This window comes from Pseudomonas sp. BF-R-01 (genome assembly GCF_019946615.1).
Taxonomy (GTDB): Bacteria; Pseudomonadota; Gammaproteobacteria; order Pseudomonadales; family Pseudomonadaceae; genus Aquipseudomonas; species Aquipseudomonas migulae.
Map to the genome: position 1 here is coordinate 57,388 of NZ_JAGYFX010000007.1, position 49,943 is coordinate 107,330.

Consider the following 49,943-nt stretch of genomic DNA (forward strand, 5'->3'; position numbering starts at 1 on the left):
ACTGGAAAGCGACTTCACCAGTACCGGCGGTTACAGCGCGGCCGCGATCCTCCTGGAAAACAATCCGCCCAGCGCTATCTTCGCCGGTAACGACATGATCGGCATCGGCGTGTTGCGCGCCGCCGCCGAGCGCAATATTCGTGTGCCGAGCGAACTGTCGGTGATTGGCTTCGACGATATCCAGATGAGCCGTTATGTCTACCCGGCGCTGACCACTGTGGGGCAGTCGATCCTGCAGCTCGGCGAGATGGCGGCCGAAGTGCTGTTGCGCAGGATCGCCACACCGGCCATGGCCACCGATCAACGGATCGTGACGCCCAGCATTGTGCTGCGCGAATCGACTGCGCCGCTGGCCGGTGTGTTTGACCACTTCCGTTAAACAGAAAGCACCGTTGAAATTGCATTTATGAGTAGTGATGTATGCCAGCAAAAGTAGTGGTGATAGGCAGCCTGAACATGGACCTGGTGACCCGGGCCTCCCGACTGCCCCGTGGCGGTGAAACGCTGATTGGTGAGTCGTTTGCCACGGTCTCCGGTGGCAAGGGTGCCAATCAGGCGGTTGCTGCGGCGCGACTGGGTGCGCAGGTGTCGATGGTCGGTTGCGTGGGCAGCGATGCCTATGGCGAGGAACTGCGCGGAGCGCTGTTGGCCGACCGTATCGATTGTCAGGCGGTCAGCACCGTCGATGGTGCCAGCGGTGTGGCGTTGATTGTGGTCGATGACAACAGCCAGAACGCGATCGTGATTGTCGCCGGTGCCAACGGTGCATTGACGCCGGCAGTGATTGATCGCTTCGATGCGGTGTTGCAGGCAGCGGATGTGATCATCTGTCAGCTCGAAGTGCCGGATGCCACGGTCGGTCATGCGCTCAAGCGCGGTCGTGAACTGGGGAAAACCGTGATTCTCAACCCGGCGCCCGCCAGCCGACCGTTGCCGGCAGACTGGTATGCGGCCATCGACTATCTGATCCCTAACGAGAGCGAGGCCTCGGCCCTTAGCGGTTTGCCGGTGGATTCACTGGAAACCGCCGAAGTCGCGGCGACCCGATTGATCGCCATGGGGGCCGGCAAGGTGATCATCACCCTCGGTGCCCAAGGCTCGCTGTTTGCCAATGGAAGCAGCTTCGAACACTTTCCGGCGCCGAAGGTAAAGGCGGTCGATACCACGGCGGCGGGCGATACCTTTGTCGGCGGTTTTGCTGCTGCACTGGCCGCCGGCAAAAACGAGGCGCAAGCGATCCGTTTTGGTCAGGTCGCTGCGGCGCTGTCTGTGACCCGTGCCGGCGCGCAACCCTCGATCCCTACTTTGTCCGACGTACAGGCCTTTAAAGCACCATGAAAAAAACACCGTTGCTCAACATCGCGCTGTCGCGACTGATCGCTTCCCTGGGGCATGGCGACATGGTCGTGATTGGCGATGCCGGCCTGCCGGTTCCGCCGGGTGTCGAGCTGATCGACCTGGCCTTGACCCACGGCGTTCCGGATTTCATCAGCACGTTGAAGGTTGTGCTCAGCGAAATGCAGGTCGAAAGCCACGTCTTGGCCCTGGAAATTATGGACAAACAGCCGTCGGCGCTGGTGACGCTGGATGAGCTGAATGCCGAAGGTTCGCTGGGCCGGCGTGAGCTGCTCAGTCATGACCAATTCAAAGTCCTGAGCCGAAAGGCGCGGGCGATTGTTCGTACAGGCGAATGTCAGCCGTACTGCAACGTCGTGCTGGTGGCCGGGGTCACGTTCTGATTCGTTTTCGTCTGTCTGCTTTTCCACGCACAAGGAGTGCGCTATGTACCGCTATGCTCAGAAACTGCACCATCTGCTCCGGAGTCTGCTGCTTTTGTCCCTGATTACCGCAACAAGCGCCCAGGCGGCGGAAAAGATCGACTTGATCATCGACACCGACCCGGGTGCCGACGACGTGGTCGCTTTGCTGTTTGCGCTGGCGTCACCAGAAGAACTGAACATCCGCGCGTTGACCACCGTCGCCGGCAACGTACGTCTGGACAAGACCTCGCGTAATGCCCGGCTGGCCCGCGAGTGGGCGGGGCGCGAGGATGTGCCGGTTTATGCCGGTGCGCCGAAACCGCTGATGCGTACGCCGATTTATGCCGAGAACATTCATGGTAAGGAAGGCCTGTCTGGCGTCACCGTGCATGAGCCGAAGCAAGGTTTGGCAAAGGGTAATGCAGTCAATTACCTGATCGACACCTTGAAAACCGCCAAACCCCACAGCATCACCATCGCTATGCTCGGTCCACAGACCAACCTGGCGCTGGCGCTGATCCAGGAGCCCGAAATCGTTCAGGGCATCAAGGAAGTGGTGATCATGGGTGGTGCTCACTTCAACGGGGGCAACATCACCCCGGTGGCCGAGTTCAACCTGTTCGCCGACCCGCAGGCTGCTGAAGTAGTGCTGAAAAGTGGCGTCAAACTGACCTATCTGCCATTGGACGTGACCCACAAGATCCTCACCAGCGAAGCGCGCCTGAAGCAGATCGCCGCACTGAACAACAATGCCAGCAAGCTGGTGGGCGATATTCTCAACGAGTACGTTAAGGGTGACATGGAGCACTACGGCCTTCCGGGTGGCCCGGTGCATGACGCGACGGTCATTGCCTACCTGCTCAAGCCGGAGCTGTTCACTGGCCGTTCGGTCAATGTGGTGGTTGATAGCCGCGAAGGCCCGACCTTCGGTCAAACCATCGTCGACTGGTATGACGGCCTGAAAGCACCGAAAAACGCTTTCTGGGTCGAAAGCGGTGATGCCCAGGGTTTCTTCGACCTGCTGACCCAGCGTCTGGCTCGTCTGAAGTAAGTTGCACACCCGCAGGTGCCAGCCTGCGGGGTTACTCCCTTTCGTTGTATTCAGCGCCCTTGTAGTCGGCCGGGTACTTCTCGAATACCTGCGCGATGAAGGTTTGCGCCGCTTCAGTCCCCAGCTCCTTGACCAATAGATCGATACCAATGATTGCCAGCTCTTCCGGACTGCCCGGGCTGTAAGAGCTGTGGCCTTGTGGCCACTTGGCTTTGATGTCGGCGTCGATGCTTACGGTGGTCATGTTGGCGCTCGTGAATTCGGGAAAGTCTGGGTGTGAGTTAAGCATTTTGCAGAGTGTTTGGCACTCCGACTTAGGCATGAGGGAAAGGCTATGCGACACTTGGGTTTTGATGATTTTTCAAGGACCGTGCTGTGCAGATTGATTTGAACTCTCCTGACGGCTTGACCCTTGAGGCAGTGCGCCAGCTGCTGGCCTCTGCCAGTGATGATGAGCACACCCAATTGCGGGTGACCAAGGGCGGCATCGCTTACATTTCATCGGGTGTCGTGGGCGGCACGGACATCGGCGGGCTGCTGTTTCGTCTGGAGACGTGGGCCAAGGGCTCGGGGTATGTGGGATTGGTCGCGGCCAGTGACGAGGTGTGGGTCATGCAGATCTTCAATGCGCTGAAAGAGAACTGGCCATCACCACCATTCGATTACATCGATATTTATTGAGCGCAGGTCATATTCAGTCACGATTGCGGGGTGAATGACCGGGAGTGCTCAGGCAAACTCGCCGCTTGTCCGGGGCGAGGGCAGGGCGCTGGCGCTGCCTGTGAAACCAAACGCCAGATTGGCGGTCGCACGATCTCAGCTTAACTATTGAAAAAAGGAGGCTTCATGCCTTGGAAGCTCGCGTCATTGGGTACTTTGTTGGCCGCTAGTCTGCTGGCAGGTTGCAGCAGCACATCTACCGAATCGGCAACAGACCCTGTCACGACGACGGATACCGGCCACAGTCGATGCGAAGCAAAGGCTGCCGAATTCACCATTGGCAAAAAGGCTTCGCCCGCGCTGCTGGAACAGGCACGTGTTCGAGCAGGCGCGCAGAATGCCCGTATCCTCAAGCCTGACGATATGGTGACGCTGGAGTACCGCTCCGACCGCTTGAACCTGAACACCGATGCCAACCTGGTGATCACGCGCATCAACTGCGGCTGATAGCGTCCGGCTTTTGCTTCACCCATAAAAAACCCCGTCACATGGACGGGGTTTTTTTAGTGCGCCGAGAAATTACTCTGGGCGAACTTGAGCAGCTTGCATACCCTTTTGGCCTTTCTCAGCCACGAAGGAAACAGTCTGGCCTTCTTTCAGGCTTTTGAAACCGTCGCTTTCGATAGCTTTGAAGTGTACGAACAGGTCGTCACCGCCACCTTGAGGAGTGATGAAGCCGAAGCCTTTTTCATCGTTGAACCATTTAACGGTGCCGGTTTGGCGATTAGACATGGTGTATCTCCAAGAAACATATATTTTCAGTAGTACTGTGCTGCTCAGGCCAACTGGGCACACCGGGGTATCATAGTCGAAATGTTCGCTTTGGGAGCCCCCCGGACGTGCTGTTTGCCCTACAGTCGCGCTTTCTTTGTTGCCTGATGTGGCTGAAAGCCCCGATTTAAAAGGCTTTCAGCCGAAAGTAAAGACGATAAAAAAACCTGTAAAACCTGCATAAATTGTCGAAAAAGGCGGTTTTCAGATGCCTTTTGCCGGCACCAAACCCTTTTTTGACGCCTTGTCGGGCTTATTTTTTCTGCGGATTATTGGCCTTGCACTTGGAAATCTGGGTCAGGGCCTGTTGTTTCAGGGCGTCACTGGCCTGGTTGTCCATCAACGACTGAATGTCGCTGGCCGGGTATGACTTGATTGCATCGGCACCACAAGCGCAGTGGGCTTTTGCAGCCGCAGCGCCGATCTGAGGGGTGGCCGCTTCGGTGCACTGAGCCATGTATTTCTCGCGCTCGCCCTTCGGCCAATCGGCATGGGCGGCCAACGGCAGCAACAGGACGATGGGGGCGACTACTGCGAACAAACGATTCAGACGCATGCTGGGATGCTCCTTGTGGGTCAATGTCTTGTTATCTGAGGGGTAAAGCGGGGTTCAAGTTCAGCACTCTGGCATAAAAAGGACTGATTTGCCCCAGCAGAAAACCTCGGCACCGCGACGACCGTTCATCTGTGCTAGCATGCCTGGCTCGAGTATTTGCAAGCTCCGCAGACCTTCAGTCGCGGTGGCGGCAGATGTTCGAATAACCCTGATTTGAATCCCAGTCACTCTGGTTCGGTTTTCCGGTTTTCCGGTTGGCCGCAAGGCTCCTGCCGCTGTAAGGCAGGCGTTCGTCATTGAATGGCCTGGACCGGATCTTGTACTGGCTCATCCCAACCCACGTGACCTTTGGTAGGGGTCACCACTAGGAGAGGAGGCGCCATGCCAACTATTACTCTTCCCGACGGCAGTCAACGTTCATTCGATCACCCGGTTTCCGTAGCCGAGGTCGCCGCATCCATTGGTGCAGGTCTGGCCAAGGCCACCGTGGCCGGCAAGGTCGATGGCAAGCTGGTCGACGCCAGCGACATCATCAGCGCCGACGCTACGCTGCAAATCATTACGCCAAAGGATGAAGAGGGGCTGGAGATCATTCGCCACTCTTGCGCCCACCTGGTTGGCCATGCGGTCAAGCAGCTGTATCCGACCGCCAAAATGGTCATCGGCCCGGTCATCGACGAAGGCTTCTATTACGACATCGCCTTCGAGCGTCCTTTTACACCGGACGACCTGGCCGCCATCGAACAGCGCATGCAACAGCTGATCGAAAAAGATTACGACGTGATCAAGAAAGTCACTCCGCGCGCCGAAGTGATCGAAGTGTTCAAGGCCCGTGGCGAAGACTACAAGCTGCGCCTGGTCGAGGACATGCCGAACGAACAGGCCATGGGCCTGTACTATCACGAAGAATACGTCGACATGTGCCGCGGTCCGCACGTGCCGAACACCCGCTTCCTGAAATCCTTCAAGCTGACCAAGTTGTCCGGCGCCTACTGGCGTGGCGATGCCAAAAACGAGCAATTGCAGCGCGTCTACGGCACCGCATGGGCGGACAAGAAGCAGCTGGCGGCTTACATCCAGCGCATCGAAGAAGCTGAAAAGCGCGATCACCGCAAGATCGGCAAGCGCCTGGGCCTGTTCCACACCCAGGAAGAGTCGCCGGGCATGGTGTTCTGGCACCCGAACGGCTGGACGCTGTATCAGGTACTCGAGCAGTACATGCGCAAGGTTCAGCGCGACAACGGCTACCTGGAGATCAAGACTCCACAAGTCGTTGACCGCAGCCTGTGGGAGAAATCCGGGCACTGGGCCAACTACGCCGACAACATGTTCACCACTCAGTCGGAAAACCGCGACTACGCCATCAAGCCAATGAACTGCCCTTGCCACGTGCAAGTGTTCAACCAGGGCCTGAAAAGCTACCGCGAGTTGCCGATGCGCCTGGCCGAGTTCGGTGCCTGCCACCGTAACGAGCCATCGGGTGCGCTGCACGGCATCATGCGTGTGCGTGCGTTCACTCAGGACGACGCCCATATCTTCTGCACCGAAGAGCAGATGCAGGCCGAATCCGCTGCGTTCATCAAGCTGACCATGGACGTCTACGCCGACTTCGGCTTCAAAGATGTCGAGATGAAGCTGTCCACTCGTCCGGAAAAACGCGTCGGTTCCGACGAACTGTGGGACCGCGCCGAAGCCGCATTGGCTGCAGCCCTTGATAGCGCTGGCCTGCCGTACGATCTGCAGCCGGGCGAGGGTGCGTTCTACGGTCCGAAGATCGAGTTCTCGCTGAAAGATTGCCTTGGTCGCGTCTGGCAGTGTGGTACCCTGCAGCTCGATTTTAACCTGCCTGTCCGTCTGGGAGCCGAATACGTCTCCGAAGACAACAGTCGCAAGCATCCGGTGATGTTGCACCGGGCGATCCTCGGATCCTTCGAACGTTTCGTCGGAATCCTGATCGAGCACTACGAGGGTGCATTCCCTGCGTGGCTGGCTCCGACCCAGGCAGTGATCATGAACATCACTGACAAACAGGCCGATTTTGCCGCCGAGGTTGAAAAAACTCTCAACGAAAGCGGATTTCGTGCCAAGTCTGACTTGAGAAATGAAAAGATCGGCTTTAAAATCCGCGAGCATACTTTGCTCAAGGTTCCCTATCTCTTGGTTATCGGAGATCGGGAAGTCGAGATGCAGACTGTCGCTGTGCGTACTCGTGAAGGTGCTGACCTGGGCTCGATGCCCGTCGCCCAGTTCGCTGAGTTTCTCGCGCAAGCGGTTTCCCGGCGTGGTCGCCCAGATTCGGAGTAATTATTATTAAGCGTGAAATGAGACAAGATAAACGAGCTGCACCGAAAGCCCCGATCAACGAGAATATCTCGGCACGCGAGGTTCGGTTAATTGGGGCTGAAGGTGAACAGCTTGGGATTGTGTCAATTGAAGACGCGCTTCTTAAGGCTGAAGAGGCCAAGCTGGATTTGGTGGAGATTTCCGCCGATGCAGTACCCCCTGTTTGCAAACTGATGGACTACGGCAAATCGATCTTCGAGAAGAAGAAGCAGATTGCCGCGGCCAAGAAAAACCAGAAGCAGATTCAGGTTAAAGAAATCAAGTTTCGTCCAGGGACGGAGGAAGGGGATTACCAGGTAAAACTGCGCAACCTGGTACGTTTCCTGAGTGATGGGGACAGGGCCAAGGTATCCTTGCGATTCCGCGGCCGTGAGATGGCCCACCAGGAGCTGGGGATGGAACTCCTCAAGCGAGTTGAAGGTGACTTGCTCGAGTACGGTTCGGTCGAACAGCATCCTAAGATGGAAGGACGCCAGCTGATCATGGTCATCGCCCCGAAAAAGAAGAAGTAATCAACAGGGCACGGCAGGCCTTCTGATTATGTTTATCAACTGAATGCGGAGTATCCGAACATGCCAAAAATGAAAACGAAAAGTGGTGCTGCTAAGCGGTTTCTGAAAACTGCTAACGGTATCAAGCACAAGCACGCTTTCAAGAGCCACATCCTGACTAAAATGTCGACCAAGCGTAAGCGTCAACTGCGCGGTAGCAGCTTGCTGCATCCGTCTGACGTGGCAAAAGTCGAGCGCATGCTGCGCCTTCGTTAATTTTAGTCAAGAATAGAGGAAGTAACTCATGGCTCGTGTAAAGCGTGGCGTCATTGCCCGTAAACGTCACAAAAAAATTCTGAAACTTGCTAAAGGCTACTACGGCGCTCGCTCGCGCGTATTCCGTGTTGCCAAGCAAGCGGTAATCAAGGCAGGCCAATACGCCTACCGTGACCGTCGTCAGAAAAAACGTCAGTTCCGCGCTCTGTGGATCGCTCGTATCAACGCTGGTGCACGTATCAACGGTCTGTCCTACAGCCGTTTCATCGCCGGCCTGAAAAAAGCGTCCATCGAGATCGACCGTAAGGTTCTGGCTGATCTGGCAGTGAACGAAAAAGCGGCGTTTGCTGCGATTGTCGAGAAAGCTAAAGCCACCTTGGCTTAAGTACCCCCGACAGTCACCCGGCCTCACCTCTGTGGGGCCAGGTGTTAAACGTCATAAATAGGGGAAGAGCCTTCAAGCTCTTCCCCTATTTTGTATCTGGAGTCTGTACATGGAAAACCTGGATGCGCTCGTCTCTCAAGCACTAGAGGCTGTGCAAAGCGCTGAAGATATCAATGCCCTGGAGCAAATCCGGGTTCACTACCTTGGCAAAAAGGGTGAATTGACTCAGGTGATGAAGACCCTGGGGAATTTGCCGGCAGAAGAGCGTCCGCAAGTCGGCGCCCTGATCAACGTTGCCAAGGAGCGTGTCACAGAGGTTCTCAATGCCCGCAAGGCACTGTTTGAAGAGGCCGACCTGGCCGCCAAACTGTCTGCCGAGTCCATTGACGTGACCCTGCCTGGCCGTGGCCAGACCTCGGGTGGTCTGCATCCGGTTACTCGCACTCTGGAACGTATCGAACAGTTCTTCACCCACATTGGCTACGGCATCGCCGAAGGTCCTGAGGTCGAAGACGATTACCACAACTTCGAAGCGCTCAACATCCCAGGCCATCACCCGGCCCGGTCGATGCATGACACCTTCTATTTCAATGCCAACATGTTGTTGCGCACCCATACCTCGCCGGTACAGGTCCGCACCATGGAATCGAAACAGCCACCGATCCGCATCGTCTGCCCAGGCCGTGTGTATCGTAGCGACTCCGATATCACCCACTCGCCGATGTTCCACCAGGTCGAAGGCCTGCTGGTCGATCGCGATATCAACTTCGCCGACCTGAAAGGGACCATCGAAGAATTCCTGCGCGTGTTCTTCGAAAAAGAACTGGCCGTGCGTTTCCGTCCTTCGTACTTCCCGTTCACCGAGCCATCCGCTGAAGTCGACATGGAATGCGTGATGTGCAGCGGCAAAGGCTGCCGTGTCTGCAAACAGACTGGCTGGCTGGAAGTGATGGGCTGCGGCATGGTTCACCCGAACGTGCTGCGCATGTCCGGGATCGACCCGGAAGAGTTTTCGGGCTTTGCCTTCGGCATGGGCGTTGAGCGTCTGGCCATGCTGCGTTACGGCGTGAACGACTTGCGTCTGTTCTTCGACAACGACTTGCGGTTCCTCGCGCAATTTCGCTAGTCGTAACGAATTCTTAGGAGAGCAGGATGAAATTCAGTGAACAATGGCTGCGTGGCTGGGTTAGCCCGCAGGTAAGTCGCGACGAGCTGGTTGCCCGTCTGTCGATGGCCGGTCTTGAGGTCGATAGCGTTACGCCGGCCGCCGGTGAATTCAGCGGTGTGGTGGTGGGCGAGGTGCTGAGCACCGAGCAGCACCCGGACGCTGACAAGTTGCGTGTTTGCCAGGTCAGCAATGGCTCGGAGACTTTTCAGGTCGTGTGCGGTGCGCCAAACGTGCGTCCGGGCCTGAAGATTCCGTTCGCCATGATCGGTGCCGAACTGCCGGGCGACTTCAAAATCAAGAAAGCCAAGCTGCGTGGCGTTGAGTCCAACGGCATGCTGTGCTCGCAAGCCGAGCTGCAAGTGGGCGAAGGCAACGATGGCCTGATGGAATTGCCGGTCGATGCACCGGTCGGTCAGGACATTCGTGAATACCTGAACCTGGACGACGCCAGCATCGAGGTCGACCTGACCCCGAACCGCGGCGACTGCCTGTCCCTGGCCGGTCTGGCCCGTGAAGTCGGCGCGCTGTACGCCGCTGAAGTCACCCGCCCGGTCGTGGCGACCGTTCCAGCCGTGCACGATGAAGTGCGTTCGGTTGAAGTGCTGGCACCAGCCGCTTGCCCGCGTTACCTGGGGCGAGTGATCCGCAACGTCGACCTGTCCAAGCCTACGCCGCTGTGGATGGTCGAGCGCCTGCGTCGCGCCGATGTGCGCAGCATTGATGCGGCCGTCGACATCACTAACTACGTGATGCTGGAACTGGGTCAGCCGCTGCACGCGTTCGATCTCGCCGAAATCAATGGCGGCATCCGCGTACGTATGGCCGAAGAGGGCGAGAAGCTGGTGCTGCTCGACGGTCAGGAAGTCAGCCTGCGTAGCGATACGCTGGTGATCGCCGACCACACTCGCGCCCTGGCAATCGCCGGCGTAATGGGCGGCGAGCACAGCGGCGTCAACACCGCGACCACTCGTGACATTTTCCTTGAAAGTGCGTTCTTCGATCAGATCGCCGTGGCTGGCAAGGCTCGTTCCTACGGCCTGCACACCGACGCCTCGCACCGCTACGAGCGTGGCGTGGACTGGCAACTGGCCCGTGAAGCCATGGAGCGCGCCACTGGCCTGCTGCTGGACATCACTGGCGGCGAAGCCGGCCCGATCATCGAGACCGTCAGCGAACAGCACCTGCCTTCGATTGCGCCGGTTACTCTGCGTGCGCAACGCATCACTCAGATGCTGGGTATGGAAATGGATTCGGCCGAAGTCGAGCGTCTGCTCAGCGGCCTGGGTCTGAAGATTTCTGCCGATGGGGCAGGGCAGTGGCGCGTTGAAGTGCCAAGCCACCGCTTCGACATCAGCCTCGAAGTCGACCTGATCGAAGAGCTGGCCCGTCTGTACGGTTACAACCGTCTGCCGGTTCGCTATCCGCAAGCCCGTCTGGCGCCGCAAGCCAAGGCTGAAGCGCGTAGCGATCTGCCTGAACTGCGTCGCCTGCTGGTGGCTCGCGGTTATCAGGAAGCGATCACCTACAGCTTCATCGATCCGAAACAATTCGAGTTGTTTAATCCGGGTGTCGAGCCGCTGTTGCTGGCTAACCCGATTTCCAACGACATGGCGGCCATGCGCTCGTCCTTGTGGCCTGGTCTGGTCAAGGCGCTTCAGCACAACCTGAACCGTCAACAGGATCGCGTGCGTCTGTTCGAAAGCGGTCTGCGTTTTGTCGGTCAGCTGGAAGGCTTGAAGCAAGAGCCGATGCTGGCAGGTGTCGTTTGCGGTACTCGTCTTCCGGAAGGCTGGGCGCAAGGCCGCGACGTCGTGGATTTCTTCGACGTGAAAGCTGACGTGGAAGCGGTTCTGGGCTTCGCCGGTGCACTGGATTCGTTCACGTTCGTGCCGGGCAAACACCCAGCGTTGCACCCGGGTCAAACCGCACGCATCGAGCGCGAAGGCCGTTTGGTAGGTTTCGTTGGCGCAATCCACCCTGAATTGTCGAAAACCCTCGGTCTCGACCGTCCGGTCTTCGTTTTCGAGCTGGTTCTGGCCGAAGTGGCGTTGGGTAAAATGCCTAAATTCCAGGAGTTGTCGCGCTTTCCTGAAGTGCGTCGTGACCTTGCGCTGATCGCCGAAAAAGACGTCGCAGCCAGCGCTGTACTGGACGTAATCCGTGAAAATGCAGGGGAATGGCTGACGGACCTCAGGCTATTTGACGTGTATCAGGGTAAAGGCATTGATCCTGATAGAAAAAGCCTTGCAGTCGGCTTGACCTGGCAGCATCCATCGCGCACTCTTAATGACGATGAGGTGAATACCACGACGCAAAACATCCTCACCTCGCTCGAACAAAGGTTGAACGCCACGTTAAGGAAGTGACGTATGGGGGCTCTGACGAAAGCTGAAATGGCGGAACGTCTGTATGAAGAGCTGGGCCTGAATAAACGGGAGGCCAAGGAATTGGTCGAACTGTTTTTTGAAGAAATCAGGCACGCTCTTGAAGACAACGAACAAGTCAAATTGTCCGGTTTCGGCAATTTCGACCTTCGGGACAAACGCCAGCGGCCTGGCCGCAATCCGAAAACGGGTGAAGAAATCCCGATCACGGCTCGCCGTGTGGTCACCTTTCGTCCAGGGCAGAAGTTGAAGGCCCGAGTTGAGGCTTATGCTGGAACCAAGTCATAACGACGAGCTACCCGTCATCCCAGGCAAACGCTACTTCACCATTGGTGAAGTCAGCGAGCTGTGTGCGGTAAAACCGCACGTGCTGCGCTATTGGGAGCAGGAGTTTCCTCAACTCAACCCCGTCAAACGGCGCGGAAACCGCCGGTATTATCAGCGACAAGACGTGCTGATGATCCGGCAGATCCGCGCGCTTCTTTACGATCAAGGGTTCACCATCGGCGGCGCACGCTTGCGTTTGTCCGGCGATGAAGCCAAAGACGACACCACTCAATACAAACAGATGATTCGGCAGATGATTGCCGAATTGGAAGATGTGCTGGTGGTCCTCAAGAAATAAATTCATGCGTTTGAATACTTCCAGTTTTCAAAAGCTTGCGATATATTCTTGAGCGTTCTTCGAGATGAAGGACGAGTTTCACGCCTAGTCGGGGCGTAGCGCAGTCCGGTAGCGCACTAGCATGGGGTGCTAGGGGTCGAGTGTTCGAATCACTCCGTCCCGACCATATTTCCTGAGTAAAATCAGACACTTAAGCCGATCAGATAGATCGGCTTTTTTGTGCCTGCGCAAAACCCGCGCAAAACTGGCGCAAAACTACCCGGTGATTTCGCTGATATTCAGGTCCGGAATTGCCTCAGCCCAGACGATTTCCTCGTGGTCTCGCTGGTAGTTTCTGGTCATGCCCTCGCTCGCATGACCTGCGATTTTCTGCCCATCCTTTCCGGCTTTCTTGTACAGGTGGAGCGACAACGCTCGAACCTCGTGGAAGCCCGGCATCTCTTCTTCCTTCCATCCCTTGTAGCATTCCGCCGCGTCTCGGGCGTCCTTGAATGCTCGAGTCAAATACCTCTCTTCAACCTTCGTCCAGTGGTCCTTTGTCTGCGCCTGCTTCTGTTTGAGGCGATCCGGTTTGCGGTGGACAAGGTACGGCGAGACAACATCGTCACGGCACCGACTGATGACTGCCTGGAGTTCCGGTGTCACTCGAAATCGAATCCATGCCGCGTCACTGGCCTTGGCCGTTTTCTTCTGCACCACGTACAAATGGCCCTCTCGGACGCCGTCGAACCGCATGTCGAGGATGTCTGTCCGGCGCTGCGCGGTGATCAGGGCCAAGTCGATCGCGTTCTGCAGCCAGACTGGCGACTTCTCCCTGATGGCCTTCAGCCCCTCGACGGTGTGACGCTTGCGCAGTTTCTTCTCGATCCGATTGATCGTGCTCGCCGCCGGGTTGTCCGGGCACAGCCCTTTGGAAGCGGCGTGGTTGAATATGTCTGTCAGCAGCGCACGGCACTGGTTCGCCGTCCGCGGCGTAAGCGCATCCAGCATTTCGGCGACCATGCGAATCGTGATCTGGTCGACGGTCTTGCCTTCGAACTGCTTGCGGAAACGCCTGAAGTGCACCGCGTATAAGCCGAGGGTGCCCTTTGCCAATTCCCGCGGCGGCAGAACGTCGCGTTCGTAGGTGTCGAGGAAGCCGGAAAACGAATCGATGGGTTGGTTCATAACCGCGCCGACAAGGTCAGCTCCGCGCATAAACTCCAGATTTAACTGCTTCGCGGCGTCGATTGCCTTGATGCGATCGGCGCCGAACTGAAACCATTTCCCATCTGTTGGCCGACGGTAGCGGTAGGTCGAGCGCCGCGCATCGAAGTACAGGTTCTGCGGGAGGTTCTTATTCGCCTTGTTCCGCGGCCGAGGGACCATCATGCAGCTCCTTTCAATACCATCGCCACCAGGTCGTTACCGTCCGAGCGGGTGAATGCGGTCCAGTCAACGTACCAGAGTTTCCCGATCTGCTCCCCAGGCACCGCGCCGTTTCGGATGTGGTTTCGGATCGCTTGCGGGCACTGCGGAGTGCCGTTCTCGCCCCAGCGCCGGCGCTGGAACTCACTGATTTTGATCAGTTCTCGTTTCATTGGGTGCTCCATGCCGCGCGCGGCGGCAGAAGGTGGTTATTTGGGGGCTACGTGTGTTTCGATGCTGAATACAGGGGCTGGCGTGCCGTCACCAGAGTCGGCCACGACGTGGAAGGCAAGCTCGCCCTTGCCGTCGTCTACCCAGGTGAAGAACTCAGGTAGTTTTGGCTCGGCGGACTCGCGAGGCAGGCCGAGTTCTTCGGCGCAAGCCGCGAAAAGGTCACGGGATGCGGCAGCCTGGCTGAGTAAAACGCCAAGCTCCTCCATGCAGTCGCGGATTCGATCTGTCGGCACCTTGTCGAAAATGTCTTTGATGGTCGCGAGCTGGTAACTGATTGGTTCAGGCATGCGGATTCCTCGCCCGCCGTTCACCGGCAGGCTGGTAGGTGGAAGAGGGGTTAGATCTGTTCGGCGGGTGGTGGCGGTGACTCTTGCCACTCGATGACGTCGGCGCCGAAGTCCTTGCTGGTGAAATCGATAGCGCCGAATTGCCAGTGGCAGGTGAAAGGCGCGGGGGCTGGTCCTCGCTCGCATCGAGCCAGAACCGTTCCGCAGGAAAGGCGAAGGTCTATCGTCTGGTGGACGGGGTCTTCATCAGGCTCAGCGTCTTGCCAATTGCCTGCCAGCCTCTCTACGGCCTTGACCACGTCCACGATTTCAAACTCCCGGCCTTTTGGTCCGACAGTGCAGCGAATCCGATGGATCGCCGTTTGCCATCGATCCTTGCGGACAACTGCACCGTCTTCCCGGAACTCGTAGTCCTCGGGCTTTTGGCCCCTGAACTCTGGCTTTCTGAAATCCTGCTCGGTTACCGGTCTGTTCATCACCGTGGCCCCTTGTAGCAGTACACGTAGGCGAACCAGGCGAGGGCGATCATGGCGTCACCTTGATGTCGACATCGTCGTGAATCCACTCGATGTCCAGCAGGTCGTCGTCATCGATCTGCGCCCCGCGCAAGTCATCGCTGACCACCAACTCGGCAACCTCGTCGTCATCCATGTCCTCAATCACCTTTCGAAAATTCACGACCGCCTTACCGGTCAGCACGACTGTTCTTTTCATTGGGCAATACCTGTCCTTTGCCGCTATAGCGGCTGACTTTGAAGGGGGAGGATGTTTACCGGCGGTCCGGTAATTCGGAATTACTAAGTCGGTAGGCAATCCACCAACTGAGGCGCAGCAGTTTCTCGACTGTGGACATCGTTCGAGAGACGAACACTTCAACCTGTCTCGGGAGAATTTCTATGAGTCGGCGGGAAGAGTTTTTAGAGAGGGCGATAGAGCTTCATCATGAGTTCATAGAAGCGACATCTGGCATGCAGGCGATGATGCGCGAGAATAAGGCGGTGGGCCCGGCGTGGGACGCTGCTGTAGCGCGCCAAATAGCATCCCTTGATGCCTGGATGGAATTACCCCACAAGTTTGAGGATCTCAGAGCAGATGACTAATTTCTGGAATCTCCGGGCAGCACCTGTCCCTTGCCGCTATAGGGGCTGATTTTGGAAGGAGGAGAGAGTTTCAATAATTAGAATTTATTGGCCTGAGTCATGGTCATGTTTCATTCTTTTGCACTGAACTATGGTTGTGCCTTATTTGTTCGCTGGCAGGAGGGACAACAAGATGCGTATCAGAGGCAGCGCCTTTTGGGCATGGGCAGATCCAACGCTTTACACCCGGACACATAGTGAAGAGCTCGACGATGGAACTCACTTTGACGTTCAAGTGAGGCTGTCTACTGCAGGCACTACTCAGTTGTTTATCGGGGTGTATGCCGCAACAGGCATGGCGCTCTATGAAGAAGCCGTTAACTGCCGACCTAGTGAGTCGATGACGCGTGCCTTGGCCTGGGGCGTTGGAAAAGCGCGCCGACTTGCTGAGCAGGAGCTGCGCCAACTGCCGATGCGATCGCAGGCGTGATTGCCAAATTCCGAGATGGAGTACAGATGTACTCCTGTTGAGCTCAGGCGGAGGCCTGTTCATGCTCCAGCTCGGAGGTGATGGACAGCATTTCGGCAAACAGCTTTTGCTGCTTCAAGTTTCGCTCTTCATAGATGGCTTGCAGGCTGCGATTCAAAGCGGCCAGCGCCGAATGGCGCGAAGTGTGAACCTGGCTTTCATGGAGCATGTAGGTCCGGCCTGGGCCTTGGTAGCACTTCGGCCAGGGCCGGTTACTCAGGCCGGCCCGCTGGTGCAACTTGATTTCCTCAACTCGTCGCATCCGGACGTTGATCATCCAGAGCTCGGCGCCGCTCATGGCTTCGCCTCGGGTGCTGCGTCGACTGCTGCGTGCGTTGCATTCCACTGTTCGAATGCTTCCTGCGTAGTGGTGGCTGTAATCTCTTCGCCGCAGGTGTAACAGTGGGCGACTCCACCGGACGCACCGACATCGCGATGACCTTGCTTGCAGGGGTTCATATGCCAGTCATCATCCCGCTCGGGTTCCGACACGGTGGCTTCAACCACCAATGTCTTCCCGCAGGAGTGGCAGAAGTGCATGCCGTTCTCTTCCGGACCGTCATCATGGAATGACCAGGTCACACCGCAGCCGCTATGCCAGATGCCGCTGTCGTCTTCCCGACTCCACTCGCAGGTGCCAGCGCGGTCATCAATCTGTTGATCCGCTGCATTCAGGCGCTGCTGTAGGGCTTGTTCGCGAGCTTTGACCTCCTCGAAGTGCTGCGCCAGCGTGCACGCGAAGTCGCCGGCCAGCCGCTCATTAATGTACTGACGGTAGTCGTGACGCTTGAGCACAGTCTTGAACAGGTTGTCGATGTAACCGCGTCCGCCATCTGGCGTGTTCAAGTCAAAGCCTGGATCAGCCGGTTTGTTTTCTGTGGGCATGGAGGGTCCTTGGCCGGTGTTCGGCTACAGTGAGTTGGTCATCGAAATGGAGATCGGACATGCAATGCTTAATTTGCCAAGCTGCTTCTAAAATTGTTCACACGACAGGATGCTGGTCCGAGGTCAAATGCTCGGCCGGATGTGGACACTTTAGGGTCTCAGCAAACCTTGTTGCGAAGATGAAGTTCAAAAACGAATTCTTTGACGTTGAACGAACGAGGCAATGGCTCGGGATTGCTCGGCAGGAAGGCTCCGGACCGTTGATATCGACTTACGACTACAACGTTTCTTTATTGCATCGTGTCACTAAAGAGCGATCTGATTACTTGCCGAGTCGTTCTGGTAAATCAGTAACGCCGGAATAGATGGGTTTCCTACTTCGCCCCGCTGAAGTGCCAATTACATCGTAGCGATGGTTCGGCGCCACATGGGGTGCCCTATGCCGGGTCATGCCCGGGCGGTGGAGGAGGTGTAGGTGTCAGCTACAGTTGAGTGAAAAGCTAAAAGGAGAACTTCATGACTTGCTTGATTTGCGCCGAGCCTGCGGTGGCGATTGATGCTGATGAAGATTACCTGGAGAGAACCTGCCCGAAGTGCGGTCACTATCGAATCACCGGTGCGGCGCTTGTGTTGATGAAAGCGCACAGTTGGCGCTTCGACGTGGAACTGACTCGGAAGTGGATCGCGGAGCATCAGGGTACTGGAGCGATTCCAATCATTGATTCACACCAGGCAGCTCGTCTGATTGACGTTTAAGCGGCGACCGGCCGCTGAGGTAGATGCGCTTCATGCTGCTACCTGCTGCTGTTCCTGGCGCAGCGCTGCCTGGACGGCCTCGACAACTCGGCGCAGGTACGTGAATTTGTGGTTCTCTTCGACTGCCTTGCCGTCGAGCGGGTAATGCCATTCATCGCCGAACAAATCGGTCAGCAGTGCGCTTTGATGCCAGCATTCGCTTGAGCTCTCGATGCTGCGCAGCACGTCAATGTCATGCCAAAGCTCGCGGGCTTCATCTTTGCTCAGCTCGCCCAGTTCCCAATCATGGCGCCCGGTCTGTTGCCGGCGGCGCTGGACGATGCACTTCTTGGCCAGCGCGTGGAGGGCGTTGCCGCTGAATACGGTGGGGCTGATCCCGCGATCCAGGCAATTGAGGATGTAGTGCCAGTCGCAGTCGGCGACGAACTCCGCGACGGTGCGCGGGCCCATCCCACCCCAGTAGGCGTTCCAGCTGTTGTCCCAGCAGTTGATCGTGATCTTGCCCTGGGCTGTCTGGTAGCCAGGGTCCGCTTCGGTCGGGCAGTCGCGTCGGCCGAAGTCCTCGAGGAACGCGGTGATCGCGTCAAGCCGCGGCGCGCCGGTGATCACCAGCTTCGTGACTGTCGAACGCTCAACCTTCATTGGCTCGGCGATTTTGTTTTCTGTGGGCATGGGGCGTCCTATGCCGGGTCATGCCCGGGCGGTGGCGTGGGGAGAGGGCGAGGAAGGTTTATTCGCAGAGTCCGTAGATCGAACTGCAAAGCTCAACTTCTGGATCTACGCGAATCAGGTCATATTGCCGGCCGCCGCGTGAGGTTTTGGCCCACTCGACCCTAGCCTGGACGCCATGCGATAGCGTTCCGGCTTCAGCTGCAGACTTGGCACCGAGGTCCGAGGCGGGGAAAAACGTAGCCACCTTGGTTTTACTGACCTTCGAAATCAGCTGCTCCCATTCTGCGAGTCGCTCAAGTTCTTCCGGGAAGCGCTTGCTGATCTCCAGCAGCTCATCCTTCCCGGCGTTAATGCATGGCATGCATCCGACCCTCCGCATCCCGAGCTCGTAAAGAGGGTTTGATTTGAGCCCATGCTTGCGGTGCATCTCGAAACATTGCTCTGCATTCCACGGAAGGATCGGCCGATAATTCCAAAGCTCGGAGCCGTTATCCCGAGTCATCACGTGTTCCGAAGCCGGAAGAAGGGCGCGTTTCGCCCCTTCATCAGCCCGGACCCCCTGCCAGGACTGAACATCATCACCTGCGTCGAGAAGCGGCAGGTGGACCTGCTTTGTCAGTTGGTCCCGCTTAAGCTCTTTTGAGCAGAATGCCACTTTGGTTGAGGGGAACCGCCCGTGAACCATGCACATATCGAGGAAAGGGTTGCCTGTGGTGTAGAGCAGTTCGAGTGCCTGTTCAGCTATTTCGACAGTCCACTCGTAGCGCCCCTGATTTTTGTGTGTGCCTGCTATGACGTTACGCATCATCTGTCGGCGCCCTTCAATCTGTTTCGTGAAGTCGGCGCGAATCCAACGGATAGGAACGCCTGTCGCCTGCTCGACGTACCGGATGTAGTCATAGGTCGACGGATGTTCATTACCGGTATCCGCAAACACTGCATGCAGGTGTTCGACCTCTCGCTCGACAGCCAGCAGAAGCATTGCGGTGCTGTCTTTCCCGCCGCTGTAGCTGATGACGTTGTGCTCGATGGTCATATTGAATTCCAGATGCGCGCCTGCCTCGCCGGCTGGCGTGATTCGTTGAAGTGGGGTATTTGTGTTCGGCCCGGCATGGAGTCGGTATAAGGAGCGAACAGTGAGCGGCAACATTGTTGAGTGCCCATACGAAACTGGGATTCTCAAGCACAGACGAATGTATTTTTTGTTCGTTATAACTGCACTGATGATCCCAATAGCAACCTGCCTGATGGTTGTCGCCATGGAAAAACCAAGCATGTGGATAGCAAGATCGGGGGCCTTGATGGCCTGCGCCGCATTTCTTGCACACCTCCAAGTGGGCGGAATGCGCGGATCACTATCGGTATCATTGTCAGGCCCAACCTATTACGCCACCCGAACTAAATACTTCAGGCAGATCGGCATATGCGATCAAGTTGCTATAGCGACTGTTATTCTGGGGTCGGTTGTATGGGGTTTTGGTGACTTGTTGCCGGTAGGTGCGGCTTAAAAGATGGATCAGGCTCGCCGCACCTTGAAGCAGAGCATTGCCTTGATGCTGTGGCAGTAATCCTGAAGCTGCTCATAGGCCTTGTATTTGGCCTGACCTCGAGTGGCCGCCCAAACCCTGACCAAGTCTTCTCGGGCCTCTCGGCTCCAGCTGAGATCATCCCAGTCATGCTTGAACGGCAGGACCAGCCATTCTTTGAGTGGCAGCGTTTCGGCCATTTCGCCGTACTGCATTTCGTGTGTCGGGTGGTAATTGCTGATCCGCTTCTTCGGGTCTTCGTCCAGCACCACGCCGATGTAGTGACCGCGATCAGCCAGGATGACGCCGGGCTTCCCGTAGGCGATGACGCGGCGGCCAATCTCGGCGGGCACCTGATAGTGCTGCCGGACGTATGCGCAGTTGTGGCTCATGGATTTCTCCAGTCAGGCGCCGCCCTCCGTGACCGGATGCGACAGTGGCAATTTGGGTTGTGGTGGGGTATTACTTGTCACCGGCATGGAGTCGGCTCGAGGAGCAAACATGTACCAAACCGATATACTAGAAACTTTGAATTACTATATTCAATCTCGAAATGTTGCGCTTAGAGTCGCGAAAGGGTACTCGGCGCCTATCACTGCTGAGGCTGTCATTGAACTTCGCTTTTATTATTCAAGCTGTCTTTCAAGTATTGTTTCGTTGACAGAGTATCTTTCAGAAAAAACATACCCGTACTATTTGGAGTTTCTTGAATCTATTAGGACGGATTTTATTTTTGAAGGATTCTCTGATGGTGAGCAAAATTATTCATTCTTGAGGGGGCTTAGGAATATGGTCGTGCATAGAGGCTATGACCTGACAAGAGAGTCTCATTTGGACGGAGACAAGCCTTATTTTATTTTGCCAGAATATGCTGCCTCGATCAGCGGGAAGACCTTTTATAAGTGTTATGAAAGGTACTTGCCTACAATGCTTGGTGAAACAATAGAAAAAATCGACTCGATTTTAAGTGCTCACATTGATAACTATGTCTCTCAAATTCCTGAGCGTACTGCAGAAGAAATCGAGTCTGAGATAAAGCTAATGATGTTCGCCGACACTTTTACTGTGCCCGCTGAGGCCAAGGCTTACATGCTCGATTTTTTGGGAAAAAACAACATCACAGGTTTTGTAAATGATGCCAAGCAACGCCTAAAATTGCAGTTGTCGACATCGTTAAGCTTGGTAAAAACCGTATAAGAATTTGAGCAGATTTCTTAATTGGCTTTCCTTAAGATACTGAGTAGTAGGAGCTGATTGATTCTCTAACATTCAGGTTCGACTATTTCGTCATCTGGCTCACCAGGAGAGGCGCCCAGCGCGAGCAGACTTTTGTTTCTGAATTCGCGTGACACCTTCTCACTGATAATGAAAGGTGTCGTGACACATTGAAGCATCTTGGCCTGGGTCTCGAAGTCGGCGGCGATCAGGTTGATCAGCAGCCGCTGGTGAATGTCCTGCTGGTTGTTGATACCGTGGGCCTTCATCACCTTCTGCAAGTCAGGCTTGAACACCCCGGCCACTTCGATCTGAAACTTTCCGATGCCCAGCGCGGCATTCTTCTCGGCTTCCTTCTCGCGCTTGCGGCGCTGCTTCTTGGCTTCCGCTGTCGGCTCCTGCTGTTCCTCGGCCATGGCCTTCCTCTTCAATTCCGTGGGCCGGTATATCCAGCCATGTCTGTCGTCGGCGCTGGCGCACCTGGTTGCTGATTCGCCTCATGCCGCGACCTTCACCTGATGCCAGGCGCCGGCGGAGTAGAACAGCTTTGCGGCCTGGGCCTCATCAAGCGACACATCCGCGGGAACGGCGATCCACCCTGACGCAACCATGTGGTTTGGGTTGCAGCTGCCGCGCAGCTCCAGGTAGTAATGCTCGATGGCATCGGTGAGGCGTTCGACCTTGTAGATGCCCTCTGGCGATATTTCCACTGACTTGACGTACTCAACGCCGCGCTCGTCTCGACACATGGCGCTGAGGTAGATCGTCCAGCGGTAGGAGAAGTCGAACAGAGCGTTGGCAATCGCGAGGCTCCGGATCTGCCGGCAGCTCTTCCAGTTCGCCATGATCTGCGCGCCACTTGGGTCGATGTTCACGACGGCTACGTGGTTGGTTCGGAGCAGCGCCCGGCAGCTTCGTTCGGCCCGGGCGAAGCCGTTGTTCGGTTTTCGACGCTTGACGGATGCTTTAGGCATTGCGTGTTCTCCCGCTGTTGCTGTGATACCCGTGTTTCGCTTCAGCGGACTTTCTGGCAGCAGTCGCATCCTCAATATTCTTGAAAAAGCCCAGGTTCATTATTTTGCCGCTGACAGTAATTCTCGCAACCCATCCATCGGCTCGGTTGTGCCTGCGGACCCCCATCACACCAGAAGCGCTATCGCGGCGCACTGCTCGATTACGATCATTTTCCGTATTGGTCACTGCGCGGAGATTGCACCATCGGTTGTCGCCGCGGCTCCCGTTTATGTGATCTATCTGATTCTCTGGAAATTTCCCGGTAACCATGAGCCATGCCAGACGATGAGCAAGGTACTGCCGGACACGAACTCGAATCATGCGATAGCCGTCATCCCGAACATAACCCGCAACATCTCCTACTTTCACTCGCCCGCAAGTCTGGATCTTTCGCGTGAATATCCCCGTCTCCGGGTCGTAATGGAGAGCGTCGTTCGCCTGATCTTGTGTGAGTTCGCTCATAACGCCTCCGTGATCCGCCGCAGCGCGATGCGTTCTGCCCGGGTGGGCGAAGGCCGGCGGCGCTTGAGGATGGTGTCGGGGTCGATCTTCGCCGAGCGCTCCGCAGGTAGCGGATTAATCTGAGCGGGCTCGGATCTGGAGAATCGCCCGCCCGCGGCCAAGTGCTGTTCGACCTGGCTGGAAAGCTCCAGCGCTTTATCGCGTCGGAACTCGATGTCGTATTTCAGGTTACTGATCATGATGGCCACCTCATTCGATATCAGGCACTTAACCGATGAGCTTGCGCACGAGCTCTGTCGGCGACCTCATCAACCATGCGATTCAGTTCCAGGTTGAACTGGACCAGCTCTTTGTGCAGGTTGGCGATGTAGTCTTCGTCGCGGTAAATCGTCTCGATGTAGAGCTGACACTCTTCATCTTGACGAGAATCGAACGACAGAAAATCCCACCACTTCCGCCCCGTGACGAACATGCAGCCCTGTACCTGCGGCATGTGTTCCTCGGGCATGCCTTCGAGCCAAGTCCTGACGTGTATCGCCTCATTGAAGGGGCACTTCGACTCGGTGCCCCCGTCATCGTTGATCAGGCCGTCTGGCGAACAGCCGAGCCAGTCGTACCTTGGGTGAACGATGAATTCCGACGGCATCACAATGTTGCCGGTCAGCATCTCGTAGGCGTCCTGAGCCTTCTGCTCTTCGGTGTGGCCCCACTTCATGGAAGCGCTGCTGACGTTGTGCTTGGACTTCTTTGCCAGTCGTTCGAAGCACAGTTCGCGCATGTAGGAGGTGCGTGCACCCATGGGCTCGCGCTTCCCATTTTTGTCAGGCTTCCCCCAGGCCATCACGTCTTTAAACCGACTGGCTGTCACCCGACCAGATCGGTCTGCATGCCACTTTTCAGTGCCCTGAAGTTCAGCTCTCATTACGCCGCTTCCTCGGCCTGAGACAGGTCGTCGTTGGTGCCAGTTATGTCGGTGAAGTCGCCATCAACAGTTGCCGCCATGGCCTTGAGCGCTTCGTGACATTCAAGGCCGATTGCTGCGCGCTGCTTCGGCTTGAGAGCTGCCCAAGCTGCCGCATAGGCTTCGATGTCTTGCTGTTTCGCGACGGCCAAAAGATCGGCGAATACACCGTCGATTTCCGGCGACGGGGATTTCGGGCCGAAGGAAACGCTGGAGGCAGCAGCAGTGTTCGCCGCTTGCTTCACAGGGGTGATATCGATTTCGCCGCCGTACGAGTCTTCGAACTCATCGGGCGTGTAGACGCCGAGGATGACGTCAGGGCAGAAGAGTCTGGCCCACTTTTTTGTCACCAAATAGGCAATCTGCTGCTTGGGATCTTCCGCCCAAAGCGTAGAGTTTCGCGTGCGGACCTGGGTAAGTAGAAGTTCCAGAACACGCGGCTCGTCCTCGCCTTTGAAGGTCGCCCAGACCTTGATCCCGAGACCTTTCTCGTCGTCAAAGCTCCAGTCCGGAACGCGGTACTTCTTGAACTCGCCAGTGTCCTCGTCCTGCTTGGTCCTGCTGGTAACTTCGCGCATCTTGCCGATGACGTTTTCCCAGGCACCGAACCACTCGAAGTTTAAGCGCCCCTTGACTGGCGCCTTGGCGGTGATCACCGCATTGACGAGCTGCGCCTCGTAGCTCAGGGCACCGCCGTTGACGATGAACGTCTTCTGCGCAACGGCAAATGGGTTCATCTGCCACTGCATTGCTTGTAGTACCACCGCCATGCAGTCAGCTTGATTGCCCTTCAGATGCTTGGGGACTGTTGTCACGCCCTTCGACATCATCAGCGCGAGGTCGCTCATCGACTTCATGGTGCCTGGGTCGAGGATGAGCGCTGCCGCGTTGTGCGATGGATCGTGGTAAGTGGCGAGGCCCGTTGGTGCTTGAGTGTCTGAGTCGGTCATGGCGCTCTCCGTGGCCGACAAGGAGTGTGTCGGCCTTCAGATGGAAAGGGGAGTTAGAAGCGGATGGCGCGAAGCCAGGCGCGAGCAGTGTCGAGGTCCACGTCGAAGCCCAGGGCGACAACCTCGACGATGTCTTCAACCGACGGCGCAGTCGTAGTCACGTCGTCGGGTTCAGCGACGACCGCCTGTGTGCTGAGAGGTGCGACTTCAGCCTTACCTTCGACCACAGTCGCAGCAGTAGTGATCGGGACCGGTGCGGCAGCTTGGGCGCGAAGACGGGCCAGTTCTTCCTGGTCACGCTGATACTGTGCGTCGCGTTCACGCTGCTGGCGCTGTTGCTCTTCCTGCTGTTCACGCTGTTGGCGTTGCTGTGTTTCCATGTCGCGGCGCTGCTGGTCCAGATCGTCCTGCTGCTTCTTCAAGCGCAGGCGGTCTTCCTCGGCCCGTTGCTTGCGCAATTCCTCGGCTTCGGCGTCGGCAATGCGTTGCTTCTCGCGAAGTTCGTCGAGTTCTTTCTGCTGAGCCAGCAGCTTGGCGGCAGCCTCTTCACGTTCAACGGCAGACTTGTGCAGCGTTTCCAGCTGTTCAATAGCGTTGTCGCGAGCGATGGTGCCTTCAGCTTCGAACTCGGCATATTCTTCGGGCAGGATCACAGACTCCTTGACGCTTTGCAGAACGCTTGCGACATCAGCAGCGCTGCGGCTTGCGTATGCAGCAGCGACAGAACTGAAGCGGGTGATCTTTGCCCGGATGACTTCTACGCGTTCGGCCTCGACACGTTCGCGCTCGGCTTTGGCATCAGCCACACGTTTTTCTTCAGCCTTGATTGCTTCGTCAACAGGCGCTTCGATCGCCAAGACTCGATCTTTCAGCGTCTCGCCGAACTCTTTCACCTGGTTGACGCGAGCCTGGGCGTCTTTAACCGCCTGCTGATAGGGAGCGAGCGCCGTCTTGGTGGTGTTCGCCAATGCGTAGCGCACGTCGCGGATATCGACGCGAACTTCCTTCGCATTCGCCAAGCCTTCGCTGGTCGAGCAGTCAACGACCAACTTTGCGTAGGTGGTTTCCAGGCGAACGATCTGTTCCTCGTGCGGCCTGTATTCGGCGATGTCGGTGACAGCGACCGAAGGAGCAACAGCGTTTTGTGCGTCTTTGGCTTCGCCCATTTCGAGCGAGTCTTGCGCGAGTGCTTGCTTATTTGCAGGCATGACAGTTCCTTGCTGCGAGGTGCGCAGCTTTGAAAAGGTGTGGGTTATTGAGTGATGCGGTCGGCGAGGGCGCTGAGTAGCATCAGAAATAGGAGGGCGGAGATGGCGATTGCACTGCCGCGCAAAAGGGCGACACGTTTGGCGCGCTGGTATCTGGTCATTTCGGCATATCCGGAATAGGAAACCAGTGGGTAATCCGTGTGTGGCAAGTATCGCCGTCGATGTATTCCCACGGCTTTTGATCACGGTTCCTTCGAATCGCCATAAATGGAGGATAGCTTGTCTTTCCGACCCGACAGACTAGGACTTTCTTGTTCGGCACGGGCAGGCTCTCCTCGATACTAATCCAGCAACTCACGGCCGAACCCTCACCGCAATTCGACCGCCCTTCATGGTGGCCGCCAAGCGCTTCGGCAGGCTCGACACTGCACGCTCACGCGGCTGGCCGATAACTTCATTAAACGGAAGGCCGAAGCCCAGCATGATCAGCTTCGATTCAATCTCGTCGAGCTGTTCGTCGATCAGTGATTTGACTGGTGGAGTGGTCATGCTGCGGCTCCTTGCTTGTTCGACTCGTTATAGGTGGCGTAGACCTGGTCGATGCGGGCCCGGTAGTGACGGTGTTCGTCGTCGTTGATGACTCGCAACATGTAGGCGAGGGTGATGCACGACGTCGCCGCCGAGCTGGCGTTTGGCTTGCCGAGGTCGCGGATCATGTTGTTGATCTCGCCTTCGATCCAGGTAACTGCCGTATCGTGGTCGCGTTGTTGAATGCTCACGCTGAGCCTCCTTTTGGAGGACAAACCATTTCCATTTGCGCCATTGCCAGGCCGATGCGGCGCTTCAGGCTTTTGCGCTCTTCAATTGCGCGAGCGGCACGATCAGCCAGTGCCTGAGTGCGCATCTGCTCGGCAGCTTCGTAGTCGTGGAATTCTTCAGGCTGAGATTTCTTCTCCCGTCCCCAAGCGTCATAGCGCCTGTCCCACTCTCGGGCCTGCGCGCCGTCTGCATAGCTGGTTGCCATGGTCGCCTCCAGAGCGGCGGGGGATTCAGTCGGTGTAAGCGATGTACTTGAAGTTGCCGCCGCCGAAGCGCTCAAAGCGACCGCCGAAAGTGCCGCGCACCTTCGCCAGAATCTCGTCTTTGGTTGTGCCTTCGGGGTAAACGCCTTCGCAGATCTGCGAGGAGTTGGTGTGTGAACTGATTCGGTAATCGATCTTGCTTGGGTCGAGCGGGCGAGGTTCCCAGCTGCGATAGTTGCCGGTGGCTTTATCGACGTTGACGATGAAGTCGTTGATGACCTCGTCGTCAGCCTCATCCCATTCGCACTTGTCACAGAAGTGGCGCGGGGCAGTGCAGGCAGAGCAGGGCGGGCTGATGTGGCAGCTACAACCATCGGCCTTGCGCATCTTGATCAAGCCTTGGCAGCCTTTGCGACGGCAGGCATCACCTTCGCAGTGTCCGAAATCGCTCATGGCGACCTCCAGTGTTTGGGGTTAGGCGACTTTGGCTTCGCCAGTGAAGGTGTCGATTACTGCCTGAGCCTGGTCCTGCACATCGATGAACAAAATGTTCGCCGGGGGAAAGATGTCGACACGGCCGTCCGGATACTCGACGACCGCCACGGTGTAGTTTCCAAAGCCGGTATCAGCTTCAATCGTGTCTACACCCCAGTGATGGAACAGCGCTTTACCAGCGCTCTTGAAGCCGGAGCGGGAATTGCCGATTCGAGTCATTACCGGGCGCATCGCGAATACCTCTGTGGTTGATCCAACAAAACTCGGCTGCACTCATCCGTTCCGCTGGTTGCCGTTGGGCGCGGAGGGGAGTGCATGCGGGTGTTGTCGGGAAGGGTGGATGCAGATGGCCGGGCGCGAATCCGGCGAGAGCGGACCCTTTCGGGACGACCGCTCGGAGGGGCAACCAGCATTATCTGGCGCCGTATTAACCTGCGTTTCTCCAGGGCTGCCGAAGCGTTCAACCCAGCTTTCAACGCCGCATCTGCTTGCCGGTCACGTCTCCGGCGCCGAGTTCCACGGTCGTGTTCAGTTCGCCAGCGCTCGATAACAACCGATTCTGGGATTTGATGCAGGTGGGCGGTTATAGGCCGCAGTTTCGTCCGCATCGGAGAGTGATCGAAACACCAGGGCGCTACCCCTGCTTGATTCCCGCCGCGTTTATAGTATTGGCCGTCTCGCTCATACCGGCTCAGGAGGTTCCCGGGGCTTTGCGATCCTAGCGCTGCAGCCCGCTTGGGCACGCTTCGATCACTCTCCGATGCGGCCTGGTGCTGGGGAGTACCAGGTGCTCGGGCAGTTATCGTCAGGCTGACGTGGCGCTGGTTGTTCAGTCGTCCTCACCTTGAGCGAACATCTTTTCGATGTCGCCGGCGGTGGGCTTCTTCCAGTTCTTGATCTGGCCGGTTTCCAGATCGATGTTGAGGATCAGGTAGTCGCCGTAGTGATCACCTGGGAAGAAGTCCGGCACGTAGCCTTCGTAGCTGCCTACTTCTTCGCCCTGTGCATCCTTCAGGCCGGCAGCGAAGCCGTCGCGCACCTTTATGTGCAGGTGCAACTCAGTCACGTCGACCTGCACCGTTTTCTGCTGGTTGATTTGCATGCTGCTGTCTCCGGTTGATTTCCCGTCTGGCCCTGTCGCCAAGGCCAGCCAGTGAAATCCGTGTTGCGTCACGCAACAGCCTTGCAGTGGCCGAGATCAACAAAGCCACTCTTGCCTTCGATGAAGATCACGGCGGTGTGACCGCCGAAGACCGAGGCTTCATCTCTCGTCGCCGCGCGGTACGTTTCGCCGCGACCGACGATTTCTTCGAAGCTGACCACGGTGCCGACCGGGTGTTTGGCGTTCCAGTTGTCGACCTGACGTTGCAGTTGTGCGGCGGTTGGGCGTTTAGGTGCTGGCATTTCTGTCTCTCCGGTTGTTTTCCCAATGCACCCGTCACCAGGTGCATCAGTGAAACTTTCCGCCATGACCCGCTGCTGGCGTCGATCATTGGCCTATCTCAAATTGTTCTTCCAGCCGCGGGCCTTTCGGCTTGTTCTCCCGCTGGATAACTGTTCTTGGCGTTTTACGCTGCACGCCCGGGTCAGTTGCCAACCCTCTGAACCGTTGAGGCCGGTTCATCGCTGCCTTTGAATCTGGGCCGGTGGTGATCCGGCAAGGTGAGGCGGTGGAACTAAAGATCGGCGGATCTCTCGACCCTTCGCTGCGGGTCCCTGGTTGGGTACTCGGTGGCGATGGATGTAAATTAACCGCCGGTTTATGTATCGTCAATACCGGCGGTTAATTTATTTTCCAAAGTTGTGGCGTATGCTCTGGCCGAAGCTGTATGCATATCCAGTATCTAGGGGGCGAGATGGCAAAGGCGAAAAATCAAGAAAATCAGGCAGAGCGCCTGGAGATGAGCGGTATTGAAAGGCTGGGGCTTCGTGTCTCATCGATGATCAATCACCCCGTGGCGCAGATTCAGCGCTGGGTGACGATCCATCGCCTGGACACTGACGGAGATCGGGAGTGGGAGGAGGTGGTTGGGCTGTTAACCGAGACGGATGGCATAGACATGACGTTTAACGACGATGAGTCGGTGACGCTGAAGTGGGAAGCCAGTGCCGACGATGATCGGACCGTGGAGGTTGCTGAGACAATTGAGGAAGCGGCACCTTTTTGACCACCCACAAAAAAGCCCGCTTGAAGGCGGGCTAATTTTCGATTTGATGTACAAAGTTAGTCACGTTTCATGATCAATGGCCTCTCCGTAGGTACTACACTGAGTGTGGGGTAAATAATTCCTATCGGCAAGTGGTTTTACTTTTCTCCGTCAGCCGACGCTTGATGCGGTTGAGCCTGAGGCTCTGGGGCGGCGAGATAGGGAGCAAGTGAAATTACCTCTCCGACCGGACCAGTGGCCGCAGCCTCAGGTTCGCAATCAGTTTCAGGAACAGTTTCTGTGGACTCATCATGCTGAATTAAAGGACTCGTTTTAGAGTTGCCGAGGTTTTCAGTAACCGTGAACTTAATCCCGTATACCGTTTCGAAAGCGGACTTAAACCAGTCGGTCTCTCGGAACCATCTGAATAACGGCCATTCTCGGTAATGCGACTCTCTAATTTCCCCATCTTTCCCAATTTTTTTCATAAGAATGCTAGCTTCTTCGTACTTTTCCATAAGTACCATGTTGGCTAGTTTGAATCTTTGGGATAATGCTGAAAAATCTTCGCTCGAAAGCAGGCTTTCACAGTCTTTTTGTTTTTCCTGCCCTTTAAGGGCGATCGCTAAGTTTATGAGAATCAGGAGCCTTGATTCTGTATCTACCTTCGCAAAATTTCTTTCTTTGCTGAGTTCAAGTATGCGTTCTGCGAGTTCATATTGTTTCGATATCAGCAGGTCGTAAGTAGTATCAATGAATGACGACTCCGCCGCCATCAAGTCCTCTGGAAGTATCTTGCGCCAAATAACTTGGTTTAATTTCAGGCCGATCTCAATTACGCACTCGCAAGCTTGTCTGTAGTATTTCGGCGAGATTTCAAGCCTGTCGCCTACTCTTAGCTCTTTGGGTGTCGCTATTTGGTATTTTTCGCATGTATCAAGATAATGTGCACTTACTCTTGCGTCTGCATGGACTACAAGATTTCTCCTTTCAGTTAATTCTATGAAGCCCTTCCACGCTGGGAGTTTCGTCAGGATTACTCCCAGCCTTTTCTCAAGAATATCAAACTGGGTTATGTGACTTTCGCGCAGTATCATTTCAATTTCTTTCTCTACGAAATGCTGCTGCGCTGACTCAAAGCTACCGAACGCTAAAAGCTCTGAAAATGTTATGGATCTTCCACTACTGTGAAGTAGTTCTGGTTTGATCAAAAGTATTCCTTTAAGAAGCCTTGCGAGATACGCATCGAATAAGCTAACAATCGAAACGAAGGCCATCATCGGAAGAGCGTTCGCAAATATCGAAAAGTCGCTATGGGCATTCTTAAGTTTGTTGTGAATTGTATAGTGGCCTTCCGGAACGATATATTTTTTTATGCTTTTGTTTTCGTTATATTCGATAGATGGGGAGTGCGTTTCAATAAACTCAATCAGCTTTTCATCACATTCATCGGCCATTTTCCCTGCGGTGGCAGCGAAAAGTGGAAGGGCCCGTTTTCGACTGCTCATCTGGTTCAAAAACCAACGAGCATCCGCATTGAAATTGTGTGTAGCGCTTGCGTCCCTATTCATATGCGTCCTATGTGATGTATTGCTATCGATTTGTATGTTGGTTGATTTATCTGTCGTCAGAGGGGCTAAACTAATTGAGCATTCCACACCAGTAGCACCCGCGCCTGAATGAAGGTTTCATTTGCCCTGATCGTTTGCGGCGTGTGCCTTTCGTTATCAGAAATCATTTTTATCTGGTCGTCGCCAATCCACTGAAGGCGCTTGATGTACAGGTGCCCCTCCCAAGAGAACATGTAGATCCCATCGCCGGTGAATTCGCGGACGCTGACATCGACCAGAAGCGGGTCGCGGTGCTTGATCGTGGGCGCCATTGATTGGCCCCAACCTGTCACCATCTTCAGGTGGAAGTGCTCTTTGAACTCCACGCCCATCTCGCGCAAATGTTGGGGGCTGACGCGCACGTCCTGAAACATCTCGGGGTAGTCGTGCGGGATCTGGCCACCGCCCATTGCCGCGCGGACGTCGTAATGCGCAATCCACACTTCATCGCCCACGGCGCCGGGGCGGTAGTAATCGAGCTCGATTACACCGCCGCCATCGTCGGCTTCAGCCGCTGCAAGCAACCTCTTCCTTGCAGCCTCAGGTAGCGATTTCCCCTGCTTCTCTAGCATTTGACGAACGATGTCTGAAGCTGTCGCGCCTGGCGATGAAGCGTTCGTGCGCTCAGCACCGCTTGTGAGTCCGCTGATCTCCTTCGCCAGTCTCTTGCTGAACTTCTCAACGGGTACATCCAGCAGGCGAGACAGCACCGCGGCAAACTTTACGTTCAGCGGGTTCGTGCCGTTCAGGTACATAGCGACAGCGGCAGCAGAAATATCAGCTGCTTCTGCAAGGCTCGCTTGAGTGAGGCCAAGGGCGTTTTTTTTCGATACGAAAAGCGCCTTCGCGGCGTCGCACTCAGCTTTCAGCTCTGGGGACAGTTCTTTCTTTTTGCTCATCCGTGAAATTTAACCGTTGGTTAATTTATTTGCGGCAACCGGCGGTATTGCTAGAAACCTAACCGGCGGTTAATATCGTTCTCGAAAACACCATTCGAGAATTCCAGAATGAAGCAGATCCCACTTACAGAGCTGGTTGCTACGAAAGGGCAGGCCTTTGCGGCCAAGGCTCTGGGGGTCAGCCCTGCGGCAATCAGCAAAGCCATCGCGGCCGAACGAAATATTTCAGTCACCTGCAACTCGGACGGGACTTTTGAAGCGCATGAGCTGAAGTCCTTCCCGGCGCAGGCAGCCCTAAAAAAATCCGCCGCCTAACCCAGCACCGTCACCCCGAAAGCGGAAGTGAACCTATGGCCTACGACGACAAAGCGCATCGGCACGAACACCAAGTGAAGGTGCGGCTCGATGACGAAGTCTTCCAAGAGCTCAAGGACGTTGCTCGCGACATGAAGCTGCAACACAGCGTGCTCAGCCGGGAAATCATCGAAGCGGCGCTTGAGGTCAGGCGAACACTGGGTGAGCTGCCGTTTGAGCTTGAAAGGCGACAAGCCTGATAAGGCGCCAGAGGGGGATTTATGCCTGACGCAGTAGTGGATCTCAGGAAGAACTCAACAGAAGAACTGGCGCGATGGGCGCTGGAGATGGGGATCACCCCTGACGCATTGGCTTCCGAGCTTGTGCGTGTGGCGATGCCGGGGCTCAAGAGGGCGATCTGCAATACAGCGAAGCCTGACAGCAACGTGGTCGCCTTCCCGCCAAAACGATGAGTCACGGCCCTTATTAGGGACCGCAGATGCGGAAGGGACGGTTGGCTGGTCCCTGGTTCGGGACCGGAAGAAGAAAGGGTCATGGGTTCATCCCTGATCAGTTGATGAACAGATGATCGCGGAACTACTGGCACTACGCCACGCGAGACGAATAGGGGATTTCGCAATGGAAGAATTCGAGAGAACGCTGCACCGGGAAGTGAAAGCTGACGGTGGCACCGCACTGGCCAAGCGAATGGGCGTGAACGAAACCACGCTGCTGGACTGCGCGAACCCCAATCGTGCCCACCACAAAATGAACATCCAGATGCTGGGGATGGTGCTGACTCACTTGCCGCTGGAAGGGCGCCTGAGTGTGTTGAGCGCACTCACCAATCAGTTCGAGTGTGACGTCGTGCTGCGCAAGCGCCCCGAGCCGAAGCCGCTTATGGCCGCGCTGTGCCACCTGACCGCCGAGTGCGGGGACGTGGGGCGGCTGATCTTCGACGCTGCATCCGACAACCACATCAGCCAGCACGAAAAAGCCCAGGGCGACAAAGCCATTCAGGAAGCCATCGACGCGCTACACGTTTTGCGCGAATCGCTGAAGGCCGCCTGATGAAAGCCGAACTGACACTTCAACTAAATGCTCAGCCCGGTCTTTCCGAGCTTGAGGGGCTAGTTGCCACCCTTGAAAAGATTCTCTCCGATGCTCCGCACCTTCGCTTGAAGGTCCTCGATCTGCTTTTCACCTTCAGCGACGGCAGCCTCAAACCCGGCTTTGTCGAGTTGGTGGCGATTCCCGCATTCGGGACAGATGGTCATTCGGTCATTGAGCTTCAGGTCACCGACCGACTGAGGGAATTTGTGGGCGCACTCGCCGCAGGTGATGTTGAAGTTTTGAGTATCGATTAATGACATGTCCGGCCTCCGAGGCCTTTTCGTGTGGAAGCAAAAAGCTACCACGGATGCGCCGGACACCCATACCGCCTGAATCGCAGGCACAAAAAAGCCAGGTTCGTGGCCTGGCTGATTCGATAACACCTTGTGAGGCCGATTATGCAGAGCCAACCCAATTCAAGCAATACCCCGAACCATGTCGCGACACGTTTTGTTAATTCCGAAAACGTGTCGCGGACCACGATGTCTTCCCGCGAGATTGCCAATGTCACTGGTAAGCGTCACCCAGATGTGAAGCGTGACATTCAGTCCATGGCAATAGAGCTTGGAGTAGATGTGAGCGCTTTTGCTCATATCTATCGGGACAGCATGAACCGCGAGCAGACAGAGTATTTGCTTGATCGCGAGCACACTGACTGCCTGCTCACTGGCTACAGCGCACCGATGCGGATGAAGGTGATTCGCCGCTGGCGTGAACTGGAACAGCAGCAGGGCGCCCGCGAGCAAGTCCTGCTCAGCGGAACCAAAGTCGTCGGTGAGCTGGCGATCCTCGAGTGCTTCACGCGCCTGCTGAAGCCGGCGCCGTCCAGTCAGATGTTGATGCTGGCCAAGATCGCCGCGAACAACGGACTCGATGCCAAGTTCCTTCCTGGCTACGCCATAGACGCCGCACCAGACACCACTGGCGGCAGCTCCATGCCGACCAAGGCTGTCACCGCCCTGATCAAAGACTTCGACCTGCGCACGTCGGCGCCGGCCTTCAACAAACTGCTGGAGGCTCACGGATTCCTCAAGGAGATGCAGCGCCGCAACTCCAAGCAGGAATACGTCGGCTTCTGGTCTGTCACTGACAAGGGCCTGAAGTTCGGCAAGAACCTCACCAGCCCGCAATCACCCCGCGAGACGCAGCCTCACTGGTACGTCGATCGCTTCTTCGAGCTGGCCGACCTGATCGGCAAGGGAGCCAAGTAATGGCCCGTGCACGCAACATCAAACCTGGCTTGTTCAGCAACGAGTTGCTGGTCGAGCTTCCAGCATTTGACCGACTGGCCTTCATTGGCCTGTGGTGCTTGGCAGATCGGGAAGGGCGCCTTGAGGATCGCGTGAAGCGAATCAAGATCGAACTGTTTCCTTGCGATGACTATGACGTGGATGCCGGACTGGCGCGTCTTGCCGCTGCCGGGTTCATTTTTCGTTACCAGGTGTCAGGGCACTCGGTTATCGAAATCGTCAATTTCCAGAAGCACCAGAGCCCACACGGGTCTGAAAAAGACAGCACTCTCCCCGACATTAACGGTTATCTCACTGTTTACGAACGGAAAAAGAACGTTGTCGTCGCAGGCTCTCAACGGAAGGTTCTTGTATCAGAACCAGAGTTTAACGTTAAAGAACCGTTAGAGCCTGTGAACCCACCGTTAGATAACGCCCTGATTCCTGATTGTGGATTCCTGATTGCTGATTCCGGATTCACTGATTCTCCGAATCAGGAAGATCAACACCACTCTCTCAACGCGGGCGAAGAGTCTCCGGATCAAGCGGAGCCCGAGCAGCCGGTCGCAGAGCCAGAACCAGCCCCGGGCCCTGTCGACCCAAAGGCGCCTGTCGAGATGACCCTGGAGTGGATGCCTGACGAAAACCTCCTGAAGACCTACTGCGTCCACTTCGGCGTCTCGACCGACCTGTTCACCAGGGAGGCCGTCGCCCCGTTCACTGCTCACCATGAAACGACTGGCATCCTGCAGGTCCAATCCAAATGGGTTTCCCTGCTGGTCAAGTGGGTGAAGGACGACAAGCACCGAGCGAGCAACGTCCGCCAGTTCCCGCAACGCCAACCGCAATCTCGTCACACCGGCTTCGCTGAGCGCGATTACACCGCCGGCCTGACCCAGCGCGAGGACGGCAGCTATGCGATCTGAAAAAGTAATCGCCATGCCGAGTGGCGTGCCAGCTCCGCAAACGACGACTGGAATCTGCGAAGACCACGGCCAGTTCCCGCAAACCGTGAACGTGATCTTCGGAAAAGTCTTCAAGACCGGCTGCCCGGATTGCATGCGGATCGAGAAGGAAGAAGAGGCTGAGCGGGCCAAGGTTCATGAGCGCTACGAACTGTCCGTCAAGCTCGGTTCGGCCCTGATCCCGAAACGCTTCGCCAGCAAGACGCTCAACGGCTACAACGCCGAGTCGCCCGAGCAGAAAGAAGCGCTGCGGATCTGCCGCAAGTACGTGGACAAGTTTCCGGAGATATCTGAATCAGGCCGCTGCCTGTTGATGCTGGGTAAGCCCGGAACCGGCAAGACCCACTTGGGCGTTGCAATCGCCAATGAGCTGATGCGCAAGACCGCGGCTACCGCCGTTTACCGCACGGTCGGCTCAATCCTGCACGACATTCGGTCCACGTACGGCGGCGGTACTGAGCGCACCGAGGGGCTGATCCTATCTGGGTTGATCGCGCCTTCTCTACTCGTCTTGGATGAGATCGGCGCGAGCAAGGAAACCCCTAGTGACTTCGAGCTGACCACGCTGTTCGCAATCATCAACGGCCGGTACGAGCAGATGCGCCCCACGGTGATCATCTCAAACCTGGACGGTAAATCTTTGCCATCGGCCATGGGCGAGCGTTGCGTAGATCGTTTGCGAGAAGGCGGGGTGATCGTCATTCCGTTCGAGTGGGAATCTCAGCGCGGCAAGGAGGGTTTTTAGATGATCCCTAAATCAGCAATGACACTGGTCTGCACCTTCGCCGGATTCGGCATTGGCGTGTTCTGCGTCATCATCACAATGGCGCTGACGTCATGAGCGATTACAGCGAACTGAAAAAGCTGCTTTGGTCCGAAGTCGCCGCCTGGAGCCTGAATTGTGAGTCATGGCAGAGAAGCTCGGAAGCACTCGGCGAGTTCCTGGGCAAGAAGACCGTTGAGGAAGTGCTGCTGGAGTTGATCACCGAGAACGAGGCGCTGCGCAAGGAGCGCGACAAACTGGCCGAGGACAAACAAGGGCTGCTTGAAGACTGCGCGGGGTTCCTATGACGGACAAGATCAGCGTGAACTGCCAGGCCAAACTCACTGAGGCCATCACCAGCCTGACCGCCATGTACCGCGACAAGAAGTTCGTGGTGGTCTCCCTGCGCCCAGGCAAGGACCGCACACTCGATCAGAACTCCCTGTGGTTCGGGATGTACAAGCGCATCTCTGAGATGACGCAGATCGGCGACGCGGCCGACGCCCGTCGTTACTGCAAGCTGCATTTCGGTGTGCAGATCCTGCTGAACGAGGATGCAGGTTTCCAGGCGGCTTGGTACCGGGTCATGCGCCATCTGCCATATGAGGAGAAGTTGGCCCTCATGGGGGAGCACAAGCTGTTCGGCCCTGACGGCTTCCCGGTGACCAGCCTGTTCAATCGCGCCCAAGGTGTGAGCTACACCGACCGCATCGCCGCTTACTTCACCGGTCATGGTGTGGTTTTTACCGATCTGCTCAGCAAGGAGGCTGCATGATTGCCAAGCAACCACGACCGAAGAAGTGCAAGAACCCTGCATGCGGCGCCAGCTTTCCACCGCAACGCCTGGGTCAGGCGGTGTGCAGTCCAAAGTGCGGCCTGGCCATCAAGGATGTAAATCAGGAGAAGGCGCGCAAGTCTTTGGCCCAGATCGGCCGCAAGGAGATCCAGGTCCGCAAGGAGAAGTTGAAGAGCAGAGCGGACCACCTCAAAGACACACAGCAGGCTTTCAACGCTTGGGTGCGCGAGCGGGATGCCAATTTGCCGTGCATCAGCTGTGGTCGCCATCACCAAGGCAAGTACGACGCAGGCCACTACCGAACAGTCGGGAGTAATCCGGCTTTACGCTTCGAGCCACTGAACTGTCACCGCCAGTGTTCGCCGTGCAACACCCGGCTGTCCGGGAACATCGTGAACTACCGCATCGAGCTGGTGAGGCGGATCGGTGCTGAGGCGGTGGAGTGGCTGGAAGGTCCGCATGAGCCCAAGAAGTACACCATCGAAGAGCTGAAGGCGATGACCGCCGAATACCGGGCAAAGACAAGAGAGCTGAAGGGGAGAGCAGCATGACCTATCGCAACGTGGTATCCGCAGTTGTTCGGGCGCTCGCCGCCGAAACCATCAACTCCGCCGGCGGCTGCGACTTCGAGCCGAAGGTGCAGTGCGCCAAGCAGAAGGGGGAGATCGTCGGCAAGGAGGCTGCATTCCTGACTGATTGCTGGGTGTTCGGCCGGCTGCACAAGTCACTGTCTGCCGTGCACTGGCGGGCACTGGTCGCGAAGTACTCCACGCATGACGAGCGCAAGCATGGGGCGATCCTCGAGCTGATCAAGACTGCACAGTCGCCAGCGCCGCAACGCTTCCGTGAATGCGCGGTGCTGACCTGGGCAATCCCGCAAGTGGCTGGCGCAGAGGGCAAGCGTTCCGCCGCAGTCCTACCTGCAGCGTGGTACGACATCACCAATTGGGACAACGACGGCAAGCCGGAATCGACCCGTTATCGGTGGCGCTCGAACATCCGCAAGGCGCTGGACGACCAGGTAAATGAAGCGCTCACAGCGGCTCAAGAACTGCTGGATACAGAGGGCTTGATCGAAAGTTGCGCGGCGTAGCAAATAGCCATTGCAATGAGTGAGAAAGTGAGAGAATATTTGCCCATCCTGTCGATCTTGCGCGTTAGGGATTGACACATAGAAGCCCGGCCACTGAGCCGGGTTTTTCGTTTGCGGAATTAAATTTTCCCCGGATATCCGTGTAATATCGCTTTGGCATCATTTGGCCAGCCGAGCATAATAGGGATATGGGTATGAACAGAGCTGCATTTGCGATTTTGCTTTCTTTGGCTTGTGCTTCAGCAACAGCCGCAACCAATGAATGGCAAACTGGCTGGGGCCAAGGGAAGACTGAGTTTTTTGCTGGCGATGAGGCAAAGAGTTACCTCAACTTCGCCTGTGACGAAAATGACGAGATGAGCCCGGTAAGCGGCTCGGCAACTATTTCGGGCAAGGAGTTCTACTCGCACAACGATAAAGGCGGTTTCGACGTTATCGTTGACGGTGTCGAGTACAGCAATCCGTTTTACGTTGAGTGCAACGCCTGTTCCGGAAACTTTCCTGCGTTTTGGGCTGCAATGCGGAAGGCAAAAACAATTGAGTTGAAGGCTGAGGGCTTGACCAGTTCGATTCCAACCAAAGGACTCAGCAAGTTGACCAAGCCTTATGCGTCGAAAGAGAACCCTTGCGGGACTGGTACTTGGTAAGTCATCTGTATGTGAGAACCCGGCCATTGAGCCGGGTTTTTAATTTCATGTCTGACGGTCAGCTTTCTAGTTCTGGTTGCTTGTGCATTTTCTTGCAAGCTGAGGAGTTGTAGATCTTCAGCATAAGCTCTTCAGTCTTAGTAGCGTTGAGCTTATCAAGGTCGAGATCTTCCCGAATCTTAAGCCCCATCCGCACAGCATCTTCAGGCTTTGGCACATAGCCGGAGTCTTCAGAGAATTTGTGAGCTGAGATGTTGATTTCATACATCGCTTGCGATTGATTAAGTTTTTCTGCGGATAAATTGCATTTAACTATCTCTGCGAAGTCGTCTTCCTTGCTGGAGCAACCGGAGATGGCAAATGCCAAAATCCCTAGTACAAAAACATTCTGCTTCATTCCATACCCTTAAATGCAAATGGTCTTCTCTGGTGTTCCCATTATGATCTCAGAATGGTGGCTCGTCAGGAAAGGCCTAGGCATGCATGGCCCTGCAATAGGGCATCGACGCTGCGAGGATCTTTGGCTGGCACCGTGGGAAGACACGCAAATCTATTCAGGGCCTCGACATTGATCGGGGCCTTTTCGTTTTCGGCTCCACCACACCCATTGCTCCGAGCTGGGAGTGCTGCTGGAGCCGGATCAACTTCGCTCCCCGAAAGGGAGGGACATCCGGATGCCAAACATGCCAGACAAACCAGACACCTGGGCGATAGCGCTTGCGTGGTTGAGCCAGCACTCGCCGATCCTATTCGCCGCTGGACTGTCCTGTGCCATGGCTGTGCTTCGAATCACATACGGTGGCGGCACTCGACGTCAGATGTTGGTGGAGGGTGCGATCTGCGGAGGCCTGACACTGACGATCATCAGTGGTCTGGATTTCTTCGGTCTGCCCCAGAGTATGGCCACCTTTGCCGGTGGCTGGGTTGGCTTCCTGGGTGTGGAGAAGATCCGCTCCATCGCTGATCGGGTGACCGACTTCAAGTTGCCGAGCCGCAAGCCTGAGTAATCCGCGACACGTTTCGCGAATTAGCAAATAGTGTCGCGACACTGGAGAAGGGTATGACCAACGTCTCTCGGCTGCGCCACGCTCTACCCATGAGTCCGGAAATCAACAAGGCCGTCACCGATTTGGATAGCGCCATCACCAAAGCGATTGACGCTGCCAAGGCCTCCGGTCTGCCTCAAGGGTTGGTCGTGTCTCTCTTGCACGGGCATGTACACGGACAGACCAGCATCATGGTGAGCTGAACACACATGCGTTACGAATCCTCGTACTCGCGATAAAGCTTCACCAATGCTTGGTCGTATTCCTCTTTGCTCAGCTTGACCTTGAGCGTAACCATCGTCTCCTGCGCATTTGCTACAGCAGTCGCATCGCTTTTATTCTTTCGTGCTGCCCATTCCCTGGCAGCCTGCACTACCAACCCCTCAGTGATGCGCTCGATCATCGAATTTCCTCTATGAGTTGATCAGTCGCCTAACCATAGACCATCGATCCTCGATGAGTTGGCGGACTGATGAAGCGTACCGCTCCCAAAAGTGCGTCGGCTTATTAAGCGAGGCCGATCCCTCCAAGGAGAAATGAATGGCCGCGAAGTTGCTGGAGTTCAAGCGCGAAGACTGGCGAGACGCCGCCAAGACCCTGCGCAAGATTGCTGGCGATCTCGATGCGGGCGATCATCCGGCTTGTTCTGTTGGTGTCCTGACCCTGATCGGTCCAAAAGGCGAGGTCACCGTGTTCGGGTTGGGGCCTAAGTGCGACGACCTGCAGTGCTTGGGCGCGATGCGCCTCGGTGAGCAGAAGCTGATCGATGTGCTGCTGGATGGCGGGGAAGGGTAGGTGTGCCGCGGGTGATTGCGGCACGGGGGGTTACTCGGCTTTGACTTTCAGAGCCGCCTCAATTTGATCGGCATAAGTCGAAAGTTGCTCAAACTCATGGTTGAGGTTGACCGACGGATTGCCGCTCGCAGCCAGCCCCGCAATAACTTCTAGCGCAGCGGCTACAGCATAAGGCCGAGATACCGCTGGGGTGCCAACGAACTTGCCGGCGGAGTGGACTGTTTCTAGAAGTGAGGCCATTTGTTGCTCCTTGCATTGATTGATCCTCACCAATACCGGCAACCCGCCACTATTTCAAGCGTCAGAGTGAGCCCATGACAACCAAGCAACCGGACTGGGAGGCAATCGAGCGCGCCTACCGGGCCGGTTTGCTTTAGTCAGATTTTAAAGATATGCGCTTATGCATCAGGCGGAACATCTTCCACGGAGAGTGGGTCGCCCTGGTGAAGGGAGCGACATAATTTTGAGTTGTAGACTCCAACCAATAGCTGGTCTTGGTCATGCCGCGACAATGATTTGAGGTTCCACTTTGCCTTTATCTCATCATGCATCTGCTTGCCTTCAGCAAGCGTTGGCTCGTAACCGCTTTTGGCTGCCACCAAATTTGCATGATTAGAAATTATGTCGATTTTCGCCGTCTGCCCGACTAGCTTGGCAGCCATAGAACACTCAAGAATTTGTTTTAGTTCGTTCTTGGCGGAGTCATCTGAACAGCCGGTGAGGACGCAGGCAGATGCAAGTAGGGCTATGAATCTTTTCATTTCGGGTCTTCCTTGGAAAAAAGCTCGTAATTGAAGCAGGATGTGAGCCTGCGCATCAACTTATTGTGAGCCAGTTGCCATCATTGGCTCGTAAATCACGTCGTCACACTTTTAAATTTCGCTCGAAACGAGGCACCAAAGTCTCAAGGAATCCCTATGGCGCTGACAGCAAAACAGCAGCGCTTCGTCGACGAGTACCTGATAGACCTGAATGCCACGCAAGCTGCTATTCGAGCGGGGTACAGCAAAAAGACTGCCCGTCAGATAGCAGATCAGAACTTGTCAAAACTTGACATCAAGGCAGCGCTCGAAAAGCGCATGCAGTCAAGGTCGGCCCGTACTGAGATCACCCAGGACATGGTGCTGAGGGAGCTGGCAAAGATCGGCTTCAGCGACATCCGTAAGGTCGTCCGCTGGGGGGAGACGCAAGTCCGCAAGGTTGATGCTGATGGCGAAGGAGACGGTGGTGACCTAGTCCCGTACCACGGTTTGGCGCTGATCGACTCTGTCGAGGTGGACGACTCCACTGCGGCAGCTATTGCCGAGGTTTCCCAGAGTCGGGACGGCCTGAAGGTGAAGCTGCATGACAAAAAGGGCGCACTGGTTGATATCGGTCGTCACCTCGGCATGTTCACCCCGCTAGGTCATGCCGACCTCGACACCGAGCTCAAGCGCATTGAGGTCGAGAACAAGCGCCTCGTGAACGAGAAGCTGCGCCGTGAACTGGATGGCGAAGATGACGGCCCACCTCCGCAGCGTATCGAGGTGGTGGTGACTGACGCGAGGCGACCGAATGCCGAGCCTTAACATACCGCAAGCTCAATTCCTTGCGTTGCCTCACAAGTTTCGCGCCTTCGTGGCTGGGTTCGGCTCTGGAAAGACCTGGGTAGGTTGCTCGGCTCTCGGCAAACACTTCTGGGAGTGGCCGCGCATCAACGCCGGTTACTTCGCTCCTACGTACGCTCAAATCCGCGACATCTTCTATCCAACGATGGAAGAGGTGGCGCACGATTGGGGCCTGCGCACCGAGATTAATCAGTCGAACCACGAAGTTCACATCTACAGCGGGCGGCAGTATCGCGGCACCGTAATTTGCCGTTCGATGGAGAAGCCGCAGACGATCGTAGGCTTCAAGATCGGTCACGCACTGGTCGATGAGCTGGACGTGATGAGTCTGCTCAAAGCGCAGCAAGCCTGGCGGAAGATTATCGCGCGGATGCGTTATAACGCGCCGGGGCTGCGGAACGGCGTAGACGTGACGACTACCCCTGAGGGTTACAAGTTCGTCTACCAGCAGTTCCTGAAGCAAGTGCGTGACAAGCCATTGCTTGGCGATATGTACGGCTTGGTGCAAGCCAGCACGTTCGACAACGAGCTGAACCTTCCAGGCGACTACATTCAGTCGCTCATGGAATCGTATCCGCCCCAGCTGATCCTCGCTTACCTCAACGGCCAGTTCGTCAATCTGACGTCTGGATCGATCTACCACGCCTACGACCGCAAGTTGAATCAGTGCTTCGACATCGTGCAGCCGGGTGAGCCCCTGTTCATCGGCATGGACTTCAACGTCGGCAAGATGGCCGCGGTGACCCACGTGAAACGTGAGCAGGGTCTTCCTCGGGCAGTCGACGAGCTGATGGATGGCTACGACACGCCGGACATGATCCGCCGCATCAAGGAGCGCTACTGGGAGCACACCGGCAACGACTACAAGAAGACCTGCGAGATCCGGATTTACCCGGACGCCTCTGGTGATTCGCGCAAGTCGGTCAACGCCAGCGTCACCGATATCGCCATGCTCAAGCAGGCGGGCTTCACAGTCATCGCGCCGGCGGCTAACCCGCCAGTCAAGGATCGGATCAACGCCATGAACGCCATGTTCTGCAACGCGCAGGGTGAGCGGCGTTATCTGGTCAACCCGTTCACATGCCCGACTTATGCCGACGGCCTTGAGCAGCAAATTTGGGCGCCCAATGGCGAGCCTGATAAGAGCCAGGGCAACGACCACGCCAACGATGGCGGCGGTTATTTCATCCACCGCGAGTACCCGATTATCAAGCCGGTAACCGCTATCAAAATGGGATACGCCCGATGAGCAACGACGTCTCCTTCAAGCGGGCGGATTACATCGAAGTGTTGGACCGTTGGGCGACTGTTCGCGATGTCTGCGCCGGCCAGCACCGAGTGGTCGACCGACTGCCATACATCAATGCTCACGATAAATCGCCGGAAAACACCGACCGCAACAAGGCATACCGCGAGCGGGCCGTGTTCAAGAATGCCACCGGCCACACACGCAATGGCTTGCTGGGTCTGGCCTTCCACAAAGACCCGACGCTTACCGTGCCGAAGAAGTTGGAGTACTTGCAGGACAATGCCAACGGCTCCGGAGTGAGCATCTATCAGCACTCCCAAGGCACGCTGGAAAAGGTGCTTGAGGCTGGACGTCACGGACTATACGTCGATTACCATCAGGATGAAGGCGCCGGTGGTCACTCAGTGATCCTGACTTACTGCGCCGAGGACATCATCAACTGGCGTACCGGCATGGTGAACGGTCACAACGTGCTGACCCTAGTCGTACTGCGTGAAATGCCCGAAGTTGAAGATGGGTTCGGCTACAAGGTGATTGAGCAGTTCCGTGAGCTTTCCCTCGAGTCAGAAGGCTTTATCTGCCGAGTTTGGCGTCGCTCGGGGCCGAGGGGTGGAGGCCCCCTTGAAGTCATCAGCACCTTTGAGCCATCCGGTGTTGCCGGTCGACTCAAAGAGATCCCGTTCACCTTTGTGGGTGCGCAGAATAACGATCCGACAATCGACGAGTCGCCGCTTTACGACATAGCAATGATCAATCTGGGCCATTACCGGAACAGTGCCGACTACGAAGACAGCGTCTTCTGGTGTGGCCAGGCCCAGCCGTGGATTTCCGGTTTAGATGAGCAATGGCGCGACTGGATGGAGAAAAACGGCGTTTACGTTGGATCTCGGGCGCCGATGATGCTGCCGGCTGGTGGTCAGTTCGGGTACGCGCAACCTCTGCCAAACACCTTGGTCAGGGAGGCGATGAACGACAAGAACCAGATGATGATCGAGCTGGGTGCCCGAATGGTCGTTGCTTCGCTCGCTGCCAAAACGGCTACTGAGTCCCGCGGCGATCAATCTGCATCGACTTCGGTCCTCGCGGGCTGTGTGGCCAACGTCAGTGAGGCCTACTCCCGGGCGATCATGTGGTGCGGCCTTTACATGGGCATCACCGACAAGGTTGCTTACCAGGTCAATCAGGAATTCGTCGAGCTGTCGGCTGATCCGCAGATGATCACGGCCTTGGTTGGCTTGTGGCAGAACGGCGGGTTTGCGAAGGCTGACCTACGGGCCTATTTGCGCAAGCTCGGCTTGATTGCCCCAGAGCGAACAGACCAGCAGATCGATGGCGAGCTGCAAGAGCAGGACGATGGCCTCGACCTGGATGATGAGGTAACAACAAATGGCGGCAAACCAAGCAATCCTTGACGCCACGATTCGGCATGCAGTCTTCCTCGAAAAGTTGAAGGCGGGGGAGGTTGGTAAATTCGCTCCCTTCCTCAAGGAGATCGACCGCTCGATCCGCGACCGGCTCACCCAGTCGGACCTGACCGAGTACAACGCCAAGCGCCTGGAAGCGCTGTTGAAGGAAGTCGACAGCCTGCTGCTGGGCATCTTCGACCGCTACAGCGTGCAACTGAACCTCGACCTGATCGACATTGCCAACTACGAAGCTGAGTTTGAGGCGACGAGCTTGGCCCGGTCTGCGCCGGTCGGCGTGTCGCTCGATGTTGTGGCGCCGACGGCTGCGGCCATCCGGGCGGCCGTGCTGACGAACCCTCTCAGCGTGCGCGGTACCGGCGGCGGGAAGCTGCTGAAGTCATTCATCAAGGGTTGGACCACCGCCGAGCGCGAACGAGTTACCGACACCATTCGACAGGGCTTCTTCGAGGGGCAGACGAACTTCCAGGTCATCCGCAACATTCGCGGGACCAAGGCGGCGGGGTACAAAGACGGCGTCCTGGCAACGACCAATCGCAACGCCAGCACCGTGGTGCACACCGCGATTCAGCATGTGGCCTCCCAGGCGCGCATGGAGGTGGCCAAGGCCAACACGGATATCGTTTCCGAAGTTGAAATGGTCGCCACGCTCGACAGCAAGACCAGCCAGCAATGTCGCTCGATGGATAAGCTTAGGTTCCCGGTTGATTCCGGGCCGAGGCCTCCTTTTCATCCGAATTGCCGAACCACGTTCGTGCTGCTGACCAAATTCAGCGAGATGTTCGCCAAAGGTGCTACGCGAGCAGCGGTGGGCGTCGGTGGGGCGGGGCAGGTAAGTGCAAGCCTCGACTATTACCACTGGCTTCAGCAACAGCCGGTGTCGTTTCAGAATGTGGCGATCGGGCCGGTACGGGCAAAGCTTTTTCGCGAGGGTGGCTTGAGTGTTGAGCGCTTTACTGAGTTGCAGCTTGATCGTAATTTTTCGCCGCTTACCTTGGTGCAGATGAAAGTGCTAGAACCACTGGCTTTTGAGCGAGCAGGGTTGTTATAAGCCTCATTCAATTTAACGAGGGAGGGGATGTTCCATGGCAAGGGGATGGACTGCGCTCATAGCCATTTTGGGAACAGTTGCTGGCGGCTTTGCTGGTTTCTTTTTTGCAATTCACATGAACCCTGAAACAGCGGATCGCTACGTACTCGATCTCGGATCTGTTGGAGAGTGGGTATCTGGAATCGGAGCATTAGTGGCTGTAGTGACCGCAATTTTACTTGCCGATCAGCAACGCAAGGATAATGCAGAGCGATTGGTTCTCAACTGCCAATTGATGACAGCGGATGATGCCACCGCAATTTATGGCGCAAGGGACGTGGTGGTCGAGATTGTGTCTGCTGGCAATCGGCCGTCAAGGATAAAAGGTGCAAAAATATGGGCGACGCCGGGTGAGTCAGGCCATAGAATTTATTACGCAGGCCCTGCCGGTAAAGGTTTTCCTCTTGAGCTGAACTATGGAGAAACTTTGGACATCAGGCTAGAACACCGACGTGCTATGGAGGTTTGCGAATACTTCAATAGTAGGCATGAAGGCGATTTTTCTAATGCAAAAATGACGGTGTTCACTACTCTCGGTTCTCATGATATCGACCTGTCGAGCCAGTTGCGGGAGTGGAAAGCAATGCAAGAGCAAAAAAGCAGAAATTAGAAATATCCGGATACCCAAAAACCTCGGCAAATGCCGGGGTTTTTTTATGCCTGAAAAGCGGGCAAATCAAACCCAAGGGGTGCAATCACTGTGGCAGAAGAAAACGAAATCGACCTGGAAAACCCAGCAATCAAGGCCGCTATCGCGACTGCCGTTGAAGCATCCGTTTCTGGTCTGAAAACCAAGAACTCGGAGCTACTGGGCAAGCTGAAGGAGACCTCCGGCAAGCTCACCCAGTTTGAAACCCAGTTTGAAGGCATCGACATCGACGCCGTCAAAGGGCTGCTGAGTCGGGCTGGGCAGGATGAAGAAACCAAACTGCTGACCGAGGGCAAGGTGGACGAAGTATTCAACCGCCGCACGGAGCGCCTGCGCGGTGACTACGACAAGCAACTGAAGGCTGTCACCGGCCGCGCTGAGAAGGCCGAAGCCTTCGCTGCAAAGTTCCAGGGCAAAGTCCTGGGTGATTCGGTGCGTGGTGCAGCCCTGAAGGCTGGTGCACTACCTGAAGCAACCGACGACATCATCCTGCGCGCCAAGGGCGTGTTTTCACTGAATGAAGAGGGCGAAGCCGTCGCCGTCGATGAGTCTGGCCAGACCATCCTTGGCAAAGACGGAAAAACCCCTCTGACCCCGCTCGAATGGGCGGAATCACTGCGCGAAAGCGCGCCTCACTTGTGGCCCAGGGCTACAGGAACAAATGCCCTGGAGCGGGTGAATGGTCAGGCCACGCCGAAACGCTCCGAAATGACCTCCGAGCAAAAGCGCGACTTCCAGCGCAAGCACGGCCAAACCGCATATCTGCAATTGCCCAAGTAAGGGGATGCACCCATGGCTACAACCGTTAATAGCGACCTGATCATCTACAACGATGAGGCGCAAACCGCATACCTGGAGCGTGTCCAGGACAACCTCGACGTCTTCAACGCTTCGTCCAACGGGGCGATCGTTCTCGACAACGAACTGATCGAAGGCGACTTCCGCAAGCGCTCTTTCTACAAGATCGGCGGCTCGCTTGAGCACCGCGACGTCAACTCCGTCGGCAAGGTAACCGCCAAGAAGATCGGCGCCGGCGAAGCCGTGGGCGTCAAGGCTCCGTGGAAGTACGGCCCGTACCAGACCACCGAAGAGGCGTTCAAGCGCCGCGGTCGTCCAGTCGATGAGTTCTCCCAGATCATCGGCGCCGATGTGGCCGACGCTACCCTGGAAGGCTTCATCCAGTACGCCACCGCAGCGCTGCGTGCTGCTATCAGCTCCAACGCCGGGATGGTGGTCACGGCCAACATCGAAACTGACGGCAAGAAGACGCTGACCCGCGGTATGCGCAAGTTCGGCGACAAGTTCGGCCGCATTGCTCTGTGGGTCATGCACTCCAGCGCTTACTTCGACATCGTCGACGAGGCAATTGCCAACAAGGTCTATGAAGAAGCCGGCGTCGTGATTTACGGCGGCCTGCCGGGCACCCTCGGCAAGCCAGTACTGGTGACCGACACCGCTCCAGCGGATGTGATCTTCGGCCTGCTGCCGAATGCCGTGGTGATCACCGAGTCCCAGGCCCCTGGCTTCCGCTCGTACAACGTGGACGACGAAGAAAACCTCGGTATCGGCTATCGCGCCGAGGGAACCGTCAACATCGACGTTCTGGGTTACAGCTGGAAAGACGCCGTCGGCGGCGCAAACCCAACCCTGGCTGCCGTTGGTTCGGCGGCGAACTGGGTCAAGCACTCCGACAGCAACAAGGTCACCGCGGGCGTGATGATCACCCTGACGACCACGCCTTAAGGCTCATCTAGACAGCGGCCAGAGATGGCCGCTACGGAGATTTCCATGGAACTCATCTATTCCACTCAAAGCTCCGGCTTTGATCCAGACAAGCGCTATCGCAACCCGGAACACTTCGACCGACCAGAAGCGGGCGTGACCGGTGTTGTCGTCGTGGGCGTGTGGCCGAAGGTGGTTGAAGCCTACGAGAGTGTCGGCGTCGAAGTGACGGCGATTGAAGCTGAGTCGCGCCGGGTGCTGGTTGTTGATGCCGGGGAGAACCAGGCTGAACTGGAAGCGCTGATCGGCAAGCTGCAGATCGAAAGCAATACGGTCCGAGCTGTGATCGACGGCCTCGACGCCGGCGAGATTGAAAAGCCGGAAGCCGGCGAGCTCGCAATTCGGCTGTTTCACGCACTCGACGGTATTCGCCTGCAAATGGTTGAGATGGCCGGTGCGCGCGACGACCTTGCCGCGGAAAACGAGTCGCTGCGCAATGAGCTTGCTGAGCTGAAGGCGGGCGAAGGTGTAGAAGTCGAAGCCTTGAAGGCTAAACTCGACGCGACTGGCGTGACTTACCGGGCCAACGCCTCGAAAGAGTCCTTGGAAAAGCTCGTGGCAGATCTGCCTAAGGCGTGATACTGCTGGCTGTCGGTTACCCGGCAGCCAATCATTCAAAACTCATTCCAGCGAGTTGACCCATGACACTCATCATCGAGGACGGCACCGGCAAGCCAGACGCCGAAAGCTACGCGAGCGCCGCGGACCTGGTCATGTACGCCGGCAAGTTTGGTGTGACCATCCCTGTGGAAGAGCCAGCACAAGAGGCACTGCTTCGCCGGTCCGCCTTGGCGATGGATGGCATGACCTGGAAGGGGCGCAAGACGGACAGCGATCAGGCTTTAGCCTGGCCGCGTCGGGGTGTTGAGCTGGACTACCAGATCAAGCCTGATAACTACCTGCCGGCGCGCATCCAGTACGGCCAGATGGCCCTAGCCGCCGAGATTCATGCTGACGACATTGACCCACCAGAGAAGCGCAAAGGCGCGGTGACGCTGGAGCGGGTTGAAGGTGCGGTGACTCGCGAGTACGCGACGATACCGAACACCAGTAACCGACTGTTGCCGGCGGCGCCGGATCGTCCGAGCGCCACGCAGTTTGCTGACTACCTTCAGAAACGCGGGCTGTTCGCAGTTCGGGCATAATTTTTATGCAGATGAATGCGCAGGCTGATGCGCAGCTACCGTAGCTATAAGCGGGGCGAGCGCGCTACGTCGACCCCAAGCCGGAGATCAGTGCCGGCCCTCTGCACCTATTTCGAAAGCCTAGCCTTGTGCTGGGCTTTTCACATCTGGAGCCACCATGGCCTTCTACGACGAAATGGCCGCGTTGGCTCTGGAGATGATCACAGAGTTCGGCCAGCCTGTGATCATCCGGGCAATTACCGTCGGTGAGTACGACCCCGAAGCCGGGACCGCGCCACCCGATACCGTGATCGAGCAAACCGCCCAAGGCATGCTGATCGACTTCACCGGTCAAGAATTCCAGAACAACAGCCTCATCAAGCAGGGCG

80 protein-coding genes and 1 tRNA gene (2 of these 81 only partly in view) are annotated in these 49,943 nt (G+C 56.5%); 47 read left to right on the forward strand and 34 right to left on the reverse strand.

What is annotated here, in order from left to right; all coding sequences use genetic code 11:
* The 4 genes in view from KGB27_RS04930 to KGB27_RS04945 are tightly spaced (at most 43 nt apart) and all read left to right on the forward strand, a layout consistent with a single transcriptional unit that may run on beyond the window.
* Window positions 1-379: the end of a LacI family DNA-binding transcriptional regulator gene (locus KGB27_RS04930; RefSeq protein ID WP_223553362.1), read on the forward strand. The gene continues 641 nt to the left of window position 1, outside the view; 379 of the gene's 1,020 nt are visible here — the last part of the coding sequence; its start codon lies off the left edge, out of view; the stop codon is at window positions 377-379.
* Between the two features lie 41 nt (window positions 380-420).
* Window positions 421-1,338 (forward strand): ribokinase, encoded by a 918-nt coding sequence (gene rbsK / locus KGB27_RS04935; RefSeq protein ID WP_223434828.1) that lies wholly within the window; start codon window positions 421-423, stop codon window positions 1,336-1,338.
* On the forward strand, window positions 1,335-1,739 hold the full coding sequence (gene rbsD / locus KGB27_RS04940; RefSeq protein ID WP_223553364.1) for a D-ribose pyranase: 405 nt from the start codon (window positions 1,335-1,337) through the stop codon (window positions 1,737-1,739). The genes rbsK and rbsD overlap by 4 nt, the downstream gene beginning before the upstream one ends.
* A 43-nt stretch (window positions 1,740-1,782) precedes the next feature.
* Window positions 1,783-2,811, forward strand: a complete 1,029-nt coding sequence (locus KGB27_RS04945) for a nucleoside hydrolase (protein ID WP_008037564.1) — start codon at window positions 1,783-1,785, stop codon at window positions 2,809-2,811.
* Window positions 2,812-2,842: 31 nt separating this feature from the next.
* On the opposite strand, the gene KGB27_RS04950 is transcribed toward KGB27_RS04945, so the two are convergent.
* Window positions 2,843-3,055, reverse strand: a complete 213-nt coding sequence (locus KGB27_RS04950) for a hypothetical protein (protein WP_008023978.1) — start codon at window positions 3,053-3,055, stop codon at window positions 2,843-2,845.
* A 131-nt stretch (window positions 3,056-3,186) separates the two neighbouring features.
* On the opposite strand from KGB27_RS04950, the gene KGB27_RS04955 reads away from it, so the two are divergent.
* Both KGB27_RS04955 and KGB27_RS04960 read left to right on the forward strand, forming a co-directional pair.
* A complete protein-coding gene (locus KGB27_RS04955; protein WP_008023976.1) occupies window positions 3,187-3,492 on the forward strand; it encodes a hypothetical protein in 306 nt (101 codons plus the stop codon).
* 165 nt (window positions 3,493-3,657) lie between these two features.
* Window positions 3,658-3,978 (forward strand): I78 family peptidase inhibitor, encoded by a 321-nt coding sequence (locus KGB27_RS04960; RefSeq protein WP_008037562.1) that lies wholly within the window; start codon window positions 3,658-3,660, stop codon window positions 3,976-3,978.
* Window positions 3,979-4,050: 72 nt separating this feature from the next.
* Here KGB27_RS04960 and KGB27_RS04965 read toward each other — a convergent pair whose 3' ends face one another.
* Complete coding sequence (locus KGB27_RS04965) at window positions 4,051-4,263, reverse strand: cold-shock protein (protein WP_003179963.1); 213 nt, start codon at window positions 4,261-4,263, stop codon at window positions 4,051-4,053.
* Window positions 4,264-4,555: 292 nt separating this feature from the next.
* Window positions 4,556-4,858, reverse strand: a complete 303-nt coding sequence (locus tag KGB27_RS04970; protein ID WP_008037560.1) for a hypothetical protein — start codon at window positions 4,856-4,858, stop codon at window positions 4,556-4,558.
* Window positions 4,859-5,239: 381 nt separating this feature from the next.
* Here KGB27_RS04970 and thrS point away from each other — a divergent pair, with 381 nt between their 5' ends.
* The 9 genes from thrS (at window position 5,240) to KGB27_RS05015 (ending at window position 12,696) form a co-directional block, all read left to right on the forward strand.
* Window positions 5,240-7,162 (forward strand): threonine--tRNA ligase, encoded by a 1,923-nt coding sequence (gene thrS, locus KGB27_RS04975; protein WP_008023971.1) that lies wholly within the window; start codon window positions 5,240-5,242, stop codon window positions 7,160-7,162.
* Entirely contained in the window at window positions 7,162-7,713 is a 552-nt protein-coding gene (infC, locus tag KGB27_RS04980; RefSeq protein ID WP_172435341.1) for a translation initiation factor IF-3, read from the forward strand. Before thrS ends, infC begins: the two co-directional genes overlap by 1 nt.
* Window positions 7,714-7,773: 60 nt before the next feature.
* A complete protein-coding gene (gene rpmI, locus KGB27_RS04985; RefSeq protein WP_002553160.1) occupies window positions 7,774-7,968 on the forward strand; it encodes a 50S ribosomal protein L35 in 195 nt (64 codons plus the stop codon).
* A 28-nt stretch (window positions 7,969-7,996) separates the two neighbouring features.
* The gene (gene rplT, locus KGB27_RS04990) at window positions 7,997-8,353 is read left to right on the forward strand and encodes a 50S ribosomal protein L20 (protein ID WP_007905879.1); all 357 of its coding nucleotides are present in this window, start codon (window positions 7,997-7,999) and stop codon (window positions 8,351-8,353) included.
* Window positions 8,354-8,462: 109 nt separating this feature from the next.
* Window positions 8,463-9,479, forward strand: a complete 1,017-nt coding sequence (pheS, locus tag KGB27_RS04995; protein ID WP_007905876.1) for a phenylalanine--tRNA ligase subunit alpha — start codon at window positions 8,463-8,465, stop codon at window positions 9,477-9,479.
* A 26-nt stretch (window positions 9,480-9,505) separates the two neighbouring features.
* Window positions 9,506-11,887, forward strand: a complete 2,382-nt coding sequence (gene pheT, locus KGB27_RS05000) for a phenylalanine--tRNA ligase subunit beta (RefSeq protein ID WP_008023968.1) — start codon at window positions 9,506-9,508, stop codon at window positions 11,885-11,887.
* A 3-nt stretch (window positions 11,888-11,890) separates the two neighbouring features.
* Window positions 11,891-12,193: an integration host factor subunit alpha gene (gene ihfA, locus KGB27_RS05005; protein ID WP_002553164.1), complete on the forward strand. Its 303-nt coding sequence runs from the start codon at window positions 11,891-11,893 to the stop codon at window positions 12,191-12,193.
* Window positions 12,174-12,530, forward strand: coding sequence for a MerR family transcriptional regulator (locus KGB27_RS05010; protein ID WP_003179985.1), 357 nt, complete (start codon window positions 12,174-12,176; stop codon window positions 12,528-12,530). Before ihfA ends, KGB27_RS05010 begins: the two co-directional genes overlap by 20 nt.
* Before the next feature lie 89 nt (window positions 12,531-12,619).
* Window positions 12,620-12,696, forward strand: a tRNA-Pro gene (locus KGB27_RS05015).
* 89 nt (window positions 12,697-12,785) lie between these two features.
* Here the strand turns inward: KGB27_RS05015 and KGB27_RS05020 are convergent.
* The 5 genes from KGB27_RS05020 to KGB27_RS05040 are packed head-to-tail and all read right to left on the reverse strand — an operon-like array spanning window position 12,786 to window position 15,172.
* On the reverse strand, window positions 12,786-13,898 hold the full coding sequence (locus KGB27_RS05020) for a phage integrase Arm DNA-binding domain-containing protein (protein ID WP_223553474.1): 1,113 nt from the start codon (window positions 13,896-13,898) through the stop codon (window positions 12,786-12,788).
* The gene (locus KGB27_RS05025; protein WP_059404374.1) at window positions 13,898-14,110 is read right to left on the reverse strand and encodes a hypothetical protein; all 213 of its coding nucleotides are present in this window, start codon (window positions 14,108-14,110) and stop codon (window positions 13,898-13,900) included. Before KGB27_RS05025 ends, KGB27_RS05020 begins: the two co-directional genes overlap by 1 nt.
* Window positions 14,111-14,146: 36 nt before the next feature.
* Window positions 14,147-14,458 (reverse strand): hypothetical protein, encoded by a 312-nt coding sequence (locus tag KGB27_RS05030; protein WP_223553365.1) that lies wholly within the window; start codon window positions 14,456-14,458, stop codon window positions 14,147-14,149.
* A 50-nt stretch (window positions 14,459-14,508) separates the two neighbouring features.
* Window positions 14,509-14,934: a hypothetical protein gene (locus tag KGB27_RS05035; RefSeq protein ID WP_223553366.1), complete on the reverse strand. Its 426-nt coding sequence runs from the start codon at window positions 14,932-14,934 to the stop codon at window positions 14,509-14,511.
* A gap of 49 nt (window positions 14,935-14,983) precedes the next feature.
* On the reverse strand, window positions 14,984-15,172 hold the full coding sequence (locus tag KGB27_RS05040) for a hypothetical protein (RefSeq protein WP_223553367.1): 189 nt from the start codon (window positions 15,170-15,172) through the stop codon (window positions 14,984-14,986).
* A 182-nt stretch (window positions 15,173-15,354) separates the two neighbouring features.
* On the opposite strand from KGB27_RS05040, the gene KGB27_RS05045 reads away from it, so the two are divergent.
* On the forward strand, window positions 15,355-15,558 hold the full coding sequence (locus KGB27_RS05045) for a hypothetical protein (protein WP_223553368.1): 204 nt from the start codon (window positions 15,355-15,357) through the stop codon (window positions 15,556-15,558).
* Between the two features lie 172 nt (window positions 15,559-15,730).
* Window positions 15,731-16,027, forward strand: a complete 297-nt coding sequence (locus KGB27_RS05050) for a hypothetical protein (protein WP_223538738.1) — start codon at window positions 15,731-15,733, stop codon at window positions 16,025-16,027.
* Between the two features lie 43 nt (window positions 16,028-16,070).
* Here the strand turns inward: KGB27_RS05050 and KGB27_RS05055 are convergent, their stop codons facing one another.
* The gene (locus KGB27_RS05055; protein WP_223553370.1) at window positions 16,071-16,364 is read right to left on the reverse strand and encodes a hypothetical protein; all 294 of its coding nucleotides are present in this window, start codon (window positions 16,362-16,364) and stop codon (window positions 16,071-16,073) included.
* A complete protein-coding gene (locus KGB27_RS05060) occupies window positions 16,361-16,951 on the reverse strand; it encodes a hypothetical protein (protein WP_223553373.1) in 591 nt (196 codons plus the stop codon). The genes KGB27_RS05055 and KGB27_RS05060 overlap by 4 nt, the downstream gene beginning before the upstream one ends.
* 516 nt (window positions 16,952-17,467) lie before the next feature.
* Between KGB27_RS05060 and KGB27_RS05065 the strand changes: the two genes are divergently transcribed.
* Entirely contained in the window at window positions 17,468-17,707 is a 240-nt protein-coding gene (locus KGB27_RS05065; RefSeq protein WP_223553375.1) for a hypothetical protein, read from the forward strand.
* A 30-nt stretch (window positions 17,708-17,737) separates the two neighbouring features.
* On the opposite strand, the gene KGB27_RS05070 is transcribed toward KGB27_RS05065, so the two are convergent.
* Entirely contained in the window at window positions 17,738-18,379 is a 642-nt protein-coding gene (locus KGB27_RS05070) for a hypothetical protein (RefSeq protein WP_223553377.1), read from the reverse strand.
* Between the two features lie 58 nt (window positions 18,380-18,437).
* Complete coding sequence (locus KGB27_RS05075) at window positions 18,438-19,415, reverse strand: phosphoadenosine phosphosulfate reductase family protein (protein WP_223553379.1); 978 nt, start codon at window positions 19,413-19,415, stop codon at window positions 18,438-18,440.
* A 100-nt stretch (window positions 19,416-19,515) separates the two neighbouring features.
* Between KGB27_RS05075 and KGB27_RS05080 the strand changes: the two genes are divergently transcribed.
* Window positions 19,516-19,887, forward strand: a complete 372-nt coding sequence (locus KGB27_RS05080; RefSeq protein ID WP_192416137.1) for a hypothetical protein — start codon at window positions 19,516-19,518, stop codon at window positions 19,885-19,887.
* A gap of 8 nt (window positions 19,888-19,895) precedes the next feature.
* On the opposite strand, the gene KGB27_RS05085 is transcribed toward KGB27_RS05080, so the two are convergent.
* The gene (locus KGB27_RS05085; protein ID WP_192416139.1) at window positions 19,896-20,297 is read right to left on the reverse strand and encodes a hypothetical protein; all 402 of its coding nucleotides are present in this window, start codon (window positions 20,295-20,297) and stop codon (window positions 19,896-19,898) included.
* Window positions 20,298-20,406: 109 nt separating this feature from the next.
* On the opposite strand from KGB27_RS05085, the gene KGB27_RS05090 reads away from it, so the two are divergent.
* On the forward strand, window positions 20,407-21,102 hold the full coding sequence (locus KGB27_RS05090; RefSeq protein ID WP_223553381.1) for a hypothetical protein: 696 nt from the start codon (window positions 20,407-20,409) through the stop codon (window positions 21,100-21,102).
* 65 nt (window positions 21,103-21,167) lie between these two features.
* Here KGB27_RS05090 and KGB27_RS05095 read toward each other — a convergent pair whose 3' ends face one another.
* The 15 genes from KGB27_RS05095 to KGB27_RS05165 form a co-directional block, all read right to left on the reverse strand.
* Window positions 21,168-21,536: a hypothetical protein gene (locus KGB27_RS05095; RefSeq protein WP_223553384.1), complete on the reverse strand. Its 369-nt coding sequence runs from the start codon at window positions 21,534-21,536 to the stop codon at window positions 21,168-21,170.
* Window positions 21,537-21,617: 81 nt separating this feature from the next.
* Window positions 21,618-22,094 carry a hypothetical protein gene (locus KGB27_RS05100; RefSeq protein ID WP_223553386.1) on the reverse strand — a complete coding sequence of 159 codons (477 nt, stop codon included), beginning with the start codon at window positions 22,092-22,094 and terminating at the stop codon, window positions 21,618-21,620.
* Entirely contained in the window at window positions 22,087-22,596 is a 510-nt protein-coding gene (locus tag KGB27_RS05105; protein ID WP_223553388.1) for an HNH endonuclease signature motif containing protein, read from the reverse strand. Before KGB27_RS05105 ends, KGB27_RS05100 begins: the two co-directional genes overlap by 8 nt.
* Complete coding sequence (locus tag KGB27_RS05110) at window positions 22,593-22,835, reverse strand: hypothetical protein (protein ID WP_223553390.1); 243 nt, start codon at window positions 22,833-22,835, stop codon at window positions 22,593-22,595. Before KGB27_RS05110 ends, KGB27_RS05105 begins: the two co-directional genes overlap by 4 nt.
* Window positions 22,836-22,855: 20 nt before the next feature.
* Window positions 22,856-23,518 (reverse strand): lambda exonuclease family protein, encoded by a 663-nt coding sequence (locus tag KGB27_RS05115; RefSeq protein WP_192416155.1) that lies wholly within the window; start codon window positions 23,516-23,518, stop codon window positions 22,856-22,858.
* Window positions 23,518-24,507, reverse strand: a complete 990-nt coding sequence (locus tag KGB27_RS05120; protein WP_192416156.1) for a RecT family recombinase — start codon at window positions 24,505-24,507, stop codon at window positions 23,518-23,520. Before KGB27_RS05120 ends, KGB27_RS05115 begins: the two co-directional genes overlap by 1 nt.
* 53 nt (window positions 24,508-24,560) lie before the next feature.
* Window positions 24,561-25,715 carry a hypothetical protein gene (locus tag KGB27_RS05125; RefSeq protein ID WP_223553392.1) on the reverse strand — a complete coding sequence of 385 codons (1,155 nt, stop codon included), beginning with the start codon at window positions 25,713-25,715 and terminating at the stop codon, window positions 24,561-24,563.
* Between the two features lie 157 nt (window positions 25,716-25,872).
* On the reverse strand, window positions 25,873-26,073 hold the full coding sequence (locus KGB27_RS31525) for a DUF551 domain-containing protein (RefSeq protein ID WP_223553394.1): 201 nt from the start codon (window positions 26,071-26,073) through the stop codon (window positions 25,873-25,875).
* Window positions 26,070-26,264 carry a hypothetical protein gene (locus KGB27_RS05135; protein WP_223553396.1) on the reverse strand — a complete coding sequence of 65 codons (195 nt, stop codon included), beginning with the start codon at window positions 26,262-26,264 and terminating at the stop codon, window positions 26,070-26,072. Before KGB27_RS05135 ends, KGB27_RS31525 begins: the two co-directional genes overlap by 4 nt.
* Complete coding sequence (locus tag KGB27_RS05140; protein ID WP_223553398.1) at window positions 26,261-26,494, reverse strand: hypothetical protein; 234 nt, start codon at window positions 26,492-26,494, stop codon at window positions 26,261-26,263. The genes KGB27_RS05135 and KGB27_RS05140 overlap by 4 nt, the downstream gene beginning before the upstream one ends.
* Complete coding sequence (locus tag KGB27_RS05145; RefSeq protein WP_223553400.1) at window positions 26,491-26,739, reverse strand: hypothetical protein; 249 nt, start codon at window positions 26,737-26,739, stop codon at window positions 26,491-26,493. Before KGB27_RS05145 ends, KGB27_RS05140 begins: the two co-directional genes overlap by 4 nt.
* Window positions 26,740-26,764: 25 nt before the next feature.
* Complete coding sequence (locus tag KGB27_RS05150; RefSeq protein ID WP_223553402.1) at window positions 26,765-27,190, reverse strand: hypothetical protein; 426 nt, start codon at window positions 27,188-27,190, stop codon at window positions 26,765-26,767.
* A 21-nt stretch (window positions 27,191-27,211) separates the two neighbouring features.
* Window positions 27,212-27,463 carry a hypothetical protein gene (locus KGB27_RS05155; protein ID WP_223553405.1) on the reverse strand — a complete coding sequence of 84 codons (252 nt, stop codon included), beginning with the start codon at window positions 27,461-27,463 and terminating at the stop codon, window positions 27,212-27,214.
* A gap of 598 nt (window positions 27,464-28,061) precedes the next feature.
* Window positions 28,062-28,334 carry a hypothetical protein gene (locus tag KGB27_RS05160; RefSeq protein WP_223553407.1) on the reverse strand — a complete coding sequence of 91 codons (273 nt, stop codon included), beginning with the start codon at window positions 28,332-28,334 and terminating at the stop codon, window positions 28,062-28,064.
* A gap of 68 nt (window positions 28,335-28,402) precedes the next feature.
* On the reverse strand, window positions 28,403-28,636 hold the full coding sequence (locus tag KGB27_RS05165; RefSeq protein ID WP_223553410.1) for a hypothetical protein: 234 nt from the start codon (window positions 28,634-28,636) through the stop codon (window positions 28,403-28,405).
* Window positions 28,637-29,088: 452 nt separating this feature from the next.
* Here KGB27_RS05165 and KGB27_RS05170 point away from each other — a divergent pair, with 452 nt between their 5' ends.
* A complete protein-coding gene (locus KGB27_RS05170; RefSeq protein ID WP_223538755.1) occupies window positions 29,089-29,400 on the forward strand; it encodes a DUF1654 domain-containing protein in 312 nt (103 codons plus the stop codon).
* Between the two features lie 137 nt (window positions 29,401-29,537).
* Here KGB27_RS05170 and KGB27_RS05175 read toward each other — a convergent pair whose 3' ends face one another.
* Window positions 29,538-30,950, reverse strand: a complete 1,413-nt coding sequence (locus tag KGB27_RS05175; RefSeq protein ID WP_223553413.1) for a hypothetical protein — start codon at window positions 30,948-30,950, stop codon at window positions 29,538-29,540.
* Window positions 30,951-31,015: 65 nt separating this feature from the next.
* Window positions 31,016-31,888 (reverse strand): helix-turn-helix transcriptional regulator, encoded by an 873-nt coding sequence (locus KGB27_RS05180; protein ID WP_223538757.1) that lies wholly within the window; start codon window positions 31,886-31,888, stop codon window positions 31,016-31,018.
* Between the two features lie 108 nt (window positions 31,889-31,996).
* Here KGB27_RS05180 and KGB27_RS05185 point away from each other — a divergent pair, with 108 nt between their 5' ends.
* From KGB27_RS05185 to KGB27_RS05245, 13 genes are all read left to right on the forward strand, one after another.
* Complete coding sequence (locus tag KGB27_RS05185; RefSeq protein ID WP_192416167.1) at window positions 31,997-32,203, forward strand: Cro/CI family transcriptional regulator; 207 nt, start codon at window positions 31,997-31,999, stop codon at window positions 32,201-32,203.
* A 35-nt stretch (window positions 32,204-32,238) separates the two neighbouring features.
* Window positions 32,239-32,442, forward strand: a complete 204-nt coding sequence (locus KGB27_RS05190) for a hypothetical protein (RefSeq protein ID WP_223538759.1) — start codon at window positions 32,239-32,241, stop codon at window positions 32,440-32,442.
* Between the two features lie 21 nt (window positions 32,443-32,463).
* On the forward strand, window positions 32,464-32,655 hold the full coding sequence (locus tag KGB27_RS05195) for a hypothetical protein (protein ID WP_223538760.1): 192 nt from the start codon (window positions 32,464-32,466) through the stop codon (window positions 32,653-32,655).
* Window positions 32,656-32,821: 166 nt separating this feature from the next.
* The gene (locus KGB27_RS05200; protein WP_223538761.1) at window positions 32,822-33,253 is read left to right on the forward strand and encodes a phage regulatory CII family protein; all 432 of its coding nucleotides are present in this window, start codon (window positions 32,822-32,824) and stop codon (window positions 33,251-33,253) included.
* Window positions 33,253-33,549, forward strand: coding sequence for a hypothetical protein (locus tag KGB27_RS05205; protein ID WP_223553416.1), 297 nt, complete (start codon window positions 33,253-33,255; stop codon window positions 33,547-33,549). The genes KGB27_RS05200 and KGB27_RS05205 overlap by 1 nt, the downstream gene beginning before the upstream one ends.
* A gap of 144 nt (window positions 33,550-33,693) precedes the next feature.
* Complete coding sequence (locus KGB27_RS05210) at window positions 33,694-34,506, forward strand: Rha family transcriptional regulator (RefSeq protein WP_223553418.1); 813 nt, start codon at window positions 33,694-33,696, stop codon at window positions 34,504-34,506.
* Window positions 34,506-35,450: a DnaT-like ssDNA-binding domain-containing protein gene (locus KGB27_RS05215; protein ID WP_223553420.1), complete on the forward strand. Its 945-nt coding sequence runs from the start codon at window positions 34,506-34,508 to the stop codon at window positions 35,448-35,450. Before KGB27_RS05210 ends, KGB27_RS05215 begins: the two co-directional genes overlap by 1 nt.
* Window positions 35,440-36,234 carry an ATP-binding protein gene (locus KGB27_RS05220; protein WP_223553422.1) on the forward strand — a complete coding sequence of 265 codons (795 nt, stop codon included), beginning with the start codon at window positions 35,440-35,442 and terminating at the stop codon, window positions 36,232-36,234. The genes KGB27_RS05215 and KGB27_RS05220 overlap by 11 nt, the downstream gene beginning before the upstream one ends.
* Before the next feature lie 92 nt (window positions 36,235-36,326).
* Window positions 36,327-36,560, forward strand: coding sequence for a hypothetical protein (locus tag KGB27_RS05225; RefSeq protein WP_192416173.1), 234 nt, complete (start codon window positions 36,327-36,329; stop codon window positions 36,558-36,560).
* Window positions 36,557-37,027 carry a hypothetical protein gene (locus tag KGB27_RS05230; protein ID WP_223553425.1) on the forward strand — a complete coding sequence of 157 codons (471 nt, stop codon included), beginning with the start codon at window positions 36,557-36,559 and terminating at the stop codon, window positions 37,025-37,027. Before KGB27_RS05225 ends, KGB27_RS05230 begins: the two co-directional genes overlap by 4 nt.
* On the forward strand, window positions 37,024-37,599 hold the full coding sequence (locus KGB27_RS05235) for a recombination protein NinG (RefSeq protein WP_223553427.1): 576 nt from the start codon (window positions 37,024-37,026) through the stop codon (window positions 37,597-37,599). Before KGB27_RS05230 ends, KGB27_RS05235 begins: the two co-directional genes overlap by 4 nt.
* A complete protein-coding gene (locus KGB27_RS05240) occupies window positions 37,596-38,141 on the forward strand; it encodes a hypothetical protein (RefSeq protein ID WP_223538770.1) in 546 nt (181 codons plus the stop codon). Before KGB27_RS05235 ends, KGB27_RS05240 begins: the two co-directional genes overlap by 4 nt.
* Before the next feature lie 194 nt (window positions 38,142-38,335).
* A complete protein-coding gene (locus KGB27_RS05245; RefSeq protein ID WP_223538771.1) occupies window positions 38,336-38,788 on the forward strand; it encodes a hypothetical protein in 453 nt (150 codons plus the stop codon).
* Window positions 38,789-38,846: 58 nt separating this feature from the next.
* Here the strand turns inward: KGB27_RS05245 and KGB27_RS05250 are convergent, their stop codons facing one another.
* Window positions 38,847-39,185 carry a hypothetical protein gene (locus KGB27_RS05250; RefSeq protein ID WP_223553429.1) on the reverse strand — a complete coding sequence of 113 codons (339 nt, stop codon included), beginning with the start codon at window positions 39,183-39,185 and terminating at the stop codon, window positions 38,847-38,849.
* 277 nt (window positions 39,186-39,462) lie between these two features.
* On the opposite strand from KGB27_RS05250, the gene KGB27_RS05255 reads away from it, so the two are divergent.
* Both KGB27_RS05255 and KGB27_RS05260 read left to right on the forward strand, forming a co-directional pair.
* On the forward strand, window positions 39,463-39,795 hold the full coding sequence (locus KGB27_RS05255; RefSeq protein ID WP_223538773.1) for a phage holin, lambda family: 333 nt from the start codon (window positions 39,463-39,465) through the stop codon (window positions 39,793-39,795).
* Window positions 39,796-39,848: 53 nt separating this feature from the next.
* Window positions 39,849-40,037 (forward strand): hypothetical protein, encoded by a 189-nt coding sequence (locus KGB27_RS05260; protein WP_223538774.1) that lies wholly within the window; start codon window positions 39,849-39,851, stop codon window positions 40,035-40,037.
* Between the two features lie 11 nt (window positions 40,038-40,048).
* On the opposite strand, the gene KGB27_RS05265 is transcribed toward KGB27_RS05260, so the two are convergent.
* On the reverse strand, window positions 40,049-40,237 hold the full coding sequence (locus KGB27_RS05265; protein WP_223538775.1) for a hypothetical protein: 189 nt from the start codon (window positions 40,235-40,237) through the stop codon (window positions 40,049-40,051).
* A 137-nt stretch (window positions 40,238-40,374) separates the two neighbouring features.
* Between KGB27_RS05265 and KGB27_RS05270 the strand changes: the two genes are divergently transcribed.
* Window positions 40,375-40,629, forward strand: a complete 255-nt coding sequence (locus KGB27_RS05270) for a hypothetical protein (protein WP_223553430.1) — start codon at window positions 40,375-40,377, stop codon at window positions 40,627-40,629.
* Between the two features lie 30 nt (window positions 40,630-40,659).
* Here the strand turns inward: KGB27_RS05270 and KGB27_RS05275 are convergent, their stop codons facing one another.
* Together KGB27_RS05275 and KGB27_RS05280 are read right to left on the reverse strand one after the other, a co-directional pair.
* Entirely contained in the window at window positions 40,660-40,869 is a 210-nt protein-coding gene (locus KGB27_RS05275; RefSeq protein ID WP_223553431.1) for a hypothetical protein, read from the reverse strand.
* 158 nt (window positions 40,870-41,027) lie between these two features.
* Window positions 41,028-41,390, reverse strand: a complete 363-nt coding sequence (locus tag KGB27_RS05280) for a hypothetical protein (protein WP_223553432.1) — start codon at window positions 41,388-41,390, stop codon at window positions 41,028-41,030.
* 156 nt (window positions 41,391-41,546) lie between these two features.
* Between KGB27_RS05280 and KGB27_RS05285 the strand changes: the two genes are divergently transcribed.
* From KGB27_RS05285 to KGB27_RS05330, 10 genes are all read left to right on the forward strand, one after another.
* Window positions 41,547-42,197: a terminase small subunit gene (locus KGB27_RS05285; RefSeq protein WP_223553433.1), complete on the forward strand. Its 651-nt coding sequence runs from the start codon at window positions 41,547-41,549 to the stop codon at window positions 42,195-42,197.
* The gene (locus KGB27_RS05290; protein WP_223553434.1) at window positions 42,184-43,485 is read left to right on the forward strand and encodes a terminase large subunit domain-containing protein; all 1,302 of its coding nucleotides are present in this window, start codon (window positions 42,184-42,186) and stop codon (window positions 43,483-43,485) included. Before KGB27_RS05285 ends, KGB27_RS05290 begins: the two co-directional genes overlap by 14 nt.
* The gene (locus KGB27_RS05295; protein WP_223553435.1) at window positions 43,482-44,897 is read left to right on the forward strand and encodes a DUF4055 domain-containing protein; all 1,416 of its coding nucleotides are present in this window, start codon (window positions 43,482-43,484) and stop codon (window positions 44,895-44,897) included. The genes KGB27_RS05290 and KGB27_RS05295 overlap by 4 nt, the downstream gene beginning before the upstream one ends.
* Window positions 44,872-45,960: a minor capsid protein gene (locus KGB27_RS05300; protein WP_223553437.1), complete on the forward strand. Its 1,089-nt coding sequence runs from the start codon at window positions 44,872-44,874 to the stop codon at window positions 45,958-45,960. Before KGB27_RS05295 ends, KGB27_RS05300 begins: the two co-directional genes overlap by 26 nt.
* 34 nt (window positions 45,961-45,994) lie before the next feature.
* Window positions 45,995-46,609, forward strand: a complete 615-nt coding sequence (locus tag KGB27_RS05305) for a hypothetical protein (protein ID WP_223553440.1) — start codon at window positions 45,995-45,997, stop codon at window positions 46,607-46,609.
* A 90-nt stretch (window positions 46,610-46,699) separates the two neighbouring features.
* On the forward strand, window positions 46,700-47,428 hold the full coding sequence (locus tag KGB27_RS05310) for a hypothetical protein (protein WP_223553442.1): 729 nt from the start codon (window positions 46,700-46,702) through the stop codon (window positions 47,426-47,428).
* Between the two features lie 12 nt (window positions 47,429-47,440).
* Window positions 47,441-48,391: a major capsid protein gene (locus KGB27_RS05315; protein ID WP_123368076.1), complete on the forward strand. Its 951-nt coding sequence runs from the start codon at window positions 47,441-47,443 to the stop codon at window positions 48,389-48,391.
* A gap of 45 nt (window positions 48,392-48,436) precedes the next feature.
* Window positions 48,437-49,009 carry a hypothetical protein gene (locus KGB27_RS05320; RefSeq protein ID WP_223553444.1) on the forward strand — a complete coding sequence of 191 codons (573 nt, stop codon included), beginning with the start codon at window positions 48,437-48,439 and terminating at the stop codon, window positions 49,007-49,009.
* Between the two features lie 62 nt (window positions 49,010-49,071).
* Window positions 49,072-49,575, forward strand: a complete 504-nt coding sequence (locus KGB27_RS05325; protein WP_223553446.1) for a DnaT-like ssDNA-binding protein — start codon at window positions 49,072-49,074, stop codon at window positions 49,573-49,575.
* A gap of 157 nt (window positions 49,576-49,732) precedes the next feature.
* Window positions 49,733-49,943, forward strand: partial view of a hypothetical protein gene (locus KGB27_RS05330; protein ID WP_223553448.1) — the 5' portion only. Its footprint extends 158 nt past the window's final position; the window shows 211 of its 369 coding nt (coding positions 1-211); it begins with the start codon at window positions 49,733-49,735; its stop codon lies off the right edge, out of view.

Coding starts and splice junctions, on each gene's coding strand:
- KGB27_RS05135 (WP_223553396.1), bottom strand. CDS start 26,264: ATGACCACTCCACCAGTCAAATCACTGATCGACGAACAGCTCGACGAG.
- KGB27_RS05115 (WP_192416155.1), bottom strand. CDS start 23,518: ATGAGAGCTGAACTTCAGGGCACTGAAAAGTGGCATGCAGACCGATCT.
- KGB27_RS05280 (WP_223553432.1), bottom strand. CDS start 41,390: ATGAAAAGATTCATAGCCCTACTTGCATCTGCCTGCGTCCTCACCGGC.
- KGB27_RS05145 (WP_223553400.1), bottom strand. CDS start 26,739: ATGGCAACCAGCTATGCAGACGGCGCGCAGGCCCGAGAGTGGGACAGG.
- KGB27_RS05170 (WP_223538755.1), top strand. CDS start 29,089: ATGGCAAAGGCGAAAAATCAAGAAAATCAGGCAGAGCGCCTGGAGATG.
- KGB27_RS05235 (WP_223553427.1), top strand. CDS start 37,024: ATGATTGCCAAGCAACCACGACCGAAGAAGTGCAAGAACCCTGCATGC.
- KGB27_RS05120 (WP_192416156.1), bottom strand. CDS start 24,507: ATGACCGACTCAGACACTCAAGCACCAACGGGCCTCGCCACTTACCAC.
- KGB27_RS05010 (WP_003179985.1), top strand. CDS start 12,174: ATGCTGGAACCAAGTCATAACGACGAGCTACCCGTCATCCCAGGCAAA.
- KGB27_RS05065 (WP_223553375.1), top strand. CDS start 17,468: ATGACTTGCTTGATTTGCGCCGAGCCTGCGGTGGCGATTGATGCTGAT.
- rpmI (WP_002553160.1), top strand. CDS start 7,774: ATGCCAAAAATGAAAACGAAAAGTGGTGCTGCTAAGCGGTTTCTGAAA.
- KGB27_RS05040 (WP_223553367.1), bottom strand. CDS start 15,172: ATGAAAAGAACAGTCGTGCTGACCGGTAAGGCGGTCGTGAATTTTCGA.
- KGB27_RS05315 (WP_123368076.1), top strand. CDS start 47,441: ATGGCTACAACCGTTAATAGCGACCTGATCATCTACAACGATGAGGCG.
- KGB27_RS05105 (WP_223553388.1), bottom strand. CDS start 22,596: ATGAGCGAACTCACACAAGATCAGGCGAACGACGCTCTCCATTACGAC.
- KGB27_RS05035 (WP_223553366.1), bottom strand. CDS start 14,934: ATGAACAGACCGGTAACCGAGCAGGATTTCAGAAAGCCAGAGTTCAGG.
- KGB27_RS05320 (WP_223553444.1), top strand. CDS start 48,437: ATGGAACTCATCTATTCCACTCAAAGCTCCGGCTTTGATCCAGACAAG.
- KGB27_RS05020 (WP_223553474.1), bottom strand. CDS start 13,898: ATGGTCCCTCGGCCGCGGAACAAGGCGAATAAGAACCTCCCGCAGAAC.
- KGB27_RS05030 (WP_223553365.1), bottom strand. CDS start 14,458: ATGCCTGAACCAATCAGTTACCAGCTCGCGACCATCAAAGACATTTTC.
- KGB27_RS05305 (WP_223553440.1), top strand. CDS start 45,995: ATGGCAAGGGGATGGACTGCGCTCATAGCCATTTTGGGAACAGTTGCT.
- KGB27_RS05055 (WP_223553370.1), bottom strand. CDS start 16,364: ATGAGCGGCGCCGAGCTCTGGATGATCAACGTCCGGATGCGACGAGTT.
- KGB27_RS05220 (WP_223553422.1), top strand. CDS start 35,440: ATGCGATCTGAAAAAGTAATCGCCATGCCGAGTGGCGTGCCAGCTCCG.
- KGB27_RS05060 (WP_223553373.1), bottom strand. CDS start 16,951: ATGCCCACAGAAAACAAACCGGCTGATCCAGGCTTTGACTTGAACACG.
- KGB27_RS05295 (WP_223553435.1), top strand. CDS start 43,482: ATGAGCAACGACGTCTCCTTCAAGCGGGCGGATTACATCGAAGTGTTG.
- KGB27_RS05175 (WP_223553413.1), bottom strand. CDS start 30,950: ATGAATAGGGACGCAAGCGCTACACACAATTTCAATGCGGATGCTCGT.
- KGB27_RS05245 (WP_223538771.1), top strand. CDS start 38,336: ATGAACAGAGCTGCATTTGCGATTTTGCTTTCTTTGGCTTGTGCTTCA.
- KGB27_RS05190 (WP_223538759.1), top strand. CDS start 32,239: ATGGCCTACGACGACAAAGCGCATCGGCACGAACACCAAGTGAAGGTG.
- KGB27_RS05205 (WP_223553416.1), top strand. CDS start 33,253: ATGAAAGCCGAACTGACACTTCAACTAAATGCTCAGCCCGGTCTTTCC.
- KGB27_RS05290 (WP_223553434.1), top strand. CDS start 42,184: ATGCCGAGCCTTAACATACCGCAAGCTCAATTCCTTGCGTTGCCTCAC.
- rbsD (WP_223553364.1), top strand. CDS start 1,335: ATGAAAAAAACACCGTTGCTCAACATCGCGCTGTCGCGACTGATCGCT.
- KGB27_RS05325 (WP_223553446.1), top strand. CDS start 49,072: ATGACACTCATCATCGAGGACGGCACCGGCAAGCCAGACGCCGAAAGC.
- KGB27_RS05300 (WP_223553437.1), top strand. CDS start 44,872: ATGGCGGCAAACCAAGCAATCCTTGACGCCACGATTCGGCATGCAGTC.
- KGB27_RS05285 (WP_223553433.1), top strand. CDS start 41,547: ATGGCGCTGACAGCAAAACAGCAGCGCTTCGTCGACGAGTACCTGATA.
- KGB27_RS05265 (WP_223538775.1), bottom strand. CDS start 40,237: ATGATCGAGCGCATCACTGAGGGGTTGGTAGTGCAGGCTGCCAGGGAA.
- KGB27_RS05100 (WP_223553386.1), bottom strand. CDS start 22,094: ATGCCTAAAGCATCCGTCAAGCGTCGAAAACCGAACAACGGCTTCGCC.
- KGB27_RS05160 (WP_223553407.1), bottom strand. CDS start 28,334: ATGCAAATCAACCAGCAGAAAACGGTGCAGGTCGACGTGACTGAGTTG.
- KGB27_RS04950 (WP_008023978.1), bottom strand. CDS start 3,055: ATGACCACCGTAAGCATCGACGCCGACATCAAAGCCAAGTGGCCACAA.
- KGB27_RS05210 (WP_223553418.1), top strand. CDS start 33,694: ATGCAGAGCCAACCCAATTCAAGCAATACCCCGAACCATGTCGCGACA.
- KGB27_RS05095 (WP_223553384.1), bottom strand. CDS start 21,536: ATGGCCGAGGAACAGCAGGAGCCGACAGCGGAAGCCAAGAAGCAGCGC.
- KGB27_RS04970 (WP_008037560.1), bottom strand. CDS start 4,858: ATGCGTCTGAATCGTTTGTTCGCAGTAGTCGCCCCCATCGTCCTGTTG.
- KGB27_RS05225 (WP_192416173.1), top strand. CDS start 36,327: ATGAGCGATTACAGCGAACTGAAAAAGCTGCTTTGGTCCGAAGTCGCC.
- KGB27_RS05250 (WP_223553429.1), bottom strand. CDS start 39,185: ATGAAGCAGAATGTTTTTGTACTAGGGATTTTGGCATTTGCCATCTCC.
- KGB27_RS05085 (WP_192416139.1), bottom strand. CDS start 20,297: ATGAGCCACAACTGCGCATACGTCCGGCAGCACTATCAGGTGCCCGCC.
- ihfA (WP_002553164.1), top strand. CDS start 11,891: ATGGGGGCTCTGACGAAAGCTGAAATGGCGGAACGTCTGTATGAAGAG.
- KGB27_RS05070 (WP_223553377.1), bottom strand. CDS start 18,379: ATGCCCACAGAAAACAAAATCGCCGAGCCAATGAAGGTTGAGCGTTCG.
- KGB27_RS05155 (WP_223553405.1), bottom strand. CDS start 27,463: ATGCGCCCGGTAATGACTCGAATCGGCAATTCCCGCTCCGGCTTCAAG.
- thrS (WP_008023971.1), top strand. CDS start 5,240: ATGCCAACTATTACTCTTCCCGACGGCAGTCAACGTTCATTCGATCAC.
- KGB27_RS05270 (WP_223553430.1), top strand. CDS start 40,375: ATGGCCGCGAAGTTGCTGGAGTTCAAGCGCGAAGACTGGCGAGACGCC.
- KGB27_RS05185 (WP_192416167.1), top strand. CDS start 31,997: ATGAAGCAGATCCCACTTACAGAGCTGGTTGCTACGAAAGGGCAGGCC.
- KGB27_RS05180 (WP_223538757.1), bottom strand. CDS start 31,888: ATGAGCAAAAAGAAAGAACTGTCCCCAGAGCTGAAAGCTGAGTGCGAC.
- rplT (WP_007905879.1), top strand. CDS start 7,997: ATGGCTCGTGTAAAGCGTGGCGTCATTGCCCGTAAACGTCACAAAAAA.
- KGB27_RS05025 (WP_059404374.1), bottom strand. CDS start 14,110: ATGAAACGAGAACTGATCAAAATCAGTGAGTTCCAGCGCCGGCGCTGG.
- KGB27_RS05255 (WP_223538773.1), top strand. CDS start 39,463: ATGCCAAACATGCCAGACAAACCAGACACCTGGGCGATAGCGCTTGCG.
- KGB27_RS05090 (WP_223553381.1), top strand. CDS start 20,407: ATGTACCAAACCGATATACTAGAAACTTTGAATTACTATATTCAATCT.
- KGB27_RS05075 (WP_223553379.1), bottom strand. CDS start 19,415: ATGACCATCGAGCACAACGTCATCAGCTACAGCGGCGGGAAAGACAGC.
- KGB27_RS05230 (WP_223553425.1), top strand. CDS start 36,557: ATGACGGACAAGATCAGCGTGAACTGCCAGGCCAAACTCACTGAGGCC.
- KGB27_RS05200 (WP_223538761.1), top strand. CDS start 32,822: ATGGAAGAATTCGAGAGAACGCTGCACCGGGAAGTGAAAGCTGACGGT.
- KGB27_RS05260 (WP_223538774.1), top strand. CDS start 39,849: ATGACCAACGTCTCTCGGCTGCGCCACGCTCTACCCATGAGTCCGGAA.
- KGB27_RS05110 (WP_223553390.1), bottom strand. CDS start 22,835: ATGATCAGTAACCTGAAATACGACATCGAGTTCCGACGCGATAAAGCG.
- rbsK (WP_223434828.1), top strand. CDS start 421: ATGCCAGCAAAAGTAGTGGTGATAGGCAGCCTGAACATGGACCTGGTG.
- pheS (WP_007905876.1), top strand. CDS start 8,463: ATGGAAAACCTGGATGCGCTCGTCTCTCAAGCACTAGAGGCTGTGCAA.
- KGB27_RS05215 (WP_223553420.1), top strand. CDS start 34,506: ATGGCCCGTGCACGCAACATCAAACCTGGCTTGTTCAGCAACGAGTTG.
- KGB27_RS05195 (WP_223538760.1), top strand. CDS start 32,464: ATGCCTGACGCAGTAGTGGATCTCAGGAAGAACTCAACAGAAGAACTG.
- KGB27_RS05150 (WP_223553402.1), bottom strand. CDS start 27,190: ATGAGCGATTTCGGACACTGCGAAGGTGATGCCTGCCGTCGCAAAGGC.
- KGB27_RS04945 (WP_008037564.1), top strand. CDS start 1,783: ATGTACCGCTATGCTCAGAAACTGCACCATCTGCTCCGGAGTCTGCTG.
- KGB27_RS05125 (WP_223553392.1), bottom strand. CDS start 25,715: ATGCCTGCAAATAAGCAAGCACTCGCGCAAGACTCGCTCGAAATGGGC.
- KGB27_RS05240 (WP_223538770.1), top strand. CDS start 37,596: ATGACCTATCGCAACGTGGTATCCGCAGTTGTTCGGGCGCTCGCCGCC.
- pheT (WP_008023968.1), top strand. CDS start 9,506: ATGAAATTCAGTGAACAATGGCTGCGTGGCTGGGTTAGCCCGCAGGTA.
- KGB27_RS04965 (WP_003179963.1), bottom strand. CDS start 4,263: ATGTCTAATCGCCAAACCGGCACCGTTAAATGGTTCAACGATGAAAAA.
- KGB27_RS05275 (WP_223553431.1), bottom strand. CDS start 40,869: ATGGCCTCACTTCTAGAAACAGTCCACTCCGCCGGCAAGTTCGTTGGC.
- KGB27_RS05165 (WP_223553410.1), bottom strand. CDS start 28,636: ATGCCAGCACCTAAACGCCCAACCGCCGCACAACTGCAACGTCAGGTC.
- KGB27_RS05045 (WP_223553368.1), top strand. CDS start 15,355: ATGAGTCGGCGGGAAGAGTTTTTAGAGAGGGCGATAGAGCTTCATCAT.
- KGB27_RS04960 (WP_008037562.1), top strand. CDS start 3,658: ATGCCTTGGAAGCTCGCGTCATTGGGTACTTTGTTGGCCGCTAGTCTG.
- KGB27_RS05050 (WP_223538738.1), top strand. CDS start 15,731: ATGCGTATCAGAGGCAGCGCCTTTTGGGCATGGGCAGATCCAACGCTT.